The organism is Actinoplanes sp. G11-F43 (genome assembly GCF_050589265.1).
GTDB lineage: Bacteria > Actinomycetota > Actinomycetes > Mycobacteriales > Micromonosporaceae > Actinoplanes.
The window spans coordinates 199,105-255,780 of the sequence record NZ_JBNZCE010000015.1; the positions used below are offsets into that span (position 1 = coordinate 199,105).

The 56,676-nt window shown below is 70.6% G+C and carries 53 protein-coding genes, 1 tRNA gene and 1 pseudogene (2 of these 55 cut by a window edge); 19 read left to right on the forward strand and 36 right to left on the reverse strand.

Translation table 11 applies throughout. The features are described from left to right. The 3 genes from rph to ACQ0O7_RS17460 form a co-directional block, all read right to left on the reverse strand. On the reverse strand, positions 1-367 hold the 5' portion of the coding sequence (rph, locus tag ACQ0O7_RS17450; RefSeq protein WP_430783147.1) for a ribonuclease PH. It extends 362 nt beyond the left edge of the window; only the first 367 of its 729 coding nucleotides appear in the window; it begins with the start codon at positions 365-367; its stop codon lies off the left edge, out of view. Between the two features lie 10 nt (positions 368-377). Continuing rightward, the gene (locus ACQ0O7_RS17455) at positions 378-1,625 is read right to left on the reverse strand and encodes a glycosyltransferase (RefSeq protein ID WP_430783148.1); all 1,248 of its coding nucleotides are present in this window, start codon (positions 1,623-1,625) and stop codon (positions 378-380) included. 66 nt (positions 1,626-1,691) lie between these two features. Beyond that, positions 1,692-2,438, reverse strand: coding sequence for an MBL fold metallo-hydrolase (locus ACQ0O7_RS17460; RefSeq protein ID WP_430783149.1), 747 nt, complete (start codon positions 2,436-2,438; stop codon positions 1,692-1,694). 282 nt (positions 2,439-2,720) lie between these two features. On the opposite strand from ACQ0O7_RS17460, the gene ACQ0O7_RS17465 reads away from it, so the two are divergent. Beyond that, positions 2,721-3,101, forward strand: a complete 381-nt coding sequence (locus ACQ0O7_RS17465) for a hypothetical protein (protein ID WP_430783150.1) — start codon at positions 2,721-2,723, stop codon at positions 3,099-3,101. A 5-nt stretch (positions 3,102-3,106) separates the two neighbouring features. On the opposite strand, the gene ACQ0O7_RS17470 is transcribed toward ACQ0O7_RS17465, so the two are convergent. From ACQ0O7_RS17470 to clpS, 5 genes and pseudogenes are all read right to left on the reverse strand, one after another. Next, entirely contained in the window at positions 3,107-4,072 is a 966-nt protein-coding gene (locus tag ACQ0O7_RS17470) for a PLP-dependent cysteine synthase family protein (protein WP_430783151.1), read from the reverse strand. A gap of 13 nt (positions 4,073-4,085) precedes the next feature. Then, complete coding sequence (locus ACQ0O7_RS17475; RefSeq protein WP_430783152.1) at positions 4,086-4,442, reverse strand: MoaD/ThiS family protein; 357 nt, start codon at positions 4,440-4,442, stop codon at positions 4,086-4,088. 55 nt (positions 4,443-4,497) lie between these two features. After that, a pseudogene (locus ACQ0O7_RS17480) lies at positions 4,498-4,994 on the reverse strand (Mov34/MPN/PAD-1 family protein). A 53-nt stretch (positions 4,995-5,047) separates the two neighbouring features. After that, on the reverse strand, positions 5,048-5,548 hold the full coding sequence (locus tag ACQ0O7_RS17485) for a DUF2017 domain-containing protein (RefSeq protein ID WP_430783153.1): 501 nt from the start codon (positions 5,546-5,548) through the stop codon (positions 5,048-5,050). A 48-nt stretch (positions 5,549-5,596) separates the two neighbouring features. Then, positions 5,597-5,887 (reverse strand): ATP-dependent Clp protease adapter ClpS, encoded by a 291-nt coding sequence (gene clpS, locus ACQ0O7_RS17490; protein WP_203797262.1) that lies wholly within the window; start codon positions 5,885-5,887, stop codon positions 5,597-5,599. 85 nt (positions 5,888-5,972) lie between these two features. On the opposite strand from clpS, the gene ACQ0O7_RS17495 reads away from it, so the two are divergent. The 5 genes from ACQ0O7_RS17495 to ACQ0O7_RS17515 all read left to right on the forward strand — a co-directional run bounded on the left by ACQ0O7_RS17495 (position 5,973) and on the right by ACQ0O7_RS17515 (position 9,296). Then, complete coding sequence (locus ACQ0O7_RS17495) at positions 5,973-7,259, forward strand: nicotinate phosphoribosyltransferase (RefSeq protein WP_430783154.1); 1,287 nt, start codon at positions 5,973-5,975, stop codon at positions 7,257-7,259. Positions 7,260-7,270: 11 nt separating this feature from the next. Beyond that, a complete protein-coding gene (locus ACQ0O7_RS17500) occupies positions 7,271-7,849 on the forward strand; it encodes an isochorismatase family protein (RefSeq protein ID WP_430783155.1) in 579 nt (192 codons plus the stop codon). Beyond that, positions 7,839-8,345 (forward strand): GNAT family N-acetyltransferase, encoded by a 507-nt coding sequence (locus ACQ0O7_RS17505; protein WP_430783156.1) that lies wholly within the window; start codon positions 7,839-7,841, stop codon positions 8,343-8,345. The genes ACQ0O7_RS17500 and ACQ0O7_RS17505 overlap by 11 nt, the downstream gene beginning before the upstream one ends. A gap of 72 nt (positions 8,346-8,417) precedes the next feature. Next, on the forward strand, positions 8,418-9,041 hold the full coding sequence (locus tag ACQ0O7_RS17510; RefSeq protein ID WP_430783157.1) for an RBBP9/YdeN family alpha/beta hydrolase: 624 nt from the start codon (positions 8,418-8,420) through the stop codon (positions 9,039-9,041). Positions 9,042-9,056: 15 nt separating this feature from the next. Further along, positions 9,057-9,296, forward strand: a complete 240-nt coding sequence (locus ACQ0O7_RS17515; protein ID WP_430783158.1) for a hypothetical protein — start codon at positions 9,057-9,059, stop codon at positions 9,294-9,296. Positions 9,297-9,450: 154 nt separating this feature from the next. Here the strand turns inward: ACQ0O7_RS17515 and ACQ0O7_RS17520 are convergent, their stop codons facing one another. The 4 genes from ACQ0O7_RS17520 to ACQ0O7_RS17535 form a co-directional block, all read right to left on the reverse strand. Next, positions 9,451-10,755, reverse strand: coding sequence for an MFS transporter (locus ACQ0O7_RS17520; RefSeq protein WP_430783159.1), 1,305 nt, complete (start codon positions 10,753-10,755; stop codon positions 9,451-9,453). A 127-nt stretch (positions 10,756-10,882) separates the two neighbouring features. After that, positions 10,883-12,634 (reverse strand): aa3-type cytochrome oxidase subunit I, encoded by a 1,752-nt coding sequence (ctaD, locus tag ACQ0O7_RS17525; protein WP_430783160.1) that lies wholly within the window; start codon positions 12,632-12,634, stop codon positions 10,883-10,885. 173 nt (positions 12,635-12,807) lie between these two features. After that, positions 12,808-13,914, reverse strand: a complete 1,107-nt coding sequence (locus tag ACQ0O7_RS17530) for an FAD-dependent monooxygenase (protein WP_430783161.1) — start codon at positions 13,912-13,914, stop codon at positions 12,808-12,810. A gap of 88 nt (positions 13,915-14,002) precedes the next feature. Continuing rightward, the gene (locus tag ACQ0O7_RS17535) at positions 14,003-14,143 is read right to left on the reverse strand and encodes a hypothetical protein (RefSeq protein ID WP_430783162.1); all 141 of its coding nucleotides are present in this window, start codon (positions 14,141-14,143) and stop codon (positions 14,003-14,005) included. Positions 14,144-14,293: 150 nt separating this feature from the next. On the opposite strand from ACQ0O7_RS17535, the gene ACQ0O7_RS17540 reads away from it, so the two are divergent. Further along, entirely contained in the window at positions 14,294-15,643 is a 1,350-nt protein-coding gene (locus tag ACQ0O7_RS17540) for an MGH1-like glycoside hydrolase domain-containing protein (RefSeq protein ID WP_430783320.1), read from the forward strand. A gap of 50 nt (positions 15,644-15,693) precedes the next feature. On the opposite strand, the gene ACQ0O7_RS17545 is transcribed toward ACQ0O7_RS17540, so the two are convergent. The 5 genes from ACQ0O7_RS17545 to ACQ0O7_RS17565 form a co-directional block, all read right to left on the reverse strand. Continuing rightward, positions 15,694-16,779 (reverse strand): S-(hydroxymethyl)mycothiol dehydrogenase, encoded by a 1,086-nt coding sequence (locus ACQ0O7_RS17545; protein ID WP_430783163.1) that lies wholly within the window; start codon positions 16,777-16,779, stop codon positions 15,694-15,696. Between the two features lie 42 nt (positions 16,780-16,821). Then, a complete protein-coding gene (locus ACQ0O7_RS17550) occupies positions 16,822-17,271 on the reverse strand; it encodes a MarR family winged helix-turn-helix transcriptional regulator (protein WP_430783164.1) in 450 nt (149 codons plus the stop codon). A 196-nt stretch (positions 17,272-17,467) separates the two neighbouring features. Further along, a complete protein-coding gene (locus ACQ0O7_RS17555; protein ID WP_430783165.1) occupies positions 17,468-17,857 on the reverse strand; it encodes a cupin domain-containing protein in 390 nt (129 codons plus the stop codon). A gap of 27 nt (positions 17,858-17,884) precedes the next feature. After that, a complete protein-coding gene (locus ACQ0O7_RS17560; RefSeq protein WP_430783166.1) occupies positions 17,885-19,531 on the reverse strand; it encodes an EAL domain-containing protein in 1,647 nt (548 codons plus the stop codon). Between the two features lie 322 nt (positions 19,532-19,853). Then, a complete protein-coding gene (locus tag ACQ0O7_RS17565) occupies positions 19,854-24,044 on the reverse strand; it encodes an AAA domain-containing protein (RefSeq protein WP_430783167.1) in 4,191 nt (1,396 codons plus the stop codon). Positions 24,045-24,165: 121 nt separating this feature from the next. Here ACQ0O7_RS17565 and ACQ0O7_RS17570 point away from each other — a divergent pair, with 121 nt between their 5' ends. Next, complete coding sequence (locus ACQ0O7_RS17570) at positions 24,166-25,101, forward strand: hypothetical protein (protein WP_430783168.1); 936 nt, start codon at positions 24,166-24,168, stop codon at positions 25,099-25,101. Between the two features lie 190 nt (positions 25,102-25,291). Here the strand turns inward: ACQ0O7_RS17570 and ACQ0O7_RS17575 are convergent, their stop codons facing one another. The 5 genes from ACQ0O7_RS17575 to ACQ0O7_RS17595 all read right to left on the reverse strand — a co-directional run bounded on the left by ACQ0O7_RS17575 (position 25,292) and on the right by ACQ0O7_RS17595 (position 30,068). Next, entirely contained in the window at positions 25,292-25,960 is a 669-nt protein-coding gene (locus ACQ0O7_RS17575) for a hypothetical protein (protein WP_430783169.1), read from the reverse strand. Positions 25,961-27,489: 1,529 nt separating this feature from the next. Beyond that, the gene (locus ACQ0O7_RS17580; RefSeq protein ID WP_430783170.1) at positions 27,490-27,954 is read right to left on the reverse strand and encodes a hypothetical protein; all 465 of its coding nucleotides are present in this window, start codon (positions 27,952-27,954) and stop codon (positions 27,490-27,492) included. An 11-nt stretch (positions 27,955-27,965) separates the two neighbouring features. After that, entirely contained in the window at positions 27,966-29,354 is a 1,389-nt protein-coding gene (locus ACQ0O7_RS17585; RefSeq protein WP_430783171.1) for a hypothetical protein, read from the reverse strand. A gap of 17 nt (positions 29,355-29,371) precedes the next feature. Beyond that, complete coding sequence (locus tag ACQ0O7_RS17590) at positions 29,372-29,686, reverse strand: type VII secretion target (RefSeq protein ID WP_430783172.1); 315 nt, start codon at positions 29,684-29,686, stop codon at positions 29,372-29,374. Continuing rightward, the gene (locus tag ACQ0O7_RS17595; protein WP_430783173.1) at positions 29,679-30,068 is read right to left on the reverse strand and encodes a YbaB/EbfC family nucleoid-associated protein; all 390 of its coding nucleotides are present in this window, start codon (positions 30,066-30,068) and stop codon (positions 29,679-29,681) included. The genes ACQ0O7_RS17590 and ACQ0O7_RS17595 overlap by 8 nt, the downstream gene beginning before the upstream one ends. Positions 30,069-30,216: 148 nt before the next feature. On the opposite strand from ACQ0O7_RS17595, the gene ACQ0O7_RS17600 reads away from it, so the two are divergent. The 4 genes from ACQ0O7_RS17600 (at position 30,217) to ACQ0O7_RS17615 (ending at position 35,631) form a co-directional block, all read left to right on the forward strand. Further along, on the forward strand, positions 30,217-31,521 hold the full coding sequence (locus ACQ0O7_RS17600) for an AAA family ATPase (protein ID WP_430783174.1): 1,305 nt from the start codon (positions 30,217-30,219) through the stop codon (positions 31,519-31,521). Positions 31,522-31,536: 15 nt separating this feature from the next. Beyond that, positions 31,537-32,538 carry a beta family protein gene (locus tag ACQ0O7_RS17605; protein ID WP_430783175.1) on the forward strand — a complete coding sequence of 334 codons (1,002 nt, stop codon included), beginning with the start codon at positions 31,537-31,539 and terminating at the stop codon, positions 32,536-32,538. 22 nt (positions 32,539-32,560) lie between these two features. Next, the gene (locus ACQ0O7_RS17610) at positions 32,561-33,409 is read left to right on the forward strand and encodes a bifunctional DNA primase/polymerase (RefSeq protein ID WP_430783176.1); all 849 of its coding nucleotides are present in this window, start codon (positions 32,561-32,563) and stop codon (positions 33,407-33,409) included. A gap of 425 nt (positions 33,410-33,834) precedes the next feature. Next, on the forward strand, positions 33,835-35,631 hold the full coding sequence (locus ACQ0O7_RS17615; protein WP_430783177.1) for a GAF domain-containing SpoIIE family protein phosphatase: 1,797 nt from the start codon (positions 33,835-33,837) through the stop codon (positions 35,629-35,631). Between the two features lie 44 nt (positions 35,632-35,675). Here ACQ0O7_RS17615 and ACQ0O7_RS17620 read toward each other — a convergent pair whose 3' ends face one another. After that, complete coding sequence (locus ACQ0O7_RS17620; RefSeq protein WP_430783178.1) at positions 35,676-37,337, reverse strand: hypothetical protein; 1,662 nt, start codon at positions 37,335-37,337, stop codon at positions 35,676-35,678. A 229-nt stretch (positions 37,338-37,566) separates the two neighbouring features. Continuing rightward, entirely contained in the window at positions 37,567-38,775 is a 1,209-nt protein-coding gene (locus tag ACQ0O7_RS17625) for a hypothetical protein (protein ID WP_430783179.1), read from the reverse strand. A gap of 271 nt (positions 38,776-39,046) precedes the next feature. Here ACQ0O7_RS17625 and ACQ0O7_RS17630 point away from each other — a divergent pair, with 271 nt between their 5' ends. Continuing rightward, complete coding sequence (locus ACQ0O7_RS17630) at positions 39,047-39,331, forward strand: DUF427 domain-containing protein (RefSeq protein ID WP_430783180.1); 285 nt, start codon at positions 39,047-39,049, stop codon at positions 39,329-39,331. A gap of 100 nt (positions 39,332-39,431) precedes the next feature. On the opposite strand, the gene ACQ0O7_RS17635 is transcribed toward ACQ0O7_RS17630, so the two are convergent. After that, positions 39,432-39,803: a hypothetical protein gene (locus ACQ0O7_RS17635; RefSeq protein WP_430783181.1), complete on the reverse strand. Its 372-nt coding sequence runs from the start codon at positions 39,801-39,803 to the stop codon at positions 39,432-39,434. 339 nt (positions 39,804-40,142) lie between these two features. Here ACQ0O7_RS17635 and fxsA point away from each other — a divergent pair, with 339 nt between their 5' ends. The 3 genes from fxsA to ACQ0O7_RS17650 all read left to right on the forward strand — a co-directional run bounded on the left by fxsA (position 40,143) and on the right by ACQ0O7_RS17650 (position 43,385). Continuing rightward, positions 40,143-40,325, forward strand: coding sequence for an FxSxx-COOH cyclophane-containing RiPP peptide (fxsA, locus tag ACQ0O7_RS17640; RefSeq protein ID WP_430783182.1), 183 nt, complete (start codon positions 40,143-40,145; stop codon positions 40,323-40,325). A gap of 8 nt (positions 40,326-40,333) precedes the next feature. Continuing rightward, positions 40,334-41,641 (forward strand): aKG-HExxH-type peptide beta-hydroxylase, encoded by a 1,308-nt coding sequence (locus ACQ0O7_RS17645; protein WP_430783183.1) that lies wholly within the window; start codon positions 40,334-40,336, stop codon positions 41,639-41,641. A 64-nt stretch (positions 41,642-41,705) separates the two neighbouring features. Continuing rightward, entirely contained in the window at positions 41,706-43,385 is a 1,680-nt protein-coding gene (locus ACQ0O7_RS17650; protein WP_430783184.1) for a putative bifunctional diguanylate cyclase/phosphodiesterase, read from the forward strand. An 8-nt stretch (positions 43,386-43,393) separates the two neighbouring features. Here ACQ0O7_RS17650 and fxsT read toward each other — a convergent pair whose 3' ends face one another. Continuing rightward, entirely contained in the window at positions 43,394-45,817 is a 2,424-nt protein-coding gene (gene fxsT / locus ACQ0O7_RS17655) for an FxSxx-COOH system tetratricopeptide repeat protein (protein WP_430783185.1), read from the reverse strand. A gap of 45 nt (positions 45,818-45,862) precedes the next feature. Between fxsT and ACQ0O7_RS17660 the strand changes: the two genes are divergently transcribed. After that, complete coding sequence (locus tag ACQ0O7_RS17660) at positions 45,863-46,156, forward strand: STAS domain-containing protein (protein ID WP_430783186.1); 294 nt, start codon at positions 45,863-45,865, stop codon at positions 46,154-46,156. A 306-nt stretch (positions 46,157-46,462) separates the two neighbouring features. Here the strand turns inward: ACQ0O7_RS17660 and ACQ0O7_RS17665 are convergent. Together ACQ0O7_RS17665 and ACQ0O7_RS17670 are read right to left on the reverse strand one after the other, a co-directional pair. After that, a tRNA-Ala gene (locus ACQ0O7_RS17665) sits at positions 46,463-46,535 on the reverse strand. 84 nt (positions 46,536-46,619) lie between these two features. After that, complete coding sequence (locus ACQ0O7_RS17670; RefSeq protein WP_430783321.1) at positions 46,620-47,168, reverse strand: YqgE/AlgH family protein; 549 nt, start codon at positions 47,166-47,168, stop codon at positions 46,620-46,622. Positions 47,169-47,291: 123 nt separating this feature from the next. Between ACQ0O7_RS17670 and ACQ0O7_RS17675 the strand changes: the two genes are divergently transcribed. Beyond that, positions 47,292-48,098, forward strand: coding sequence for an S-methyl-5'-thioadenosine phosphorylase (locus ACQ0O7_RS17675; RefSeq protein ID WP_430783187.1), 807 nt, complete (start codon positions 47,292-47,294; stop codon positions 48,096-48,098). A 129-nt stretch (positions 48,099-48,227) separates the two neighbouring features. Continuing rightward, a complete protein-coding gene (locus ACQ0O7_RS17680; protein WP_430783188.1) occupies positions 48,228-48,905 on the forward strand; it encodes a transglycosylase SLT domain-containing protein in 678 nt (225 codons plus the stop codon). A 298-nt stretch (positions 48,906-49,203) separates the two neighbouring features. Here the strand turns inward: ACQ0O7_RS17680 and pilO are convergent, their stop codons facing one another. The 8 genes from pilO to ACQ0O7_RS17720 form a co-directional block, all read right to left on the reverse strand. Continuing rightward, complete coding sequence (gene pilO, locus ACQ0O7_RS17685; protein WP_430783189.1) at positions 49,204-49,785, reverse strand: type 4a pilus biogenesis protein PilO; 582 nt, start codon at positions 49,783-49,785, stop codon at positions 49,204-49,206. After that, positions 49,785-50,483 carry a PilN domain-containing protein gene (locus tag ACQ0O7_RS17690; protein WP_430783190.1) on the reverse strand — a complete coding sequence of 233 codons (699 nt, stop codon included), beginning with the start codon at positions 50,481-50,483 and terminating at the stop codon, positions 49,785-49,787. Before ACQ0O7_RS17690 ends, pilO begins: the two co-directional genes overlap by 1 nt. Next, positions 50,483-51,505: a type IV pilus assembly protein PilM gene (pilM, locus tag ACQ0O7_RS17695; RefSeq protein WP_430783191.1), complete on the reverse strand. Its 1,023-nt coding sequence runs from the start codon at positions 51,503-51,505 to the stop codon at positions 50,483-50,485. Before pilM ends, ACQ0O7_RS17690 begins: the two co-directional genes overlap by 1 nt. A 43-nt stretch (positions 51,506-51,548) precedes the next feature. Beyond that, positions 51,549-52,328 carry a prepilin peptidase gene (locus tag ACQ0O7_RS17700; protein WP_430783192.1) on the reverse strand — a complete coding sequence of 260 codons (780 nt, stop codon included), beginning with the start codon at positions 52,326-52,328 and terminating at the stop codon, positions 51,549-51,551. 83 nt (positions 52,329-52,411) lie between these two features. Further along, positions 52,412-52,903, reverse strand: coding sequence for a type II secretion system protein (locus ACQ0O7_RS17705; protein WP_430783193.1), 492 nt, complete (start codon positions 52,901-52,903; stop codon positions 52,412-52,414). A gap of 101 nt (positions 52,904-53,004) precedes the next feature. Next, a complete protein-coding gene (locus tag ACQ0O7_RS17710; RefSeq protein WP_430783194.1) occupies positions 53,005-54,240 on the reverse strand; it encodes a type II secretion system F family protein in 1,236 nt (411 codons plus the stop codon). A gap of 2 nt (positions 54,241-54,242) precedes the next feature. Next, positions 54,243-55,364 carry a type IV pilus twitching motility protein PilT gene (locus ACQ0O7_RS17715; RefSeq protein ID WP_430783195.1) on the reverse strand — a complete coding sequence of 374 codons (1,122 nt, stop codon included), beginning with the start codon at positions 55,362-55,364 and terminating at the stop codon, positions 54,243-54,245. An 80-nt stretch (positions 55,365-55,444) separates the two neighbouring features. Further along, positions 55,445-56,676, reverse strand: the 3' portion of a protein-coding gene (locus ACQ0O7_RS17720) for a GspE/PulE family protein (protein WP_430783196.1). The gene runs 433 nt beyond the window's last position; 1,232 of the gene's 1,665 nt are visible here — the last part of the coding sequence; the start codon falls outside the window, past its right edge; its stop codon occupies positions 55,445-55,447.

Consider the following 56,676-nt stretch of genomic DNA (forward strand, 5'->3'; position numbering starts at 1 on the left):
CGGCCTGGAGGACGTCGCAGTCGAGGACGATCGAGTTCTCGCCGAGCGCCTTGAGGTCGATGCAGGCCCGCAGACTCCGGCCGATCAGGCGGGAGATCTCCTGCGTACGCCCACCGACCTTGCCCTTGACACTCTCCCGGTCGCCACGGGTGTTGGTGGCCCGGGGCAGCATCGCGTACTCCGCGGTCACCCAGCCGAGCCCGGACCCCTTGCGCCACCGGGGCACGCCCTCGGTGACGCTCGCGGTGCAGAGCACCCGGGTGTTGCCGAACTCCACCAGAACCGAACCCTCGGGGTGGATGCTCCAGTGCCGGGTCAGGGTCACCGGTCGCAGCTGGTCGGCCGTACGGCCGTCGGGACGCGCCATGCCCCCAACCCTATGCGTAACGCGCCGCGCCGGCTTCGTCCACCCCGGGTTCACGGCCCGGATTGTTGGTCCGGCGGGGTGCCGGGACCCCGTTGAGGTACGCCGGGGACGGCACCGCCGGCCGGATCAGGGCGGTGGCCGGATCGGTGGCGGGGGCCGGGATCGCCTCGTGGGCGCGCAGGAACCCCTCGACCGACTTGGGCCACCCGTACTTCTCGGCCTGGGCCCGGGCCGCGGCGCGGCGCTCCACCCGGGGCCGTTCCAACAGCCCGCTGACCGCGTCGGCGAACGCCTCGGGGGTGCCGGGCACCGCCACCCCGCCGTCGCCGACCACCTCGGGCAGGGCGCTCTGCTCGTTGACCACCACCGGGGTGCCGCAGGCCATCGCCTCCAGCGTGGTCAGACCGAACGTCTCCACCGGGCCCGGCGACAGCACCACGTCGGCGCTGGCCAGCAGCGCGGCCACGGCCGAGCGCTCGGAGATGTGCCCGGCGAACCGGACCGGCAGACGGGCCCCCCGGTACGCGAGAGCGGTCCGCCGGGTCCCGTCGCCGGCCATCACCAGCACCGCCGGGACCTTGCCGTTGCGCAGCGCGGCGACGGTGTCCACGGCCAGCTCGGGCCGTTTCGCCGCGGACAGCCGGGAGCAGTAGACAAGCAGCAGCTCGTCGGGCCGCGCATACCGCGCCCGGACGGCGATGTCCATCTTGCCGGGATGGAAGAGTTTGAGGTCGACGCCGAGCGGCACCTCGACCAGGTTGGGGGTGCCGATCCGGCGGAACTCCTCGGCCGCGAACGAGGTGGTGCAGACGATGGTGTCGAACGCCTCGGCGGTCCGCCGGTTGAAGGTGTCGGCGAGGGTGTCCCGTTTCGGCATGCCCCAGACGCCGAGCAGCCCGGCCAGGCTCTCGTGCGAGACCATCATCGAGCGCACCCCGCGCCGCCGGGCCCAGTCACCGGTCCAGCGCAGGGTGGTGCGGTCGGAGACCTCGATCCGGTCCGGTTCCAGCCCGTCCAGGAGTTTGATCAGCTCGCGGCGGCCGGCCAGCACGCGATAGCCGCCGGTGCGCGGCAGTGGGGCGCTGGGCAGTGTGATGACCCGGCCCTGCTTGGTCATCTTGTCCGAGTAGCGCCGCCCAGGGATGACCAGGACGGCCTCGTGACCGGCGGCCAGGTAACCTCGGCCGAGCTGTCGCAGCGCGGTTCGCAGGCCACCGGTGTGAACCGTGACGAAGTTGGCCAGGCGAACGATGCGCATGCAACAACTCCAAGGTCACGACACGTGGTACGGCGGTGCGAGCCGATTCTGCTCCCCCGTACCGGCTCAGAGATCGTATCTGGCGCCGGGACGGACGACTTCGACCGGTCCCGCATAGGCCGCGCTGGCGGCTTCCACAATAGAGGCCTCGCTGGCCCACGCCGGGACGAGATGGGTCAGCAGGAGCTTGCCGACGTCCGCCTTGGTCGCCGCCTCACCGGCCTCACCACCGGTCAGATGCAGGCCAGGCGGGTTGGACACACCGTCCTGGTAACTGGCCTCACACAGGAACAGATCGGCGCCGGCGGCCAGCCGCAGCAGCGCCTCACAGGGCGCGGTGTCCGAGGAATAGGCCAGAACCCGGCCGTTGTGCTCGATCCGCACACCGTACGTCTCCACCGGGTGGTTGACCCGGTCCACGGTGACGGTCAGCGGGCCGATCGGGAAGGTGCCCGGCTGGAGCCCGTAGAAGGTGTAGACGTCGTCGACCGGCTCGCCCTCGGTGCTGTAGGCGGCGGCGATCCGCTCGGCCGCGCCCAGCGGGGCGTAGACCGGCACGGCCGGCAGCGGCCCGGCCGGGTCGTAGCGGCGCACCACGACGTAGGTGCACGCGTCCAGCATGTGATCACAGTGCAGGTGGGACAGCAGGATCGCGTCGACACCGCGCATGTCCGAGTAGCGCTGGAGCGCGGAGAGCGACCCGGAACCGAAGTCGATCAGGAGCCGGTAGCCGTCGGCCTCGACGAGGTAGGCCGAACACGCCGACTCGGGGCCGGGGAAACTGCCGGCACAACCGAGAACGGTTAGTCGCATCCGGATCCCTCTGGCTCACATTGGATCACGCTATGGGTTGCCGTCTGGGTCGCCCGCGCCCCACCCGACCGGTCCGTGCCGGACTTGTCAGACCAGTCATTCACGGAGCGAAGCGTACGCCGCGACCAGCGCCGGAGGTAAACAACTGATCGATTTGTCGTCAAATCGACAACGTACGTCACAGCCCTCATGACCTGCCTCATCACCTTTGCACCGTCACGTCCGGTGATCCACCCGCGTTGCTCAGGGTGAATAGTCCGAAGATCATCGGTTGGAGGCGACGTGACCGCCGTCGAGCACGCCCGCACCACAGCCGTGGTGCCCGCACCGGCCCCGTTCGAACCCTCGGACGCCGAATCGGCGATGTTCCGGTTCCCGGCGCCGGACGACCCGCCGCCCGGGAACGCCCGGCTGCTGATCGTCGCCCTCTACGGCGCGGCCCTCGGGATCTGCGGGGTGGCGGTCGGCCTTTACGCGGTGGTGGCCGTCTTCGGCGGGGCGCCGGGCTGGTATCTGCCGGCGCTGGCCGGGCTGACCCTGGTGAGCGTGGGCCCGGTGGTGGCCGCTCTGCTCGCGATCCACCGCCGGGCGCTGCCCTGGCTGTTGCTGGCCGCCGCGGCCCCGCCGATGGCCGCGAACGTCTACCTGGCGCTGTCCTACTAGGCCTCTTACGCCCAGAGCTGGCCTTCGAGGGCCTCTTCCGCCTCGTTGAGCGTGCCGCCGTACGCGCCGGTGGAAAGGTATTTCCAACCGGCGTCCGGCACCACGAAGGCAACGTCAGCCGACTTGCCGGCCTTGACCGCCTCGTGCGCCACCGCGAGGGCCGCGTGCAGCACCGCCCCGGTGGAGAAGCCCGCGAAGATACCTTCAACCTCGATCAATTGCCGGGTACGCAACACCGCGTCCCGTGTCCCGACCGAGAACCGCCGGGTCAGCACCGAGGCGTCGTACAGCTCCGGGACGTACCCCTCGTCGATGTTGCGCAGGCCGTAGACCAGCTCGCCGTACCGTGGTTCGGCGGCGATGATCTGGATGCCGTCGACCTTCTCGCGCAGGAACCGGCCGGTGCCCATCAGCGTCCCGGTGGTGCCCAGACCGGCCACGAAGTGGGTGATCGTGGGCAGGTCACGCAGCAGCTCCGGACCGGTGGTCTCGTAGTGCGCGCGGGCGTTGGCCGGGTTGCCGTACTGGAAGAGCATCTTCCAGTCCGGGTGCTCGGCGGCGATCTGCTTGGCGGTCGCCACCGCCTGGTTGGAGCCACCGGCGGCCGGCGAGAAGATGATCTCCGCGCCGTACATCCGGAGCAGCTGGGTGCGCTCGGCCGACACGTTCTCCGGCATCACGCAGACCAGGCGGTACCCCCGGAGCTTGGCCACCATGGCCAGGGCGATGCCGGTGTTGCCGCTGGTCGGTTCGAGGATGGTGTCACCGGGCCGCAGGTGCCCGGACTCCTCGGCCTCGCGCACCATGAACAGCGCGGCACGGTCCTTGATGCTGCCGGTCGGGTTGCGGTCCTCCAGCTTGGCCCAGAGCCGCACCGGCGGCGCCCCCTCGGGCACCGCCGGGGACAGCCGGGGCAGGCCGACGAGCGGCGTGCCCCCGCAGGCGTCCAGCAGGCTCTCGTAGCGAGCCATCGACAGACCGCCTTCAGTCCGCTTCAGGGGCGGAGGCCGGGGAGGCCGGACGGGACCAGCCGCCGACGAGAGCCGCGGCCGCGGCGAAACCGAGAGCGCCACCGGCGACGGCGGGCAGGATGGTGACCGAGTCGCCGTCCTTGACCTTGGCGTCCAGGGCGCCGAGGAAGCGGACGTCCTCGTCGTTGACGTAGATGTTCACGAACCGGTGCAGGCCGCCCTCGGGGGTGATCAACCGGCCCTTCAGCCCGTTGTGCTTGGCGTCCAGATCGTCGATCAGCGCGGTGAGGGTGTCACCGGAACCCTCGACGATCTTGGCGCCGCCGGTGTAGTTGCGCAGGATGGTGGGGACGCGAACTTCGATGGCCATGGCTGTTCCACTCCAAAAGAGGTCGTACGGGAAAGATCGGTCTGTCGGGGTCGCTTTACCGGCAGCGACACTCATAGAAGACCGACGCCGGGCTCTGCCCGAACATGTACGACTGCACAGCTGTGGAAATCACGCCTTCACCGTCGCATCCACGATGTTGACCTCTTCCTCGGTCACCACACCGTCCACGATACGGAACGAGCGGATCTCCTCGGAATCCGGCTCACGGGTCGAGACGAGGAGATAGTGCGCACCGGGCTCACCGGCGAACGACACGTCGGTCCGCGACGGATACGCCTCGGTCGCGGTGTGCGAGTGGTAGATGACCACCGGCTCCTCGTCGCGATCGTCCATCTCCCGCCAGACCCGCAGATGCTCCATCGAGTCGAACTCGTAGAAGGTCATCGAGCGCGCGGCGTTGTCCATCGGGATGTGCCGGGCGGGCACGTCCTGGCCGATCGGCCCGGCGACGACACCACAGGCCTCGTCGGGGTGGTCCCGGCGGGCGTGGGCGACGATCGCGTCGATGATCGCTCGGTCGATGGTCAGCACGCCGTTCACATTACCGTGAGAATTCACCGTCCCCGAAGTGGCGGTTCACACAGCTACTTGATCTCGGGAAGCGCGTTGAGCAGCGACTCCTGCAGATAGCCGAGGTAGGCGTACACCGAAAGCTGGAAGACCCGGCTGGAACCGGGATCTTCCAGCACCGCGTTGTCCAGCTCGTCACCCAGATCGGTGTCGGCGGCGATCTCCAGGCGGGTGCCCATGGCGAGCCGGGCGTCGTTGATCGCCCGCAGCCAGGCCTCGGCGGCCTCGCCGTCCAGCCGCACCTCGCCCTCGCCCTCGTCGGGCAGGGCGGCCAGGATCGCACCGGCCTGATCGATCTTGCCGGTCTTGATGTCGCCCTCGGTGTAGAGGCGGAACTCCTGGGAGTCCTCCGGCCGGTCGGGATAGATGTCCGGGAAGAGGCGGGCCACCACCGGATCGGTGTGGTCCATCCCGTCGGTCAGCAGACCCACCACCTCGGCGGCCACTTTCCGCAGAACCCGCACCTCGTCATGCGCGAACGTGGCGACACACTGGCCACCGCTGCGTCGGAACATCTTCTTCCCCACCCGATTGTCGGGACCGGCCGCCGGACCGGTCGACGGTCAACCCCGGTCGACCGTGGCCCAGAGACCGTATCCGTGCAGTTGGTTGGCGTCCATCTCCATGCGCTCACGAGCACCGATGGAGACCACCGCCTTTCCTTTCGTGTGCACGTCCATCATCAGCCTCTCGGCCTTTTCCTTGCTGTAGCCGAAGAGCTTCTGGAACACCCAGGTCACGTATGACATGAGGTTCACCGGGTCGTCCCAGACGATGGTCACCCACGGCCGGTCCTCTTCCGGTACTTCCTGGATCTCCGGCGTCTCGACGGGAGCAACCTGAGGCAACGCCATGCCCCCCATGTTGCCACCGGATTCCCGGAACCGGTGAACCGGTGCTGCGAACCGCAGGTCAGTCGTCGCGTCGTAGGGTGTTCTGGTGGACACCATCACGCCCGCTCTGATGACCGACCAGTACGAGCTGACCATGATCAGCGCCGCGCTGCGGGACGGCACCGCGGACCGGGACTGCGTCTTCGAGGTGTTCGCCCGCCGATTGCCCACCGGCCGGCGCTACGGCGTGGTCGCCGGCACCGGCCGGCTGATCGAGATGATCCGTGACTTCCGCTTCGACCAGGGCGAGATCGACTTCCTGAGGTCGGCCGGGATCGTCGACGAGACGACCGCGAAATGGCTGGCGGAGTACCGTTTCACCGGTGACGTCGAGGGCTATGCCGAGGGCGAGTTGTTCTTCCCCGGCTCGCCGATCCTGACCGTCTCCGGCGGGTTCGCCGAGTGTGTGGTGCTGGAGACGCTGATCCTGTCGGTGCTCAACCACGACTGCGCGATCGCCGCCGCGGCCGCCCGGATGGTCACCGCCGCCCGCGGCCGGCCGATCATCGAGATGGGCTCCCGGCGCACCCACGAGCACGCCGCGGTCGCCGCCGCCCGGGCCGCCTACCTGGCCGGATTCGCGTCCACCTCCAACCTGGCGGCCGGCCGGGCGTACGGCATCCCCACCACCGGCACGTCGGCGCACGCGTTCACGCTGCTGCACGACGACGAGCCGGCCGCGTTCTCCTCGCAGGTCGCCACGCTGGGCAAGAGCACCACGCTGCTGGTGGACACGTACGACATCAGTCAGGGCATCCGCAACGCGATCGCGGTCGCCGGGCCGGACCTGCGTGCGGTCCGGATCGACTCCGGCGATCTGTCCGTGCTGGCCGGGCACTCCCGGGAGCTGCTGGACTCGCTCGGCGCCACCGAGACCAAGATCATCGTTTCGGGTGACATGGACGAGTACTCGATCGCCACCCTGGCCGCCGAGCCGGTCGACATGTACGGCGCCGGCACCGCCGTCGTCACCGGATCCGGCGCGCCCACCGCCAACCTGGTCTACAAGCTGGTCGAGGTGGGTGGCCGCCCGGTCGTCAAACGCTCCGAGAACAAGGCGACCGTCGGCGGCCGCAAGACCGCGATCCGCCGGCACAAGCCCACCGGCACCGCCACCGAGGAGATCATCTACTCGCAGGGCGTGCCCGACCACCAGCCCAACGACCGGATGCTCCAGCACACCTGGATCGCCTCCGGCGAAGTGCAGGACGCGCCCACCCTGCAGGAGTCCCGCGACCACCTGCGCCAGAACCTGATCTCCATCCCGTGGGAGGGTCTCAAACTCTCCGCCGGCGATCCCGCCATCCCCGTCGTCATCGTTCCCACCACATAGGGGGCTCTCCCATGTCACGCGCGCTGATCATCGTGGACGTGCAGAACGACTTCTGCGAAGGCGGCTCCCTGGCCGTCGCCGGCGGCGCGGCCGTCGCCAAGGGCATCTCCCTGGTGCTCGACAAGGCCGGCGACCGGTGGGACCACGTGGTCGCCACCAAGGACTGGCACATCGACCCCGGCACCCACTTCAGCGACACCCCCGACTTCGTCGACTCGTGGCCGGTGCACTGCGTGGCCGAGTCGACCGGCTCGGACTTCCACCCCGAGCTGGTCACCGACCGGATCGAGGCGGTCTTCCACAAGGGCGAGTACGCCGCGGCGTACTCCGGGTTCGAAGGTCACGGCCAGGACGGTGAAACCCTCGCCGGATGGCTGCGGGCCAAGGGGGTCACCGAGGTCGAGGTGGTCGGCATCGCCACCGATCATTGTGTACGAGCCACCGCGCTCGACGCCGCGACCGAGGGATTCCGCACCACCGTGCTCCTGGAGCTGACCGCCGGGGTGGCCCGCGCGACCACCGACGCGGCCCTCGAACAACTCCGTGCCGCCTCCGTCGAGACCACCGGGGAGCCGGTCGTTGACGCTTGAGATCCGCCCGTTCACCGAGGCCGACTGGCCGGCCGTGTGGGAGATCGTCAGCGCGGTGGTGACCGGCCGGGAGACGTTCCCGTACGACCCGGCGATGACCGCGGCGTCGGCCCGCGACATGTGGATCGAGAAACCGCCCGGCCGGACCGTCGTGGCGCTCCTGGACGGGGTGCTCGCCGGGACCGCCAAGATGGGCGCCAACCGGCCCGGGCCCGGCTCGCACGTCTCCACCGCGAGCTTCATGGTGGCGCCCGGGTCGCGGGGCCGTGGGGTGGGCACCGCCCTGTGCCGGGACGCCCTCGGCTGGGCCCGGCGGGAGGGGTTCGCCGGCATGCAGTTCAACGCGGTGGTCGCGACGAACACGACGGCGGTCGCCCTGTACGAGCGTGAGGGCTTCCACATCGTCGGAACCGTCCCGCGAGCCTTCGAACACCCGGCACACGGGCGGGTCGGCCTGCACGTGATGTACCAGGAGTTCGCCGGCGGCCACCGGTAACCCGGCGTCCCGGCGCTTTCCACCGCCGCGCCCGATGGCGCCCGGCCGCCCGGCATGATCGACTTCCCGGCCATGAGCTTCCTTCTGCTGCACGGCTGGCAGAACCGGCGCCCGGCCGGCCACTGGCAGCACTGGCTGGCCACCGAGTTGCGGTCGGCCGGCCACGAGGTGATCTACCCGCAGCTGCCCGACCCGGACGAACCCGTCCTCGACGACTGGCTGGCCGCCCTGCGCACCCATGTGACGGCCGTTCCCGGCGGTCCGCGAACGGTGATCGCCCACAGCCTCAGCTGCCTGCTCTGGTTGCACGCCGCCGCCCGCGGCACCGTCCCGGCCCCGGTCGACCGGGTGCTGCTGGTGGCGCCGCCCTCCCCCGAGGTGGCCGCCGGCATCCCGGAGATCGCCGGCTTCGTCTCCGGCCCGGTCGCACCCCTGCTCACCACGGGCACCGCCGGACCGGCCGGAAGCCCGGTCACCAGGGAGCGGTTCGCCGCCGCGGCCCGGGACACCCACCTGGTCGCGGCCGACGACGACCGGTACTGCCCGGGCGGAGCGGCCGCGATCCTCGGCATGCCCCTGGGCATTCCCACCACGGTCCTGACCGGCCAGGGCCACCTGGACATGGACGCCGGATACGGTCCATGGCCGGCGATCCTCGGCTGGGCCCTGACCGGATCCCCGCTCGCACCCCGATAGCGGCCGGGCGGCGCGGTGGTGCTCGGTCCGGGCCGCACCGGCGACTACGACCCGGCGGCCCCGGAGAACGCCGACGACGGCTGGTCGGGCGCGCTCCTACCCGAACCCGGCATCGACCTGATCACGGCGGCCCACGACGCTCTCCGGGCGGTGGCCACCCCCGGCAGTGTCCGGTTCACCGACTGGATCCACGGCGACGAGGCCGAAGCCGCCCACCTGGCCCGGATCGCCGACGTCCTGGCATCCGCCCGCTGACGTCCTGGCATCCGCCCGCCGACGGCGCGGAGGGCACCACGTTCGGCGGGTCAGCGGGCCGGCGGGTCAGCCGGTCGGCGGGTCAGCCGGTCAGTCGGCCGGCGGGTCAGCGGGTCAGCGGGTCAGCGGGTCAGCGGGTCAGCGGGTCAGCGGGTCAGCGGGCCTGAGGATCCCCCGGCGGGACGGCGGCGCTCACCGGGGAGGTGGGGGCGCCGGCGGCAAAGGCGACCGGGTCGCTGACGGCCACCGGCGGGGTCACGGTGTCCTCGTGGACCTCCCCGGGTGCGCCGGAACGGCGGTGGCGGATCTCCATCGGCAGGATCACCAGGGCCATCAGGACGCCCACCGCGCCGACGGCCACGAACCCCCACTCCGGCCCCCAGTGATCGATCGCCAGGCCGGCCAGCGGGGCGCCACAGGCCACGCCGACGGTCAGGGCCGAGTTGTGCATGCCCATCGCCTCGCCGCGGGCGCCGGCCGGGATCATCCGGCTGATCGCGTCGGAGCTGGCGGTGATGGTCGGGGCGCAGAGAGCGCCGGCCGGGGCCAGCAGCAGGGCGAGCAGCCACCAGTGGCCGCCGCCGAGGCCGACCGGGATGGTCAGCAGCGCCATCGGCAGGAAGATCGCCAGGATCGGCAGGCCGCGCCGGACGGTGCCGTAGAGGAAGCCGCCGATCAGGGAGAAGAACGCCCACAGCGCCAGCACCAGGCCGGCCCACTCGACCTCGCCGGAGGCCCGCAGGGTGGCCACCACGGCCACGTCGGTGCCGGACAGGACCAGGGTGGCGCCCATCGTGACGGCCAGGACGGCGAAGAACCGGGGCTTGAGCCAGGTGCTGCGGGGCACCCGCTCGCCGCTGGCGACCGGCGCCTCGTGGGCGGCCCGGACCGGCGGGTCGAGCAGCCACAGGCCGATCCCGGCGAGGAGGATGCCACCGGCCAGGGCGAGCATCGCGGCGCGGGAACCGCCGGTGGTGACGATCAGGACGCCGAGGGCGGGCCCGGCCATGAACGACAGCTCGGTGGTCATCGAGTCGAGCGCGAACGCGGGCAGGCGATGCGACTCGGGGGTGAGCGCGGCGATCGCCTGCCGGGCCACCGAGAAGGCCGGCAGGGCCAGGAATCCGCCGACCGCGGCGGTGGGGAGGAGCACCCAGTAGGGCAGGGCCTGGGCGACCAGCCAGTAGACGACCTCGGCGACGGTGGTGAGGACCAGCACCGGCCGCAGGCCCCACCGGTCGACGAGACGGCCCATCACCGGTGCGCCGAGCGAGCCGCCGAGGGTGGCGGCCGCGCCGACCAGGCCGGCCGCGCCGTAGGAGAGGCCCAGACCGGAGACGACGTGCAGGGTGAGCACCACGGTGGCCGCCGCGATCGGCACCCGCGCGAGCGTCGCCACCACCAGCAGCGACGGGATCTTCGGTAACGCGAGTGTTTCGCGGTAAGGCGTGAGCAGCATGTCGGATCCTGACCTCCCCGCTCATACTGCCGCGCGGGTACGACGAAAATCCAACGAGTAAAAGCCGCTGTGAGCAGGAACGCAAACGGCCCGCGCTCATCACGAGCGCGGGCCGTTCAACAGCTGGTCAGTGCTTGTTGTCGCTGACGTCTTCCTGGTAGGTCGCGCCGCCGTCGGACTCGGCGGTGAGCGGCCGGGCGCCACCCTCCGGCGGGCCGGCGACCGAGTGACCGGCGGCCAGCTCCGGGAACTTCAGGTCGAAGGCGGGCCGCTCGGAGCGGATCCGCGGCATCCGGTCGAAGTTGCGCAGCGGCGGCGGGCTGGTGGTGGCCCACTCCAGGGAGTTGCCGTGACCCCACGGGTCGTCCTGGTTCGCCACCTTGCCGACCTTGTACGACTTCCACACGTTGTAGATGAACGGCAGGGTCGACAGGCCGAGGATGAACGAGCCGATGGTGGAGAAGGTGTTCAGGAAGGTGAACCCGTCCTCCGGCAGATAGTCGGCGTACCGCCGGGGCATGCCCTTGGTGCCCAGCCAGTGCTGGACCAGGAACGTGCCGTGGAAGCCGATCATCGTCAGCCAGAAGTGCACCTTCGCCAGCTTCTCGTCGAGCATCCGGCCGAACATCTTCGGGAACCAGAAGTAGATGCCGGAGAACACCGCGAACACGATGGTGCCGAAGAGCACGTAGTGGAAGTGCGCGATCACGAAGTACGAGTCGGAGACGTGGAAGTCGATCGGCGGGGAGGCCAGCAGCACGCCGGACAGACCACCGAAGAGGAACGTCACCATGAAGCCGACCGCGAAGAGCATCGGCGCCTCGAAACTGATCTGGCCGCGCCACATGGTGCCGATCCAGACGAAGAACTTCATGCCGGTCGGGACCGCGATCAGGAAGCTCAGGAAGCTGAAGAACGGCAGCAGCACCTGGCCGGTGGCGAACATGTGGTGCGCCCACACCGACATCGACAGCGCGCCGATCAGCAGGGTCGCGGCGACCAGGCCCTTGTAACCGAAGACCGGCTTGCGGCTGAAGACCGGGATGACCTCGGTGATGATGCCGAAGAACGGCAGCGCGATGATGTAGACCTCGGGGTGGCCGAAGAACCAGAAGAGGTGCTGCCACAGCATCGGCCCGCCGGTCTCCACGTCGAAGACGTGCGCGCCGAGGACGCGGTCGGCGGCCAGGGCGAAGAGCGCGGCCGCCAGGAACGGGAACACCATCACCGCGAGCAGTGAGGTGACCAGCATGTTCCACACCATGATCGGCATCCGGAACATGGTCATGCCCGGGGCCCGCAGGGTCAGGATCGTGGTGATCAGGTTGACCGAGCCGAGGATCGTGCCCAGGCCGGAGAGGGCCAGGCCGACCACCCACATGTTCCCGCCGACGCCCGGCGAGTGCAGGCTGTTGCTGAGCGGGGTGTACGCGAACCAGCCGAAGTCGGCGGCGCCACCGGGGGTCAGGAACCCGCCGATGGTGATCAGGCCACCGAACAGGTAGAGCCAGTAGGCGAACGCGTTCAGCCGGGGGAACGACACGTCCGGCGCGCCGATCTGGATCGGCACGATGTAGTTGCCGAACGCGAACACGATCGGTGTCGCGAAGAACAGCAGCATGATCGTGCCGTGCATGGTGAACAGCTGGTTGAACTGCTCCGGCGAGAGGAGCTGCATGCCGGGACGGGCCAGTTCGGCGCGCATCAGCAGCGCCATCAGACCACCCAGCATGAAGAACACGAAGGCCGTGATCAAATACATGATCCCGATCTGCTTCGCGTCCGTCGTGCGCAGAATCCGAGCAAACGCCGAACCCTTGACCTGCCGCCTTACTGGGTATGGTCGGGTTGCGATCGGCGACGGCGCAACGGTCGTCACGAATTGCCTCCGTTGTCTCGTTCGTCCCTCTCGGGGTCACTGTCGAAGTTCAGCCCCCGGACGCACCCGAGGACCGCTCTCCGGCATTACCCGAAGATCGGGCGTACCTGGGTGGCAGAATAGTCCCCCGCGGACTTTCGGCCGTCGCGGGGTGACCTAACAGCACTGGCCAGTCACACCGTGGACACCAGAGCGCGGTAGTGATCGGTGAAGATGTGGGCGCCCCGGCGGCGCAGCATCGGGTCACGGAGGGCGGGCGGCACGTCCCGCGCCCGGTCCCGCTCCCGGGTCCGCTCGCGCACCTCGGAACACCGTGGACGGCGCCGCTCCTCGTAGGCCCGCAGGGCGGCCGGGATGTCATCGGCGGCGGTCTTCAGCTCCTGCCCGAGGACGTATCCGTCCTCGAAGGACATCGCGGCGCCCTGGGCCAGAGTCGGCGCGGTGGCGTGCGCGGCGTCGCCGACCAGCACGACCGGGCCGTTCGACCAGGCCGGCAGCACGACCTCGTCGGTCCGCGCCACCTGCACCTTCTCGATCTTGTCGAGGATCGCCGGGACCGGGCCGCCGAACGAGCCGAACAGCTCGCGCATCCGCTCCTTCGGGTCCTCCGGGTCGGGGCTGTCCGGCGCGGTCTCGTCGGCGTAGCAGTAGATCCGGCGGCCACCCATCGGCATGGCCGTGAACGACGACCGGCGGCCGAGCAGGGCGGTCCAGTCGGTGAGCGGCGGGCCGCCGCTGACCACCGAGCGGTAGACGATCTGGCCGGTCGGGACGGCCGGGCCACCGAGGCCGACCTTGTCGCGGATCGTCGACCGGCGGCCGTCGGCGGCGACGACCAGGTCGTACTCCGAGATGCCGCCGGTGGAGAACTCGACCTTGGCGGCGCCGTCGACGATCTGCACGTCACGCACCTCGGTCTCGAAACGCACCTCGCCGCCGACCCCGGTGAGCAGCACCTGGTGCAGGTCGGCGCGGGACAGCACGCGCGACTCGCCGACCCCGGCCCAGAGTGCCGCCACGTCCATCTCGAACAGTTGCCGGCCGCGGGTGTCCAGGAAGACCTGGCGGAAGATCAGGTCGCCGAGCGGGCGGAGCGGGACGTCCAGCCCGAGCAGGCGCAGCGCCCGCGACGCGTTGCCGGGCAGATAGATGCCGGCCCCGGGCACGACGGTGGCGGGCAGGGCCTCGACCACCTCCGGCCGGAAACCGGCGATGCGCAGCCCTCGGGCCGCGGCCAGGCCGGCGGTGCCGGCGCCCACCACGAGGATGCGCAAGGTCATGTCACCAGCGCTTTCTGGTCAATGGATACGCGTCGGAGCCAGAAGACTACCCCCAGCCACCGTCGTTGTGGAACACCCGCGATCGGAGTCAGGTCGCCCGGACGGCGGCCTGAGTCTCTTGTGGAGCGACGGCCAGGGCGCCGGCGAACGCCCGCCCGGCACGGGCCAGGGCCACCGCGCGACGGCGGCGCAACGAGATCAGATGCAGGGACTTCGGCGAGGTGCGCATGTGGACATGCAACCAGCGGGGTATGACAGTTTCGGGCCGTCCGGCGACGGTCCCCCCGCCGCCCGGGCCCGGAGGATCACCGCGAGAATTTCCCTGCGGCCCGGCGATCGCCTGCCGATGGGTGGGGCAGTGGAAAGGCTCTCGAACGACATGCACCCTGACGCCGAGTTGTGGCGGTCCGCCGCCGCCGTGCTCGACCAGAACTGGACCGGTCGCTACATCGTGCCGTCCCGGACGCTCTACCCGCACCAGTGGAGCTGGGACACCGCGTTCGCGGCGATCGGCCTGGCCTACGTGAACCCCGCACGGGCCTGGCGGAACCTGCGGAGCCTGTTCGAGGCGCAGTGGCCGGACGGGCGGGTACCGCACATCGTCTTCGACCCGGACGTCCCGGAGGACGCCTACTTCCCGGGGCCGCGGTTCTGGCGGGTGCCGGCCTACGCCGGACGGCCGGCCCGGGGCAGCACCGGTCTGGTCCAGCCGCCGATGCACGCGCTGGCCGCCTGGGAGGTCTACCGGCACGCGGCCGCGCACGGCGCCGGCGCCGCCCAGCAGGCGCGCACCGAGCTGGACTGGCTCTACCCGCGGCTGGTGGCACAGCAGGAGTTCCTCGGTGACCGGCGGGACGCGGGCGGCAGCGGCCTGGCGTCGATCGTGCACCCATGGGAGTCCGGTCTGGACAACAGTCCGGCATGGGACGAGGCCCTGGCCACGGTGCCCGCCGATCTGAGCCTGCTGGACACGTACCAGCGCAGGGATCTTGATGTGTCCGACGCCACGCACCGGCCGACCGACACCGACTACGCCCGCTATCTGGGTCTGGTCGAGAACTACCGGGACGGCGGCTACTCCGACAACGACCTGTCGCTGCGGCACCCCTTCGTGGTGGAGTGCCCCGCGTTCAACACCGTGCTGGCCACCGCCGAGCTGGCGCTCGCCCAGATCGCCGGGGTGCTGGGCCATCCTTCCGCGGCGCACCGGCACCGGGAGCGGGCGCAGGGGATCACCGCCGCGATCACGCATCGGCTGTGGGATCCGGAGAGCGAGTTCTTTCACGCCCGCGATGTACGGTCGGGCCGGCTCAGCCCCGAGCGCGGTGTCGGTGGCCTGCTGCCGCTGGCCCTGCCCGATCTGGCCGGCGCGCAGGTGGACGCGCTGGTGGCGGCGGTCACCTCGTACCGTTTCGGTCTCCCGGTGCCCAGCCACGACCGGACCGGGCCGGCCTTCGACGATCGCCGCTACTGGCGCGGCCCGGTCTGGATCAACGTGAACTGGCTGGTGCGCCGGGGCCTGCTGGTGCACGGGCGCCGGCACGAGGCGGACGAACTACGGCGGGCCCTGCTGCGGCTGGTGCACCGCAACGGCCACTACGAGTACTTCCATCCGGAGACCGGCAGCGGTCTCGGCTCACCGGCGTTCAGCTGGACCGCCGCCCTGAGCCTGGACCTGCTGGCCGACTCGTCCGCCCCGGCCTACGCCCGCGTCTTCCAGGCGACCTAGATTCGCCTGTGGCGGCTCGCCTCGCTCCCACGCGATCCGCCACACCGAACCTAGAAGATCACCACGGAGCGGAGCACGTCGCCGGTGTGCATCTTGTTGAAGGCCGCCTCGACCCCGTCCAGCGCGATCTCCTCGGTGACGAACGCGTCCAGGTCGAGCCGGCCCTGCTTGTACAGCTCGGTGAGCATCGGGAAGTCCCGGCTGGGCAGGCAGTCGCCGTACCAGCTGGACTTCAGGGCCCCGCCGCGGCCGAAGACGTCGAGCAGCGGCAGCTCGATCGTCATGTCCGGGGTGGGCACGCCGACCAGCACCACCGTCCCGGCCAGGTCACGGGCGTAGAACGCCTGCTTGTACGTCTCCGGCCGGCCGACCGCCTCGACCACCACATCGGCGCCGAAGCCCCCGGTCAGCTCACGGACCCGCTCGACCACGTCGTGCTCGCGCGCGTTGACGGTGTGGGTGGCGCCGAAGCCGCGGGCCCACTGGAGTTTCCGCTCGTCGGTGTCGATCGCGATGATGGTGGTGGCCCCGGCCAGTGCGGCGCCGGCCACCGCGCCGTCGCCGACCCCGCCGCAGCCGATGACCGCGACCGAGTCGCCCCGGCCGACCCCACCGGTGTTGATCGCCGCGCCGATGCCGGCCATCACTCCGCAGCCGAGCAGGCCGACCGCGGCCGCCCGGGCCGACGGGTCGACCTTGGTGCACTGGCCGGCGTGCACCAGGGTCTTCTCCACGAAGGCGCCGATGCCCAGGGCCGGGGACAGCTCGGTGCCGTCCTCCAGGGTCATCTTCTGGGCGGCGTTGTGGGTGGCGAAGCAGTACCACGGCTTGCCCCGGTTGCAGGCCCGGCAGTCGCCGCAGACGGCACGCCAGTTGAGCACCACGAAGTCGCCGACCGCCACGTCGGTGACGCCCGCGCCGACCGCCTCGACGACACCGGCGGCCTCGTGCCCGAGCAGGAACGGGAACTCGTCGTTGATGCCGCCCTCGCGGTAGTGCAGGTCGGTGTGGCAGACCCCGCACGCCTGGACCTTGACCACCGCCTCACCCGGGCCCGGGTCGGGCACCACGATGGTGGCCACCTCGACCGGCTTGCCCTTGCCCCGGGCGATCACTCCTCGTACCAGCTGGCTCATCTCTTCCACACACCTTTCACGTCCGACCGGGCGAGAGTCACCCTACGGGTTGTCCAGGAGTGCTTCGGCCACCTTCGCCAGCTGTCTGGCCTGGGTCGCGGTCAGCCGATCGAAGATCAACTGCTGGATCGCCTCGGCGTGGCCGGGAGCGGTCGCCACCACCTTCGCCCAACCCTCGTCGGTGAGCACGGCGATCTGGACGCGGCCGTCGGTGACGTCGCGTTCGCGGCGCACCCAGCCCTTCGTCTCCAGCCGGGCCACCACGTGCGAGAGGCGGGAGAGCGACGCGCTGGCCCGCTTGGCGAGCCGGCTCATCGGCAGGCGGCGCTCCGGATCCTCGGAGAGGGCCATCAGCACCAGGTAGCCCATGTGGGTCAGACCGGAGTCCCGCTGGAGCTGCGCCTCGATCGCGGCCGGGACCCGGACCAGCACCTCGACGATCTGCCGCCAGGCGTTCTGCTGTTCCTCGGTCAACCAGCGCGGCTCGTCCATGCTGGAAGATTAGTGGCGGCGGGGCGGGCCCCACACCGGTGGACAGACCCGGGTAGTCGAATCGATCGACTTACGTGAACCTTGGCGGGTACGCTGTCCGGGAACTTTAACCCCTGAACACGGCGCCGGAACCGGCTGGCTGGGGGGCCTCGGCCGGTTCCGGCGCCGTGTGCCTAAGCGGGTGCTTAAGTGAATCTCAGTTCGCGGGCGGCTCGTCCTCGCCCGCCTCCTCGGCGGCGTCGCCCTCCTCCTTCGTCTTGTGCACCGCGCCGTCGGCGTGCTCCGGCGGGCCGTAGACGGTGTAGAGGACCAGCGGGTTCGGCCCCTCGTTGAGGAAGTTGTGCTTGCGGCCGGCGGGCACGACCACCAGGTCGCCCTGCTCGACCTTGCGGGTCTCGCCGGAGATGACGGCCTTGCCGACCCCACTGACGAAGGTGAGGATCTGGTCCACCTCGTGGACCTCCTCGCCGATCTCGCCGCCGGGCGGAACCGTCATGATCACGAGCTGGGTGTGTTTGCCGGTCCAGAGCACACGGCGGAAATCGGTGCTCGTCTCAGCGACAGTGGCAATCGTGAAGTGCTCCATGCCTGCACGTTACCCGTCTGAGGACCGCTACAACCGGCCCGGAACGATCGCCTCGGGCCGCCCGATGAGATAGCCCTGGACGTAGTCGACGCCCAGTTCCCGCAGCATCCGCAGAGTCGCCTCGTCCTGCACGAACTCGGCCACCGTGTGGATGCCGTACGCCTGGCAGACCTGCACCAGCGCGCGCACCAGCACCTGGTCCTGCGGGTTGTCGACGAGGTCCACCACGTACTCCCCGTCGATCTTGACGAGGTCGATCGGGAAGAGCCGCAGATAGCGGAACGAGGCGTACCCGGAGCCGAAGTCGTCGAGGGCCAGGCCACAGCCCAGGTCACGGACCCGGTCGGCGAACCGGCGGGCCTCGCTCAGGTTGCCGATCAGCGCGGTCTCGGTGATCTCGAAGGTGAGCTGGGCCGGATCCAGCGCGTAGCGCTCCAGCAGTTTCTCCACCTCGGCGGTGAGGCGCGGATCACCCACCGACCGGCCGGAGAGGTTCACCTGCAGGCACAGGCCGGGCTGCTCGGCGGCCAGGCGCATCGCCCGGTCCACCACCCACAGGTCGATGTCGAAGACCGCGTCCAGGCGCTCGGCGGTGTCCAGCACCTGGATCGGCGACTGCGGCCCGTCGGTCTCGTCGAGCACCCGCAGCAGCAGCTCGTGCCGGGTGACCCGGTTGGTCTGCAACTCCAGGATCGGCTGCGAGTAGAGCGTGAACCGGTCGGTGCCGAGCGCGTCGGCGACCCGGGTGCGGTAGGAGCCCTGCCGGTCCCGGACCGGCACCGGATGCGCGACCAGGGTGATCGGCCGGCCGGCCTCCCGCGACTGCCGCCACGCCTGCTCGGCGTCGATCAGCAGGCCGTGGCTGCCGGCCTCGGCGTCCCGCTCGAACCGGACCAGCCCGGACCAGGTGCCGGCGACCGCGGACAGGGCCGCGATCAGGGCCCGGGTCTGCTCCCGGGCGGCACGCCAGGTGACGTTCGCGAACAGCACGGCGATCTCGTTCGGGCCGACCCGCCCGATCAGGTGCTCGGGGCGGACGGTCTCCTCGACCAGCCGGGCCGCGCGGTGCAGCAGGTCGGCGTTGCGGTCCGGGCGTACCGCAATCGGGTCCTGGCCGGCCTGGACCCGGACCACCAGGAGCGCACCGCCCGCGCCGCGCAACGCCCGGTCGATCTCGTCGGCGAACCGGGCCCGGGTCAGCAGACCGGTCGCCGGGTCCGGCTCGATCAGGGACGCCTGCACGGTCTCGCCGCGCCGGGTGAGCCGGGCCGACTCGCGGCGGGCGCGCTCGCGGGCCGAGACGTCCCGGACCGTGCCGCGGATGCCGCGCACCGCGCCGTCCGGCCCGGCCATCGGCTCCAGCGCACAGTCGGCGTCGAACCAGCCGCCGTCCGCGCGCATCAGCCGGACCGTGGTGTGCACGGTGTTCTGGCTGGTCCAGGCCTCGGTGATGGCGCCCAGGGCCTTGGCGTGGTCGTCGCGGTGCACGTGCCGGGAGAGGATCTGGCGGGTCTTGCCCCGCTCCTCCGGATCGCGGCCGATCATCGTGGAGAGGACCGCGGACCAGACGATCTGGTCACCGGCCGCGGTGTAGGTGAACCAGGCGGCCTGATCCTCGGCGGGCTGGCGTGGTTCGGGAAGGGTGTAGCGCTCCCGTTCATCGGGCACCGTCATCCCCCGCCACCTCCCCCCTTGCCGCCACCAAGACCCCTCACCTATTACGACCTGTCACCGGGCCGCAGTAACAGTGGACTTAGGCGTCAAAGTTTTGACTAATCCGCTGACAAGGCCGGGAGCAGGGAATTATCGCCCATCCAGAGTAACGAAACAACCGAATGGATGACCTCGCTCCTCTACAATTCCGCCGAAATGCCTTCACCTAGTCCATGACAGACAGTCACTACCCGTATCGACAATGGAACCTACCGCGATTCCCTACCCATCCCCCGCCATCCACATGCACGCAGGGTCCCCGCACGGGAACCCCGCGTAATGACTAGGCGGTGGTGATTTCCAACTCCTCGACCCGCTGCCAGACCGGTCGCATCGCCACTTCCGGCTCCCGGGCGAACAGGCTGCCCCGGATTCGCACGAACACACAGTTGCCGGCCCGTTCCAGCACCGACTGGCGCCGCATGTCCGACTCCCAGCGGTCCGGGCCCTGGTAGGAATCGCCGTCACACTCGATCGCCAGCCGGCGGCCGTCCGGGGCGTTCAGCACGAAATCGATGCGATACCCGCCGATCCGGAACTGCGGGATCGGCCGATAACCCCGGCTCACCAGCAGCTTCATCACGGCCCGTTCGAAATCGGTCTCACAGGGCGCGTCCGGGTCGGCCGTGGTGGGCAGGTCGATGGCGTACGACAGCAGCCGGCCCCGGGCGTCGTCGGCGGGCAGGGCGCCCGGCCGTACCGAATGGAAGATCCACAGCTGGTCACGGGCGCGGGACGCGGCCACGTTGATCCGCCGGTGGTAGTCACGCTTGGTGAACGCCGCGATCCGCGGATCGTTCTCGGACACCACCATCGACACCAGCACCACGTCCCGCTCGTCACCCTGGAACGTGTAGGCGTCACCGACCCGCAGCCGGCGCGCCTGGATCTCGTCCTCACCGATCGCCTCACGCAGCTGCTCCAGCAGCCAGGCCGCCTGGCCACTGCTGCTCAGCAGGCTGATCACGCCCAGCGTGCGGCCGTCGTACCGGGGATCCGCCACGATCTTGGTGACCCGCTCGACGAGCGCCGTGCCCTCCTCCACGTTGACGTCGCCGTATCCGGACAGCGGCTGCCGCTCCCCGGCCGCGCAGAACACCGTCTGAATCGGCGGCAGGGCCGGCCGGTCCGCCCGCAACGGCATGATCCGGCCGTCGTAGTAGTGCCGCGACGAGAACTCGATGATCTGCGGCACGCTGCGGAAATGCTCGGTCAGCAGGATCCGTTCCGGCGAACGGCGCACCGCGTGGTCGTACAGCGACGACTCCGGATCGAAGTGCTCGGCCGACGGCACCCCGGTCAGATGCCGCCGGATCAGGCCGTCCACCGGCCCGGCGAAACCCAGCTGCGGGCCGATCTGCTGATCGTCGCCGACCACCACGGCCCGCTCCGCCAGCGACAGCACCGGCAGCGCGAACAGGTCCGCCTGCGACGCCTCGTCCACGATCACCACATCGAAGCGGGCGCCCCCGGCGAACTGCTCGATGGCCCGGTCCACCGACATCACCCAGACCGGCACCGCGGAGACCGCCTGCTCCATCGCCGTCCGGGCGTGCGCCTGCCAGGTCGCGGCGCTCCGGCCGGTGCCCTTGCCGATCTTGCGCAGCGCGGTGGTCCAGTCGGCCAGCGCGGCCCGGCGCCGGTCGTCCAGCGCCCGGGACACCTCCAGCCAGGCCGACGCCACCACCAGCTCGCCGGTCAGCCGCCTGATCCGGTCCCGGGCCCGCTCCACCCGCCGGGCCAGCACCGCCGGATCCACCTCACCGACCACACCGTCGAACCAGGTCTGCGCCCGGCGCCACTCCCACGCCTCCAGGCACGCCTGACCGGAGACCACCGGCAGCTCCCCGCCGCCCAGCCGCTCGGCCCACTCCGGCGCGGCCACCGCCAGCCTGCGGTAGGCGGCGTCGAACCGCATCACATCCGGCTGCAACAGCACCAGCCGGCGCACCTCGCCGATCGCGTCGTCCCAGCCGTCCAGCCCGGCCCACGCCTCGGCCAGATGCGGCCACGGCGCCACCCGGTCGGCCACCGCCCGCTCCACCGCCCGGTTCTTCTCCAGGGCGAACACCTCGGCCGCGGCCTCCAGCGACTCGGCCACCCCGGCCAGCGCCGTCGCGTCGATCGTCAGCTCACGCTGCGGCACCAGCACCGCGATCCGCGCGGCCAGCGGCGGCCAGCGGTTCAGGTCGAAGTCCAGCGACTGGTTCGCCTCGGTCAGCAGGGTGCCCGCCCAGATCTCCGGATCACCCCACCCGCCGTCCGGCTCCGGCACCGCCAGCCGCTGCACCCACTCCGTCCAGGCGTCGCCCAGCCGGCGGCGAGCCTGCGCGCGGCGCACCGCCTTCACCGCCAGGTCGACGTCCTCGGTCGTCCGCACCGGCTCGCCGTCCACCCGGACGTCGTCGGCCAGCCGGTACAACCCCGGCTGCAGCAGACGGTTCAGATGCCGGCCCGACGCGAACCGGGACCGGATCTCGTCCAGCCGGCTGAGCAGCAGCTTCGGCTCGTTCAGCAGGTGACCCGGCATCTCCACCCGATGCCCGGTCACCTCCCGGGCCAGCGCCGCCAGCTCGGCGAACAGGCTCTCGGTCACGACCACCTGATCGTTCCAGAGGGTGCGCCAGTGCGGGTCGTCGAGCAGCCGGCCCAGCCGTCCGGTCCAGGTGCCCTCCCGACGGCGCAGCCACGCCACCGCCTCCCGGAGTTCGGTCAGCAGCTCGGTCATCCCGGAGCGGCCCTCACCCCGTACCGCGGCCATGTCGACGCCCTCATCCGCCGACCGCGCGATCCGCGCCTCCATCCGGGCGCTGCTCTCCCGGGCCGTCGCGGCAGCGGCGCCGTCCGGCAGGTCGGAGATCTCCGGAAGCGGCCGCATCGACGCCGCCCGGTCCTCCGGCGGCAGCCGGGTCGCCAGCTTCATCAGCATGGCGAACTCCTCGATGGTCAGCGGCGGCGGCCCGGACACCGGATCCGGGATGCTCCCGTGCGCCGCCGCCCGCTCCCGCAACCAGGCGCCCACCTCGGCGGGCAGAAGAGCCACCCCACCGATCTGGTACGTCTGGGCCTCACTCTCCGCGATCATCCGCAGACCGGCCATCGCGGCCGCCAGCTCCCGCTCGGCCTCCTCCAGGTTCCGGGTCAGCCGGTTCACCCGGCGCGCCTCGGCATCGGAGTCCAGGGTGGCCGCCCGGTCCGACAGTTCCCGCGCCGCGATCTGCAACTGCACCAGCTGATCGGCGGTCCGGCCGAGCACCGCCAGGCACAGCGCCCGCACCTCCTCCGGCAGCCCGTCGCGCAGCACCCGCAGCGGCTCCTCCTTCTGCGCCACCACCAGCACCCGCTTGCCGTTCGCCATCAGATGGCAGATCAGGTTGCGGATGGTGTGCGTCTTGCCGGTGCCCGGCGGGCCCTGCACCGCCACGTTCCGATGGTGGGCCAGCCGGCGGGCGATCGACTCCTGCGCCTCGTTCGTCGGCAGCGGCATGAGCAGCCGGCCGCCCACCCGCTCCCAGGTCTCCGGGCGGTCGTCCGGCATCAGCAGACGGCTCGGTTCGTGCGCGACCACGGCGGCCAGCGCGCCGACACCGGAGGGATCGCCGCCGGTCAGCCGGTCCCGCAGATTCTCCAGAAAGCCACGGAGCTGCCGCTGGCGGGGACGGGCGAAAAGGACCGAGACATCGATGGTGTACGTGTCACCGCCGGCCCTCCGCCCACCCTCGGTGACCACTCTCCGGTCGAAGCCCAGTCGCGTCATCGCGCGTTCCAGGAAGTCACGTCGCTCGGCGTCGTTCCAGAGGTCCACCTCGACCGTGCCACCCGGGCCGGCCAGCGCGGTGAACTGGGCCAGGCGCCTGTCGTCCAGTCCGGACAGCGCCTCGGTCTGCAGCCGGGACGGGCCCGCCGGCGAGACCGTGACCAGGGTGCGGTCCGCGTCGTACTCGATCATCACCGGGGTGGCGACCAGCGGATACCGGACCTTGACCCCGTCGGCCACCGTCTCGATCACACCGTGGCCCCAGACCAGCTCGGTGGTGGCGGCGGCCAGATCCTGCTGATGCATCCGGTCGAACAGTCGGCGGTGCAGCTCGCGGGTCTGCTCGGTCCGGGCGGACGACACGGACCAGGGGCGCCAGGTCTGCTCCCGCCACTCCTCGAAGTCCGTGTTCTCCCCGGCGTCCTCCGTCGTGGGTTCCTCGGCCGCCGTCAGGTCGCCGCGCAGCCGCCGGCGCAGCGCTGCCGGGACCGCGACCGGCCCCGGCGTCTCCGGGCGGCCGACCCGCAGCCAGGAGGAGTCGTCGCCGGCCGGGCCGAGCTGACAGTCCGGGTGTTCGGGCAGTTCACGAAGCCACTGGGCATCCGACGGCAGGGTCCGCGCCGGACGGTCCATCTGAGCCCGCACGGCGAGCAGATAGTCGGCGACCGCCACCGCCCGATCCCGGATCGTGGTGGGCGATTCACGCTGCTCGGCCATCCTCGGGAGTGTAGGGCTTGGCACCGATTCCGTGAGTGTGCGTACCGGCCTGTTTCGGGCCTGCGCGCGGGCTTAAGGAACCGCTAAGGTTACGCCCGCTGATCTTGCATATCGACGGTAATTGGGGACGCACGTGAGCCAGGGCTGGGCGCAGCTGGACGGAAACGGGCAATACTGGCCCGCACAGCCGCCGGGGATCCCGCAGTCGTACTACCCGACCCCGGCCGACCCGCTGGTCAGCCCCGACTACGAGGGCTGGTGGCGGCGCGGTCTCCGGCTGGCCGGCCAGGTCTGGAAACCAGCCCTGACCCTCCACGCGATCGTCACCGTGCCGACGCTCGCACTGCTCATCCCGGCGAACGTGCTCCTCACCGAGGAGAACCGCCTCCTCCAGACCGCCATGCTCGACGAGGACACGGCCATGCCCGCCCTCAGCGGCTACCTGACCGCCACCCTCGTCTTCCTCGCCGCCACCCTGGCCGTCGGCCTGATCTCCGCGGCGGCCGCCGCCGTCAACGTCCGCCTGGTGGTCCAGGCCGCCACCGGCCAGCCGATCCGTCTCGGCACCGCCACCGCCGAGGGCCTGCGCCGGGTGCCCGCCCTGATCGGCTGGACCCTGCTCGGCAACCTGCTCGCCGTGGTCGCCGTACTGATGTGTGTGCTGCCGGTGTTCTATGTGGGCGCGGTCCTGATGGTGCTGCCGGTCCTGGTGACGCTGGAGCGCGGCACCGGAATCGGCCGGGCCTTCACCCTCTTCCACGCCGATCTGGGTACGTCGGTCGCCCGGGTGGCCACCATCGCCGGCTTGACCGCGGTGACCGCGATGGCGCTGACCGCGGTGGAGGTCGGCCTGGAGGTGGTGGTCGGCGGCACCACCGGCACCGTCGTCGGCGGTCTGTGGAACGGCGTGTACTACCTGGTGGCCGGTCTGGCCCTACCCCCGTTGCTGGTCACCGCGTACGCCGACATGCGCTCCCGCCTGGAACCTTTCTCCACTGCCTACCTGATGCCCCGGCAGCCCGCCCAGCCTTCCGCGCCCACGCCCCCCTCGGTCTAGCCCTTTTCCCTCTTGGCCTGACCCACGTCACCACCCGGTCGGCCCTCATGCCGCCCTGACCTGAGGGCGGCCTGATCTGGCCTGGTCTCGATCGCGCGGCACCCGCCAAGCCTCGGTCACGCGAGCCGCACGTGCCGGGCGGTGCCGCGCGCCGGGGCATCTTTCCCGAGCGCACCGCGTGGTGTCTTCGTCAGGGGAACTGCATGCGGCGCGGGCGCGGGATCGCCGGCGGCGGGAGCGGCAGGTCGTCCAGGTGGCTCCAGCTCAGCATGCCGTTGTCGGTGGACTTGATCTCGCCCAGGCACGCGCGGAGCAGACCCAGGTTGGGGGCGCCCGCGTAACCGGCGATGACCACCTCGGGCTTCGGAACGATCTGGGCGATGGCCGCGCAGATCTTCGCGACCTCGCGTTCGTCGACCGAGTCCAGCGGCAGCGGAGCCTCGACCGGTGAGCGTCGCCACGGCGGGCCGAACCGGCGCAGCAATTCGCGGGCGAGCCGCCCGAACGAACGCCCGACCTCGGCGTCGCGCATCGACACCCGGGCCGACTGCCCGTAGCACCACGGCACGATCACATGCCCGTTGATCAGGACCAACTGGTAGACCGAGCGCGGCACACTGATGATCTCAGCGCCGGGCAGGGCACCTAGAAACAGGACCAACTCCTCGTACGGCAACGCCCATCGGGGGTTGGCCAGCACACGTTCCATGGCCTGGGTCATGGCTGGATGAGCGTGGACCTCGCGATCGATCGCCGTGCTCAAGGCCTCCGGCACCCGGGTCCACAATTCGTCGGCGACCTTGTCACCGAACTGCTCGATCAGCCACTCGCTCGGACCGACGAGAACGTCTGGACGCATTCCCCACCACCACCGTCCGTGTTGCCGACGTCACTGCTGGCTAGAAGAGTTGCACTTCCAATGATCGACTGGAAGAGGTGCGAACGAGATCACAAATACAAACATGAATGAAATCGAACATGTCGATCAGCGCTGGGCCACAACACTGGAGCAGCGGGGTGGTGGATCGCAAAACGTGCAACTTGCGCGGCGACGCTCTCACGCAACTTGCACGATCGTCTCACTATTCACCGGTACCCGATATTCAACCCGAGAGATATTTCCAAGCGGTGACACGCGGGAGAACAACCTTTCACATCCCGTGATCAAACACAGCTCCACCTGCGACACTCCACACCGAATGATCAACTAGCCGCACACTCGCCGGACTGCGCGGATGGTGAAATCAATTGCAGTACACGCGTCCCATTTCACCAAGATCCGCGTTTCCGGCGACCCCGAGGGGACAGGCCCCTCGGGGACAGCGCTCAAGTGTCGGATTCCCGTCAGTTCACTCATGGACTCACGACGATCCGCAGCGCGGCGGCCCCGACTTCCGAGGGGAAGCGCTCTCTCGCCCACGCAGGTCAGCACCGCGAGCGAACCTCATCGATCCAGGACCGAGATCAACGACCGCCCGGAGCAATGTCCCCAGTCCGACAGCCGACGTGAGAACCAGGCGAACCCGGATCATTAACGGACGCCCCATTCGCCCGCTTCGCGGCAATCAACCGCCGCCCCCGCCGCTGTAGCCATTCAAACCTACCCCTCGGTAGATTCCCAACAATCGCCGATTCCCACCCACGCAGATTCCCACCGCATGCGGGAAAGCTATTTTGGCGCACCGCCAATTAGCCCCCATCCGGAAGTGGTCACCGCCCATCACCGACTCCAATAGCCGCTTCCCACTTTCTCAGCGACCACCACGGAAGGTGAGGACCGAACCATCTCCCACCCACTCCGATCTCACCCGCCCCCGCACGCCACCCCTCCTGGTTTCCGCAACGCTCGTACGCTGCCCAACTCCCCAGACATCCTTTCCCGCCCCCGATCACCATCGATCCCATGCCACCCGATCCGCACTAAGGCCCTGACGCCGCCAAGCCACCAGATCCCGGCACCACCGGAACTGGCGTCGCGGGCCGTCGCAGGCCGTCGCGCGCCGTCGCGGGCGGTCGCGGGCGGTCGCGCGCTGTCGCGGGCCGTCACAGGCCGTCACAGGCCGTCACAGGCCATTGCAGGCCAGAGCCGACGGCACAGCCTCACAGCCCAGAGCACACGTAGCGACACCACAGGTCGAAGCCACAAGCCGGAGCCGACGTTGCGGGCCGGAGGCGGTGTCGCAGTGCGGAGACGGCGTGACCAGCCCGGAGGAGCCTATGTAGCGGCGTCACAGGTTTGGAGTCAATGTCGGGGGCGGAACTGGGCGTCGCAGGCCGGTGCCAGCGTTGTAGGCCGGAGCCGGGCGGCGCGGCGCCTCCTCCTCCTTCCTAGGGGGACCGCACGTCGAATGCCATCGCCGTCCGCAAACGAAGATGTGGAACCGGTGCTCAGGGCGAACCAACCGGCGGGATGGGCTGGAAGGGCAACCACGTGTCGCGGTGTTCGGCATATGGTGTGACGCCCTCGGGGAACCAGATCAACCCGGTGGTCCGGCCCGCCACTCCGATCAGGAAGTCGTAGCCACGCACCAGAGCCACCGGCACCGGTGAGACGCCGGCCAGTTCGGTGAAGAGTGCCCGGGCCACGGCCAGTTGCCGGCCCCGGCCCGGGATCGTGATCCCCACGTCGAGGACCAGCGGGAAGACGTCGAGGAACGACGGCTCGCCCGGTTCCACCAGATCGTTGGCGTGCAGTTCCCCACCGACCTGACCGCCGTCCGGGAGTGGCCGGCTCAGGTAGGTCTCGCCGCCATCGCCACGGATGACCGTCATGCCGACCACCGGGGCTATCTCGGCGGCGAACCGTGGCGGACCGTGATCCGCCTGGAAGTAGACGTGCTCTTGTGTGGACACCGGCGCCATCCTTAAGGCAACTCGATCATTGTTCCATCGGCCAGGATCACCCGGACCCGATCCGGCAGCGCCGAACCGTGCGCCCTCGCCTGGCCGGCCGCCCGGGCCCAGCCGTGCCGCGCCACCTCCTCGGTCAGGCCGGCCACCCGCCCGTCGATGACCACTTCACCGCCGCCGTGCGGACCCAGCTGTTTACCGGCGGCCAGGATGTTGGACCGCACACTGGAGCTGGACGCGCTCTCCGGCGTCTTGAACTCGGTGACCACCCCGGGATCGTCCGGTCCACTCCGAACCATCGCGTCGGGACTGGTCAGACCGGTCACATCCTCGACCCGCCGCCGCGGATGCACCATCCGGCCCTCCTCCGCGAGCAGATCGGCGATCGACCGCTCCTTCCCCGCGAACAGGCCCTCCGGATCGTCCACCCCGGCCCGGAAACCCACACCCAGCGAGCTCCGGTCCCGTCCGGCATCGAATCCGGACCCGTCAGCCGACCCACCCGGCCCACCGCCATCTCCCCCGCCGTCGCCGGGTCCACTCCCGCCGGGGCCTGGCTCACCCGCGCCGACACCGCCGCTTTCAGCATTGCCCGCGGCTCCCACGCCGCCCGCGCCGGTACCGGCCGTCTCGGCACCCACCGCACCGGGGCTCCCGCCCTTCTCCGCGCCGCTGCCGGCGGACCTGAGCGAACGGATCAGGTCCTGGATCCGGTCGCCGTGGGAGACGAGATTGCGGAGGCTGTCGATCAGGCCCTTCAGCCACCGGCTGATCCGGGCCGCCCAGGACGCGCACAACGCGGTCACCTGCCCCACCACCAGCGGAAGTGCCAGCCCTCGGGTGGCGGCCAACTCAGCCGCGTACAGCGCGAGGCGGCCCACCACGACAGCGATCGCGTCGCGGATCATCAGCCGGACCGAGCCGACCAACCCGCCGGCGCCCTCGGCCATCGCGGACACGGTGCCGGCAGCGGTGCCGAGCGTCCGCAGCTCGGCCTCCCGCCGGCCGGCCCACGCCCGGTACGTCTCGGCGGCCGTCCCGCTCCAGCCGGGCACCTCCGATCTCGCGGCCCCGGCCAGTGCCTCCGCCTCAGCGGTCAGCGCGCCGGACACGTTGCTCCAGGTCCGTGCGTGGGCCGAGATCTCCGCCACGTCGCCGGCCAGCCAGTCGAGCGCCTCCGCCAGTGGCTTGACCTGCTCGATCAGCCAGGCCACCCCATATTGTGCGAGGCTACCGAGCGGGTCCACGGCCACCGCCAGACCGTCGAGCGCACCCGCCGTGCCGGCCAGCGCGCCATCCACCCAGCTGCCGCCGCGCACCGCCGCGTCGATGTCACGCACGTCCTCGGCCAGGGCCACCCCGGCCCAGGGGTCCGGCTCGGCAGCGGTCGCGGCGGAGACCAACGGATCACCCGGCGCGGTCATCTCCGGCCCGGAACGGCTCGGAAGGCGTCGGCCCGGCGCTGGTCAGCGGCGGTATAGCCGTCGGCGTTGGCACGGAGACCGGCACCACCGTCGCGCAGCGCCGCCGCGGTGGCGTCGATCGCCGCGGTCAGCACGTCCTGCAGAGCGCCGAGCGCGGTGGGGACCAGCGTGCACAAGCGACCGTACGCCCCGGGACCGGCCCGGACCGCACGACCGGCCGCGCCGGCGACAGCCACCTGACCGGCGACGGCCTCGACGGTGCGCGCATGCGCCGTCAGCTCGGGCTGACGGACCTGGAGCGGCTCAGTCACGGCAGCCGTCCTCCGGGCGGAACCGGGCCGCGAACGTCTCGATGACCGCGCGCCCGGTGGCCGAGTCGGCGCCGATCGTCTCGGTGGTCGTCACCGTCACGGCCGCGACCATCGCGGACCGGGCCGCCCGCAGCGTCGTCATGATCTCCCGCGCGGTGACCGTCGCGGGCCGTTGCCGGATGCCCTCGCCCAGATCCAGCCCGGTCAGGTCGCCGCCCGCACCGACGGTCACGGTGACCAGGCCGTCGGGACTTCGCGCGGTCTCGGTGAGCAGTGCCAGGCGGGACGACAGCTCACGGGCACGTGACGCCCGCACCTCGATCGCACCCCGCCACTCGTCGATCAGTCTCTCGGCCTCGCCGAGGCCACGCGCATCGAACATGGAGCCGCCTCCATCCATCGTGATGACTTCGCGACCGACGGTAGCGAGGTCGGCGGAGGTGCGGAGAAGGCCTGTGGATAACTCCGCGTTGTCCACAGGCGGACGGTGTCGCGGCCGTTCGGCCCGCCGCGGGCGCTACCGTGCCGGGGTGGGTTCCAACGCGCTCGTCAGCCCGGCCGAGGAGGCCGCGACAGTCATCGCCGCCGTCCTCGGCGACCTCACCAGCGGTGACCACCGCGGGGTGGTCGTCGACTCCCCGCCGGGTGCCGGCAAGTCGACGCTGGTCGTGCGCGCGGCCGGTGAGCTGGCCGCGACCGGCGATCCGCTGATGATCGTGGCCCAGACCAACGAGCAGGTGGACGACCTGATCGAGCGGCTGGGCGTGCGCTCTCCGGAGCTGGCGGTGGGCCGCCTGTCCGCCGTCGACTACGAGCCGTCGACCCGGGTGAAGGAGCATCCGGCCTGCCGGGTGGCGGCCAAGGTCGGCGACCTGGGTTCACCGCCGGTCACCATCGGCACGGCCGCCAAGTGGGCGACGGTGACCGAGGGCACCTGGCCGTGGGCGATCGTCGACGAGGCGTACCAGATGAGGTCGGACGCTCTGTTACGCGTCGCGTCACGGTTCGAAAGGGCGCTGTTCGTGGGCGATCCCGGCCAGCTCGACCCGTTCTCGACGGTCGAGGTGGACCGCTGGGTCGGCCTGTCCTGGGATCCGATGCAGAGCGCGGTCGCGGTGCTGCTCCGGCACAATCCGGACCTTCCGCTGCACCGGCTGCCGGTCTCCTGGCGGCTGCCGGCCTCGGCGGCTCCGGTGGTGGCCCGGGCGTTCTACCCGTTCACCGAGTTCCGCTCGGGGACCGGGCCGGGTGATCGCACGCTCGCCTTCGGACGGTCCGCGCGTGATCCGTTCGACGAGGTGCTGGACTCCGCGGCGGCGACCGGCTGGGGGCTGCACGAGCTGGCCGAGCGGTTCACCGTGCGGACCGACGCGGAGGCCGCCGCCGCCTGCGCGACACTCGCCGCACGGGCGCTGACCAGGGAGGGCGTTGCCTCGTCGGAGTCCGGCACCGGGCCGTTGACGCCTGATCGGATCGCCGTCGGGGCCGCGCACCGCGACCAGGTCGCGGTGATCCGGTCGATGCTGCCACCAGAGGCCGCCGAGGTCACCGTCGACACCGCCAACCGGTTGCAGGGCCGGGAGTACGACCTGACCGTGGTCCTGCATCCGCTCTCCGGCCGACGGGACGCCACCGCCTTCCACCTGGAGTCGGGGCGGCTCTGTGTGCTGGCGTCCCGGCATCGGCACGCGTGCGTGATGGTGGCCCGGGCCGGCATCGCCGAGCTGCTGGACGCGCACCCGTCGACCGAGCCGGTGCATTTGAACGTTCCGGTTAGATTCCCGGACGGATGGGAGGCCAACCAATCGATGCTCGCCCATTTATATCGATCGTGAAGCTACTGTGGGTGAATGAAGCGCGACCGGGTGTATCGCCCGATCCTGCGGTCTCGCCGGGGTGAGCTCACCGCCCTGGCACACCTCTCGGACGACGAGGCCGGACGCGTCTCCCCCATCGTGGAGGCCGATCCCGACGACGGGCTCGGTCCACTGATCCGTGAGCTGCGGCCACGGAGCGAGACGATCGCCGTCGACTTCGGGCACGTTCCCGAGCCGGGCGGGGATCCCGAGCCGCTGGCACGACTACTGGCCGGGCTGGGGATCGCGATGATTCCGGTGCTCCGGCCGTACGAAAGCGGTCTTCGTCTCTCCGCCCACGGCCGCGCCGCGCGGATGCACCTGCGCCGCGCCGTGCTGCGTCTGCGTCCGCATGCGGACGCCGGCAATCCGGCCGAGGCCGACGCCGTCGCCGAACGGGTGCTGCGCGCCACCGCGCTCGACCCCGACCGGGTCGACCTGTTGATCGACCTGGCCGAGACGGCCTGCGTGCCACACCCGACCGAGGTGGAGGAACGCGCGCGGCGGGTGCTGCGCTGGGCCCGGGCGTCGCCGTGGCGCTCGGTGAGCGTGGCGGCCGGCGCCATGCCGCCCGACCTCGACGGCCTGCCGACCGATCGCCCGGTCACTGTGGGCCGGCACGACGCCCGCGCCTGGGCACGCCTGGGCGAGCCGGGACTGGGGTACGCGGACTACGGCGTCACATCCCCGGTCCGGCGCCTCGGTGTACAGCATCACCGGCAACTGCCCACCCTGCGCTACACCACCGACCGGGACTGGTGGATCTACCGCTGGGCCCGGCGCGGCGGCCGCAGCGACGACCGGTGCCACGACCTCTGCCGGACCCTGGTGACCTCGCCACAGTGGCCATCGGCGGGTGCCCGCTACTCCTGGGGTGACGCCGAGATCGCCCGCCGGGCCCGGACCGCGCGTGGCGCCGGGAGTTCGGCGAGCTGGATCGCCTGGAGCACCTCGCACCACATCGCGCACGTGCTGCGGACCCTGCCGAGGGGCTGAAAATTGTCGTACGTTTGTTCTAATGTCGCTCCTGACCGCCCTGGCGTACGCCCGGCACGGGATCCCCGTCCTGCCGGTGCACACGCCTGACCGGGGCGGTGCGTGTTCGTGTGACAGAGGAGCGAGATGCGACAGTTCCGGCAAGCACCCACGGCTCCGGCACGGCCTCACCGAGGCCTCGACCGACCCACAGCAGATACAGCTCTGGTGGACCTTCTGGCCGCGCGCCAACGTGGGTCTGCGCACCGGCGTGGTGATGGACGTGGCCGACGTCGACTCGGCCGAGGGCTGGCACGGGCTGCGGCACCTCCTCGGCGGCGACGTGCCGCCCGGCCCACAGGTGCGCAGCGGCGGGGGCGGGCGGCACCTCTGGTTCCGCCCGACCGGGTGGGGCAATCGTGTCCGCCTGGTCCCCGGGCTGGACTGGCGTGGTGCGGGTGGTTACGTCCTGGCCCCGCCGTCACGGCATGCCCGCGGTGCCGACTACCGCTGGATCCGGCGGCCCGCGGTGACCCTGCCGGTCGTGCCGGCCGCTCTGCTGGCCCTGATCTCCGGCCCGCCGCCACCAGCCGTGCGATCCGAGCCGATCACACATCCGGACCGCTATGCCGAGGCCGCTCTCGACGCCGAGACCGCCCGGGTCGCGAGCGCCGTGGAGGGCACCCGCAACGACACGCTGAACCGGGCGGCCTTCGGGCTGGGCCGGTTCGTCGGGGCCGGCCTGCTGGCCGAGTCGGAGGTCCGGCGGGAGTTGACTGCCGCGGCGCGGCGAGCGGGGCTGGGCTGGGCGGAGATCCGCGGCACGATCCGCTCCGGGCTGACCGCCGGCCGCCGGCATCCGATCGAAACGAACCCGCCACACGCGGCATAGATCCGCGGGCGCCCGCGGCTACCGGCACGACATCGCGGGCACCCGCGGCTACCGGCGCGCCATCGCGGCCACCCACGGCCACGGGCGCGACATCGCAGGCACTCGCGGCTATCGGAGCGACTCCGTTGGCGCTTGCGGCCACCAGCGCGGCGCTGCGGACCCGGTGGCGCCGGCACCAGACACCGCGACACGCACAGGGCCGGGGTCTCACCTCGTGGGACGGGCCGTTCGCCGGATGTGACGGGACGGGCACGGCCCGGTTCGCCCGGCGCGGGGGAACAGGGACGGGTCAGCCGTTCGTCGGGCGTGCCGTGGGGGCTGATGGGCCGTTCGGCCCCGGTGAAACGGATGATCGGGTCACCCTGGGAAAGGCTCGTCCCGCCCACACGCCGGTAACCTGGCGTGCGGAACGGCCGGGGGGCGATGTGCTTCAGTGGGACGTGATCGGCGACGCCGACCGGAGGGTGCTCAGCGATCCGCGACGTCTGCAGTCGGTGCGCCGGATCTCCGGTGGCCCGTTGCCCGACGACGCCTTCGACCGGGTGGCCATGCTGGTTCGCAAGCTGGTCGACGCGCCGATCGGCGCGGTCTGCCTGGTCGACGCGGAACGGCAGGTGCTGTCCGGGCAGACCGGCGTGCCCGATCCACTGGCCTCGGCCCGGGAGATGCCGCTGACCCACTCGTTCAGCCGGCACGTGGTCGCGGCCGGAGCGATGCTGGCCGTCCCCGACGTGCGCGACGACCCACGGATGCGGGACAACCCGGTGATCGAGGAGATCGGGGCCATCGCGTACGCGGGAGCGCCGATCACCGACTCCGACGGCCTGATCGTCGGAGCCCTGTGCGCCGTCGACCAGGAGCCCCGGGTCTGGACCCCGAGTGAGGTCGCCCTGCTCAGCGAGCTCGCCGAGGTCTGTTCCTCGGAGGTGTGCCTGCGGATCGCCCGGGCCGCCGCGGACGAGGCCCGCCGCACCGCCGAGTCGGCCCACCGGCAGCTCGAACTACTCGCCGACCTGACCGAGTCGCTGGCCGCCACCATGGACATGGACGAGGCGATGCGGCGACTCGGTGGGATCGTCACCGCCACCCTCGCGGACTGGTGCGTGGTCGCGGTGGCCGAGAACCCGGGCGGTCCGGCTCTGGTCACGGCCACCCACCGGGACCCGGCACGGGCCGCCGACATGTCCCGCCTGACCGAACTGGCCACCGACGCCCGTGCCGACCTGCGGGCCATGCTGCTCGCCGCGCAGCGGGCCGGGCGGCCGGTGCGGCCATCAGGCATTCCGAGCCGGATCTCGGACGCCGAGGTGGCCGCGATCACCGACCGGGCCGGGTTCGGGACGTCGATGATCGTGCCGATCCTGTCGCCGGTGCGACGGCGCCCGATCGGGGCGGTGCTGCTGGTCAACCGGCCCGACCGGGAGACGTTCACCGCCGCCGAGGAGCGGACGGCCGCCGAGGTCGGGCGACGGGCCGGCCTGGCCGTGGAGAACAGCAGGCTCTACCGGGAGCAGCGGCACATGGCCGAGGTGCTGCAACGCAGCCTGCTCACCGAACTGCCGTCGATCCCCGGGATCGAGCTGCACGCCCGGTATCTTCCGGCCCAGGACGGCGCGGCGGTCGGTGGTGACTGGTACGACGCCTTCGCCCAGCCCGACGGCAGCGTCATGGTCGCGGTCGGCGACGTCTCCGGGCACGACATCGAGGCCGCCGCCACCATGGGGCAGTTGCGTAATCTGGTCCGGGGCGACGCCTACGGCCGTGACGAAGAGCCCGGATCGCTGCTCACCGATCTGGACCGGACGCTGACCGGGCTGCGTGTCCCGGCGTCGGCCACCGCGGTGCTCGCCCGGGTCCGGCGATCCGTTTCCGGATACAAGGTCAGTTTCGCCAACGCCGGGCATCCGCCGCCCCTGCTGCTCCAGCCGGACGGCAGCGTCCAGGTCTGGTGGGTGCCGCCGGAGCCGCTGCTCGGCCTGCCACCCCGGGACGAGTCGCGGACCACCGCCCGGCGCTGGGTCCCACCGGGTTCGACGCTGATCCTCTACACCGACGGCCTGGTCGAGGATCGCGAACAACTCCTGGACGACGGCATCGCCCGCCTGACAGCGGTGTTGACGGCCAACGCGGGACGGCCACCCGACGAACTCTGCACCCGGCTGCTGGCCATGGCGCCACGCCGCAGCGACGACATCGCGCTGCTCCTGGTCCACCTGACCTGACCCGGGCGCGCCACGGTGGGTGGGTGCCGGCCGGGACGCGGGTGTCAGACGGTCGCGGTCGGATCCGGGGTGATGCCGGGCCGGTAGGTGAGTTCGGGCTCGGATTCGAAGGCGGGATCAGGTGTGCGAGCCGGGTCGGGATCTGCGGCTGACGGCGGGTCGGCGGACTCACCGGTCACGGGAGAACTGGGCAACGGCGGATCAAGAAGCGGTGGATCCGGCACCCCGGGATCGGCGGAAGCCGCAGGGCCGCCGGCGGCCGCCGGAACGGACTCCGGGGCTGCGGATGTCGGTGGCGCGGTGGGCTGGTCGTAGACCGGTGGGCCGCCGTGGGTCCACGGGGTCTCGGACGGGTCGGGGAGGCTGCCGCCCGGGCGGTACGCCTCGCTCAACGTGGTCAGGGTGATCGGCTCGCCCACCGCGGGGACGCTGCCCGGCTCGGCCACCAGGCGGCGGCCCATGCCTCCGGACAGTTCCAGCAGGACGTCGTGGCCGCCCGCGGCCGGGGTGATCGAGATGACCTTCGCCTTCTGGGCGGGACGGGCGGGTGAGGTCAGGGAGGTGCCGGGTTCCATCCGGACCGCTTCGGTGGTGTGCACCATGATCCGGGGGCGGAGTACCGGACGGCGGCCGGTGTCGTCGATCCGGTCCGGGTTGGCCAGGGTGACGATGCCGGCGAACGCTGAGCCGGTCAGCCGGTACTCGGCCAGCACCAGCGGGTCGTCGAAGGCGCGCTGGACGGCGTAGCGGGCGGCGGCGCTCTCCAGACGCTGGAGACGGGCGGCGGCGGCCACCGCACCGTCCCGGCGTGGTTGAGGTGGGCCACCCTCGGCCAGGTTCTGGGCGAAGGCGGTGAAGGCGTCCCGGTCGGCATCCCAGCGGGACCGCACCCGCTCACCGGCGGGCAGCGTACGAAGCAGGTTGATGGCACGCCACATCCGGTGCCAGGTGGGAAGGAGCAGGTCGTGAAGGACCTGGGGCAGCTCCGGGGCGGACCGCTCGATCAGTGGGGCCAGCACCCGGTTGTCGAAGTCGGGGTCGGTGGCCGGGCCGGCGACCGGGCCGTTCTCGGCTTCGCGGGCGGCGGCGGCACCCGCCTCGATCCAGGCGAGCTGGACGCCGAACTGGGCGTCCTCGGCGCCGCTCTGCCCGGTCACCCAGTGCAGGCCGAGCGCCTGCACCGCGTTGACCAGCAGCGCCGATCCGGGGACTTCCGCGCTGTTGCCGAAGAAGGTCAGCCAGCGGCCGAGCAACGGCACCGCGGGCGGGACGGGGTGGTCGCCGTCGATCTTGAGGAAGCGGGTGGACCGGCCGAAGAGCCGCAGGAAGTCGATGCCAGCCGGGTTCGGGACCCAGAGCTGGGGTGCGTCGACGTACCGCTGGCGCACGTCCTTGCCCCGGTCGACCGGGACGTCCTCGGTGTCCGTGGCGAACGAGTCGATGTGCGGGACGAGCAGGGCCGCCAGGTCCGCGGCGAAGGCGAAACGCTCGTCCCGGTTGCGGGGCTGGGTCACGGTGAAGAGCCGGGGACGGGCCGGGTCGGTGCCGGCCATCGCCGCCAGCGGAGCGTGCGCCTCACCGGCCATCGCCAGCGGGATCAGGACCAGCGGATGGTCGTGCACGTGCAGGTGACGGACGGTGGCAACGGGCTGGGCCCGACCGGCGACGACGGCCTGGGCGCGGGCCAGCGCGGTCAGTGTGCTCACCGAGTCACCGCCATGGGACGACCAGAAGACATGATCTGAGAGGAGGAGGCTGTGGATCGCGCCGTCCGGGACCGGACGCGGGAGGAGCGGGCTGTGGATCGCGCCGTTCGGAACGGGACGCGGGAGGAGTGGGCTGTGAATCGCGCCGTTCGGGACGGGACGCGGGAGGAGCGGGCTGCGGATGGCGTCGTTCGGAACGGGACGCGGGAGGCGGGGGCCGTGGGCGTACTCAAGAAAGGGCCTCGGACCGCAACCGTAGGGCGGCCTGGAGCAAGGTCGCCGCCTCGCTCTGCTCCTCCGTCGGGGTCTGGCGGCCCTCGGCCAGGGCCAGCACCTCGGTCACCGTCTCGATGCCGCCCAGCGACTCCCGGACGCTGCGGCCCAGTGCCGCCGTGCTGTCACCGGCCTCGTTGCGGCAGTAGACGGAGAGTTCACAGGCGGAGAGGCACTCCGGTGCGTAGCGCGGTTCGATGTGGCCCAGTGCCGAGATCAGGTCGGCGGGTTCCAGGGCCAGGTCGAAGGTGATGTCGCCGGGCAGCGCGTCGACCAGGCTCTCGACGGAGGCCAGGCGGGAGAGCTGGCGACGCAGGGTGGAGAGCTGTTTGCGGACGTCGAGGGTCACGGCTACCGGCTGGAGGGTGAAGTCGCGCGGGCAGACCAGCACGACCTCGTGACTGACCAGGGACGGGTCCTGGCCGAGGCGGGTCAGCAGGTCGCGGAGTGCCAGGACGTAGACGGCGGCCTGGACGGCGGCGGCCGACACCTTGGCGCTCTCGGCCTGATCGTCGATGATCGCGAAGGACTTGATCTCGACGACCTGAAGTTGGTACCGCGGGCGGCCCTGCGAGCGATCCGAGCGGTCCGCGCGATCCGACTGACTCCGATCATCCGTATAGTCCGAATTATCCGATTTATACGGATTGGCGAAATGGTCAGACTGGTCCGGATGATCCTGCCGGCCGACTGCGGAGTCCTCCTGATCGCGGACGGGACGAGCCCAGGCGATCAGGTCAGGCTCCAGGTAGACAGTCTGGCCGGCCACCTGGAGGGTGAGCAGCGGGTGATCGACCAGGGCGGCCCGGGCCGTGGCGAGCAGCTCGGCGGTGCGGGAGTGCCGGGCGCCGAGGGTGTCGTCGCTGTCCACACCCAGGTCCTGGTATCCGAAACCGGCGTCGGCGTCGAGGACGGTGCGGAGCAGGGCGCAGTCGTCAGCCTTGAGCATGGCCTCGAAGGCGTTGCCGCGGGAGAGCGCGAACCGCGACTGCCCGAAACTGCCGGGGAATCCGACCCGCTCGGCGAGTTTCGTCTTGTCGATGCCGGCCGCGTCGAGGACGGCCCGCCGGTTGCAGCCGGGGTTGCCGGTGAGGGCGGCGATGGTACGCGCGTTGTGGCGTTTGGCCTGCCCGTTTCCGCGCAACTCGTCGAGCCTGCTCCGCACCACTGTCACCTGCCAAAGAAGAGCCAACGGAAGAACCAAGGAAAAGCCGGGGGAAGAACCGAAGGAGGGACCGAGGGAGGAACCGCCGGAAGTGCCGGAGGGTGTCGAGGAAGGAACTGACCGGGAGTGCCGGCGGAAAAGCCGGCGGGACGCCAACGGAAGATCGGAAACTAGACTCTAGAACGGCGAAATCGCTGCGGCAATTCACCCACGGGAGGTGAATAAATCGCACATATCAGACACAAACCCGCACAGGCGTTACCTTCAGGACATGCCGAAGGCCATCTGGAACGACGAAGTGATCGCGGAGAGTGAAGACACCGTGGTGCTCGAGGGCAACCACTACTTCCCCCTCGCCAGCGTCCGTGAGGACGTGCTCGTCCCCTCGGAGACGCACACCGTCTGCCCCTGGAAGGGCAAGGCGTCCTACTACTCACTCCACGCGGACGGGAACACCTCCCCGGACGCCGCCTGGTTCTACCCGGATCCGAAACCGGACGCCTCCGCGGTCCGCGACCGCGTCGCCTTCCGGCGAGACGTCCTGATCGAAGCCTGACCAAGAGACAGCCCGACCAAACAGCCGGACCAGAAACAACTGGACCACGAGACGGCCGGACAGCGTGACGGCCCGATAAAAGACAACCCCGGAGGCCCGCTCACGTGATCCGCGGGTGGGCCTCCTCGATAGCCGTGACCTCCAGATAGTCCAGCATGTCCCGCTGCTCCTCCACTCCGAGGGCGCCGAAGGCCGCGTACGCCTCCTCCCGCGCGTGCGGCGTCTCCGCCGCGAGCAGCGCGATGATCGCCGACCAGGCCAGTGACACCCGGTCGAAGAGCCGTGCCTGCCGCAGCGAGGTGAGCCGGGACAGCATCGCCACCTTGGTGGCCGCGTCGTTGTCGGCGCCGACCCGGTCGCAGAGCTCGAAGAGCGCCCTCCCCCGGTACGGGTGCTCGGACTCGATCATCCGGGCCAGTTCGGCGTTGTCCATCCGGTCGACCGGGGGTGCCGGCCCGCGCCGGGGCAACATGGGTTCACCGTGCACGACTGTCGCGTCCGCTCTCGAATCCGTTGCCGGGCGGCTGGTGCGGCAACGTCGGTGTGTGATGAAACGTCGGGAACGTCGGCGCCGGCATCACCGGTTCATCGACGTTCTCTGTGGGGCGCGGGGCGTCCTTTTCGCCGTCCCGTTCTCCATCCTGCACGTTTTGCCCTCCGTTACCGACTTGCGGTGATGAAGTCCCATGAGATCACGGTCGTGCAAACCCCGCGAGCACCCGCCGTGGTGACTCCCGCTGGTCACCCGACCCGACGACCGCCGTAACCTTCAGGCAACGCATCGACCGGCACGAACGACCGAGGGGGCGAGATGGACACGGACCAGGACGGTACGGAACCGGCGGAGTGGCGCTCCGTGTTGATCGACCTCTCCGGGGTGCCGCTCGCCGAGTTGCTCGACCGGGACGATTCGGCCCTGGCCCGGGCGGTGCGCCGGGTCACCGCCGACGCGGCCCGGGGCGAGCCGATAGCCGGTTTCAACTCCGCGCTGTAACACCGCCGATGACCGTACAGCCCTTTCGGCTCAGTGACACCGCCTTCGCCGCGCTCGGTGCGGGCCGCCCGTCCGCCGACACGCTCGGTGTGCTGCGCCGGGCCGAGCGGACCAGGCATCTGCTTCTCTTACGACAGGCGTTGCGCAGGGTTTCCGACACCCCTGAGTGGTACGCCGATCCCCCCGACGATCCGATGACCGGCCTGTGGGCGGGGGCGGCCGTCACCCGGAGTCCGCACGTGCTGACCACGGCCGGTGACGGTCTGACCCTGTCGGTGCGCCTGGAGGACACCGATCCGGTCCGCGCCCGGCTCGGTCTGACCCCCACTCCCCCGCTGTCCGGGGCCGAGGTGGAGCACTGGCGGGACTGTCTGGAGCGGGCGTGGGCCGTGCTGGTCCGGCGGCACCGCCCGGCCGCCGAGACGATGGCCGCGGTGCTGCGGGTGATCGTCCCGGTGGTGCCGGACCCGTCGGCCGAGGGCATCAGCGCCACCTCGGCGGAGGCGTTCGGGGCGGTCGCCATGTCGTCGCCGGCCGGGCCGGACGCGCTGGCCGCCGGGCTGCTGCACGAGACCCAGCACAGCGTCCTGAACGCCACCAGTCTGCTGTTCGACCTGGTGGAGCCGGGTGGGCCGCGGGGGTATTCGCCGTGGCGGGACGATCCCCGGCCGGCGTTCGGGGTGCTGCACGGGGCCTACGCCTACCTGGCGGTGGTCCGGTTCCGGCGGGCCGAGCCGGGCCGCGCGGCCGCGTTCGAGTTCGCCCGATGGCGTTCGGCGGTGGCCCGGGCCGCCGCCGGGCTGCTGGCCGGCGGTGAGTTGACCCCCGCTGGGGTACGGTTCACCACCGCGCTGCTGGCCGAGGTCGAGCCGTGGCTGGCCGAGCCGGTCGAGCCGGAGGTCCAGCGGCTGGCCGATCTGGCGAACGCCGATCACCGGGTCCGCTGGCGGCTGCGCAACCTGACCGTCACGCCGGAGGACACCGCCCGGCTGGTCACCGCGTGGCGTGCGGGAGCCGGGCCACCGCGGGTGACCCCGGTGCTGACCGGCACACCCGGGCGGGAGCTGGCCGGCGGCCCACGGCTGCCACTGATCCGGGCCCTTCTGGACGGCCGGGATCCGGGCGAGGGGCCGGACGCCGACTGGGTGCGCGGGACCGTGCTCCCGGCGTACCCGATCGGGGTCTGGGATGGTCTTGCCCTGGTCTCCAGGCGGCCGGCATGGCGCGAGCGGCCGGAGGTGGTGCGTGCCGTGGCCCGCGCGATCCCGGAGGCCGGCACCGAGGCAGTCGCGATTTGGCTCTCGAACCGCAACTGAAAGCCCTTACCCGACAACTCAACCGCGACCGACCGGAACCGATCTGACTCGCCGGAGGTGGATCGTGGGTCGCAACGCTCTCTGGGACCGGGTGCGTGTCGTCATCGACGACACGGTGGTGCTCGCGTCGCTGGTACTGCTGGCCTGGCCGGTGACCGATCCGGGACATCCGGGTGGGCTGGCCGGGCGGATCATGCCGCTGCTCGCGGCGCTGTGCCTGGGCCTGGCGGTCCTGCTGCTGGACACCCGGCGCGGGCAGCTGCGGCTGCTCACCATGGCGGCGGCGCTGACCGTGGTGGTGATCCGCGAGGTGACCGGCGGGCTGCCGGCCGGCGGGATCTGGCTGGTGCTGCTGGTGGCGGCGGGTGGCGTGCTGCGCCAGTTCCTCGGCCCGCGGATCGACCCGGACCGGAACCGTCAGCAGACCCTGCTCGCCCAGCAGGCGTTCCGGGACCCGCTGACCGGGCTCGGCAACCGGCGGATGTTCGTCGAGTACGCCGAGGAGGTCATCGCCGAGCCGTCCCGCACCAGGACCGCGGTGATCGTGGTCGACCTGGACGGGCTCAAGGACGTCAACGAGGTGCTCGGGCACGCGGCCGGCGACGACCTGCTGCGGGCCGCCGCCGACCGGCTGGCGGTGAACGTGCGCGCCAACGACACGGTCGCCCGGCTGGACGGCGACGAGTTCGTGGTGCTGCTGCCCGGTCTGGAGGACGAGCACGCCGCGGTCGCGGTGGCCGAGCGCGTGCTCACCGAGTTGCACCGCCCGCTGCAGGTGGGCGGGGTCGCGCTGAGCATCCGGGCCAGTGCCGGGGTGGCGATCGCCGAACACGGCGGGGGCGGCCTGGACGGGGTGCTGCGCCGCGCCGACCAGGCCCTGATCCGGGCCAAGCGGGACGGCGGCGGGGTGGCCCGGCGGTTCGACCCGGTCCTGTTCGCGCAGGCCGAGCAGCGCCGGATCGCCGAGCAGGATCTGCTGCGCGGGCTGGAGGCCGGCGAGTTCGAGGTGCACTACCAGCCGATCGTCGACCTGGACAACGGTGGCATCACGGTCGGGGTGGAGGCCCTGGTCCGCTGGCGGCACCCGGAGAAGGGCCTGATGCCGCCCGCGGTGTTCCTGGAACTGGCCGAGCAGCTGGGTCAGGTGCCGAAGCTCGGCGGCTGGGTCCTGGAGGAGGCCTGCCGGCAGGCGATGGACTGGCAGCACCGGTTCCCCGGCTTCGAGATGAACGTCAACCTGTCCGCCTCCCAGCTGAGCAACCCGCGCCTGGTGGACGACGTCCGGGAGGTGCTGCGCCGGACCGGGCTGCCCCCGCACGACCTGGTGCTGGAGCTGACCGAGTCGGTGGCGCTCACCGACCTGGTCGAGTCGGCCCGGGTGCTGACCGCGCTGAAGGAGCTGGGTGTCCGGATCGCCCTGGACGACTTCGGTACCGGCTTCTCCTCGCTCAGCCACCTCAGCACCCTGCCGGTGGACGTGGTCAAGATCGACCGCTCGTTCGTGCAGGCGATGCCGGAGACCGGTGGCGCGTCGGTGGCCGAGGCGGTGCTGCACATCGCCCGCACCTTCAACCTGTCCCCGGTGGCCGAGGGTGTCGAGGACGCCGGGCAGGCGGAACGGCTCAAGGACCTGGGCGCCGGGCGGGCGCAGGGATACCACTTCGCCCGGCCGATGCCCGCGGTCGGGGTGACCGAGCTGCTGGACAAGCAGACCGCCGAGGTCGTGGTGCACATCGAGTCATAGCGGCGTTCTCATAGCGGCGGCAGATCCGTCTCCGTCTCCAGATGCAGGTCGGCGGCGGTCGCCCGGAACACCGGGTGGCCGTCGCCGAACGCTTTCACCAGCCCGTCCAGGGCCTGCTGCCGGGCCGCGTCGTCGGCCCCGATCCGGGCCAGGTTCCAGGCGCAGGCCGCGGTGTCCGGATGATCGGCGCCGCGGACCGCCTGCGAACGGCGCAGGGTGTCCGCCGCCAACTCCCGCGACCGCTGCGCCTCACCGGCCGCGGCCAGATCGGCGACCAGCCCGTTGGCGCAGCTCAGCGTGAACGGGTGATCGGGGCCGACACTGCGGCGCAGCCCGCCGAGCACCTCCAGATCGATGGTCCGGGCGTCGTGGTGCCGGCCCGCCGCCCGCACCACCCCGGCCAGCCCGGCCGAGGCCGCGAGAGTGAACGGATGATCGTCGCCGAGCACCGCGTGATACCTGATCACGGCGCGTTCCAGCAGCTCATGGGCGTCGTCCAGGTCGCCGTCGGCGTGGGCGCAGTGCGCCGCCGAGACCGCCGCGGCCAGCGTGTCGACACTCAACTCGCCGAACCGCTTCCGGCTCAGCGCCAGATTCTCCACGGCCAGCGCCCGGGCCTCCGGATCGCCGCGCCGCCGGGCCGCCATCGCCGCGCACCGGCCCGCCCACAGCGCGAACGGGTGATCGGCCGGCACCGCGTCCCCCGGCCGGGCGGCCAGCACGTCCGCCGCCCCCGCGTAGTCGCCCAGCCCGAACAGGTCGAAGGCGAGCGCCGCCCGCGACGACACCGTCTCCGGATGCCCGTCCATGAAGATCGCCTGCCGGTGCCGCAGCACCTGCTCGTCCAGCCCCCGGGCACCCCGGTGGTCACCCAGCAGCCGCAGATCGGCGGCGAGATTGTTGGCACAGCGCAGCGCGGTCGGATAGCTCTCCCCGAACAGCCTCCGGTACCGCACCAGATTGTCCGCGTCCAACTGCCGGGCCTGCCCGAAATGGCCCTGCATGCGCAGATCCGCGCCGACACTGTTGGCGGTGGCCAGAGTCGCCTCGTCGTCGGCGCCGACCACCTCCCGCTGGGTACGCAGCGTCTGCAGGTTGAGCGTCCGGGCATCAGCCGCGCGCCCCACCGCCCGCAGCGCGTTCGCCAGATGGAACTGGGCCAGCAGCGTCTGCTCGGCCGACTCGCCCAGCCCGTCTCGCCAGCGGGCCACCGCGGCACTCGCCAGATCACGGCTGGAATCGAAGTCACCACGGGCGTAATGGAAGCGGACACAGTTGACCACCAGCTGCCGGATCTCCTCGGCATCCCCACCGAGCAGATCCGAGTGGATCAGGTGCGGGGCCAGTTCGGCGTACCGGTACCAGCCGGCCGGATCGTCCGGATCACCCGGATCCCCGGCCGCCAGCATGCCCCGCACCGTGCGCAGCAGCGTCGCGTGCCGCTCCGAACTCAGCTCCTGCCCGAACATCCCACGGATCAGCGGATGCACGGTCAGCCGCTCACCCGCCGGATCCAGACCGGCCAGCCCGTACCGCGAAATCCGTCGCATCGCCGCCCGCAACCGGCGCTCCACCCGGACCGTCCGGGCCAGCTCCGGATCCAGCGGCAGCGTGCGCGCCGCCCAGAGCAGCCGCCACGAGATCGGCGCGCTCGCCAGGAACGTGCACAACTCCAACAGCACCCGGTCCGCCGGCGCGGCGGCACCCAGCGCCTCCGCGGCCAGCCCCCACGCCACCCGGATCGGCGTGGGAAAAGCCAGCTCAGCGGCCCGCCTGTCGAAATCCTCCAGATAGCCCGCCACCGGGCGGCCGGTCGCCTCACGGACCGCCGCGGCAAGATCGAGCGCCATCGGTACGTCTCCGAGCCGCTCAGCCAGCCGCCCCGCGTCGACCGCCGACAACTCCGGCGCACGGGACCGCAGCAGATCCACACTGTCCGCCCGGTCGAACACCGGCACCGGCAGCCCCTGCGCCACCTCCGCCGTCCACCGTGGATTACGGCTGGTAACCAGCACATGACCGGCGCCGCTCGGCAGATACGGAGTGATGTCCTCCGGACGGTTCGCGTCCTCGAAGACGACAAGCCAGTTCCGGTACGGCTCACCACGGCTCAGCGCGTCCCGCACCGCCCCGAGCGTGCGGTTCAGATCACGCGACTCCGGCAGCCCCAGCCGCTGCGCCAGCCCGGCCAGCGCCGACCGGGTGCCCGCCGTCTGCTCCGCCGGAATCCACCAGATCAGGTCGTAGGCTTCGGCATGGCGATGCGCATACTCCACCGCGAGTTGGGTACGCCCCGTGCCACCGAGCTGATGCTCCGAACTCGGCAGCAACACCACCGGGCCGTTGCCGAGCATCTCCCGGACCCGGGTGAGAAGCTCGTCACGGCCAACGAAGCGGGGGTTGCGCGGCGGCAGACCACCACGAATCGGCATGACGATTACCGTACGTCCAACGATGGCCACAGAAAAGGAGCCCCGGTGACCGACGCGACCCGGACGACCACTCTGGACCTCGACGGGGATATCGACATCTCCACCGTCGAGCGGGTCCGGGTGGCACTGATCGAAGCCGTCGCCGCCCGTCCGCACCGGATCGTGGTGAACATGTCCGGCGTCTCGTTCATCGACTCGACCGGGCTGGGCGCGCTGATCTCCGGGTTCCAGCGCGCCCGCGACAGCCACATCGACTTCGTCCTGGCCGAGCCGTCCCCTCAGGTCCGCCAGATCCTGGTCCTGAGCGGCCTCCTCGAGGTGGTCCCGATCACCCCGTAAGCCCACCCGCGTGCCGACTTCCGGCCCGATCCACACCACAACGCGGCACACAGAACCGTGACAGCACCCGCGTGCCGACTTCCGGCCCGATCCACACCACAGCGCGGCCCGCAGAACCGTGACAGCACCCGCGTGCCGACTTCCGGCCCGATCCACACCACAGCGCGGCCCGCAGAACCGTGACGGCACTCGCGTGGTGACTTTGGGCTTGATTCGCGCCGGAGGGCGGCACACGGGCCGATGGTGGCGGATGGAGGGTAATAAAAAAAAGCCTGACCGGCGATCCGGTCAGGCTTTTTACAAGGGTGGAGCTGAGGGGACTCGAACCCCTGACCCCCACACTGCCAGTGTGGTGCGCTACCAGCTGCGCCACAGCCCCTTGCCTTACTGCTTGCCCCCGGTGTTTCCCCCGGGCACGCTGGAAATATTACACACCCCTCGGGGCCCCTTCGCAGGACCCCCCTCAGTTCAGCGAGACATCCGGCGGGAAGTGCGCGACAGCGGCCAGGATGTCGCCCTGCCGGCGCAGGACCATGGCCCACAGATCGTCGGGACGCTCGACGAACGGATCGCCGGGGAGCGCGTCGAAGACGAACCAGGAGCCGCCGGCGATCTCCTCCTCCAGCTGGCCGGCGGACCAGCCGGAGTAGCCGGCGAAGACCCGGATGCCGGCCACGCTCTCGCGCAGGCGCTCCGGGTCGGTGGAGAGGTCGAGGGTGCCGAGGGCGCCGCTGACCGGGTGGAAGCCGGAGAGCCGCTTCTTCACCTCGGGCCGGGTGCGGGCCAGGCAGATGGCCGACTCGGGCTGGACCGGGCCGCCCTCGAACAGGACCGCGGGGTCGCCGGCCAGCTCGCCCCAGGTGCCGAGGACCTCGGACACCGGCACCTCGGTGGCCCGGTTGAGCACCACGCCGAGCGCGCCGCCGGTCTCGTGGGCCACCAGCAGCACGACCGTCCGGTCGAAGTTGGGGTCCTTGAGCGTGGGCGTGGCGACGAGCAGCCGGCCGGTCATCAAATCCACCGACCGGCCTCCGATCCGCTGCTGCTCACCGAACACGCTGTTCACCGCCGTCCGCTCGAACTAGCCTTGCTCAGCACATTAGCTTGGGTTTCGGGCGACGGATAAGGTCTGTGCATGAACCCGCCACCTACGGCAGCAGAGATCGGTGTCATCGGCGGATCGGGGCTCTACGCGCTCCTCGACGACGCCACCGAGTTCGAGATCGACACGCCCTACGGGCCCCCGTCGGACCGGATCACGGTGGCCGAGGTGGGTGGCCGGCGGGTGGCGTTCCTGCCCCGGCACGGGCGTGATCACCGTTTCCCGCCGCATCTGATCCCGTATCGGGCGAACCTGTGGGCGCTGCGCTCGCTGGGTGTGCGGCAGATCGTCGCCCCGTGTGCGGTCGGCGGGCTGCGGCCGGAGTTGGGGCCGGGCACGTTCGTGGTCCCGGATCAGCTGATCGACCGGACCAGTGGCCGGGTGCAGACCTTCTACGACCGGGGCGCGGTGCACGTCTCGTTCGCCGATCCGTATTGTCCGGCGGGCCGCGCGGTGGTGCTGGCTGCCGCCGCCGGGGTGAACGCGGTGGACGGCGGCACCATGGTCGTGGTGGAGGGGCCGCGGTTCTCGACGCGGGCCGAGTCCCGCTGGTTCACGTCGATCGGCGGCACGATCGTCAACATGACCGGGCACCCGGAGGCGGTGCTGGCCCGCGAGCTCGCGCTCTGTTACACCGCGATCGCTCTGGTGACCGATCTGGACGCGGGTGTCGAGGGCGATCACGGCGTGACCATGGACGAGGTCTTCACGGTCTTCGCCGACAACACCGCCCGGCTGCGGGACGTCCTGCTCGACGCGGTGGCCGATTTGCCCTCCGATCGATCTTGCTCTTGCAAGGACGCCCTGGCGGGCATCAAACTGCCTTTCGAACTTCCCTGAGTCGTACGCGGGGGGCGCTCTGCCGTACCCTCACGTCCTTGTGATCGATCCCATAGGACTGCACGGCGGGCGCGCGGGGAGCGTCGTCCTCCGCGAGGACGATCCATGGCCGTCGAAAGGGACCCCCCGGTGAAACGACTCCGGACCAAAGGCGCTCGCATCGCGTCGGTCACTCTGCTGCTGGCCGGCCTGATCGGTGGCGTGGCGGTGGCCCGCCACCAGGATGCCAAGCAGACCGCCGCGGAGTCGGCGGCCGCCACCGAGCAGCTGCTGGCCGAGCGCGAGGTGCAGCACGCCGCCGCACGGGCGGTCCGCGAGAAGGCCGAGACGGTGGCCGCGGAGAAGGCGCAGGGTGTCGCCAAGGTGGCCGCGGCTGACGCGCGCTCGCTGGACAAGGCGCACAAGAAGGCGGTGCGGGAGAAGAAGGAGGCCGCCAGGCGGGCCGCCGAGGAGGCGAAGGGGCCGGTGCCGTTCGCCGGCAAGATCCCGGCGTCGTGTGACGAGTTCAGCGGCCACCGCCAGGTGGGTTGTGCCCTGATGCTCTCGTCCGGCTTCAAGATCGCCCAGTTCCCCTGCCTGAACAAGTTGTGGCAGAAGGAGAGCGGCTGGAACTACAAGGCCGAGAACCGCAGTTCCGGCGCGTACGGGATTCCGCAGGCCCTGCCCGGCACCAAGATGGCGTCGACCGGCGCGGACTGGAAGACGAACCCGGCGACGCAGATCAAGTGGGGTCTCGGCTACATCAAGGGCCGGTACAACACGCCGTGTGAGGCCTGGGCGCACTCGGAGGCGAAGGGCTTCTACTGAGGCTCGGCTTTTTCGGGATGCCGGCCGTCGCGCGACGGCCGGCATCCTTTTTTCTTGCCTGTCCAGGAGGGGCGGGCAGTGCCCGGTGTGGACATAAATGACCTTAAGGGCGCATTGTCCGGCGCTGACGGACCGCTTGTCCGGGAGCTAGCCCGGACGCGGAGAAGTTGAGAGGCCCGCGCCGCTACGGGGGGAACGGCGCGGACCGGACGTAACGATATCCGTCATTTCGGGGGAATGCGAGGGGTTCCGGCGTATACATAGGAACCGCACAGCAGACCACCATCTGGCACCCAGGTCAGGAGCTGACGGTCTTGGTCTGAGTCGAGGTGATGAAGGCGCTGAGCGACAGCGACAGCGACCACTCCTCGCCGCCCAGGCTGGCCCCGTATCGGGCGGACTGGATCAGAACCGCCCTGGGCTGCTCGTTCTGCAGGTGCTTGAGGAACCGGGTGATGGGTTCGATCTTGCCGTCGATGTTCAGCGTGATCGGCAGCGCGGACACCGACGGGGTGTCCTTCAGCGGCTGGGGCGCGGACGCCGCATAACCACTGACGTTGATCTTGTACTTGGCGCCGAGACTCTGGAGCTGCTTGAGGAACTCGGGGATCTGGTTGGTCGTCTTGCCGTACGGCAGTGCCTTCTGCGCCGTGGCGAGCGTCGTCTGGTACTCGTCTATGTTCTTGAGCTGTTCCTTAAGCTCATTCAGCTTCTTCTGCTCCTTGGCGAGCTGGAGGACGACGTCAGCGGTGTCGTTCTGGACAGTGTCCCGGGCCGCGTACTGCGGCTTGATCACCAGGAGGTAGCCACCGACGACGAGGAGCACTGTCAGCGCCAGGCCGCCGAAGAGCCAGAGCTGGTCGATGCGACGGGTGTTCATCACTTTCCTCCGCTCGGGCACTTCTCGGTGAAGCGGCCGCAGTGCGCCTCATCGGTGATGGTGACGGTGACGGTGAAACTGACCCGGCCGTCGGTGTCAGTCACGCTGGACACGAACGGATTCACCAGGTCCTTCAAATCACCGAGTTCGTTGACGAAGTCGGCTACCACGCGCTTGCTCGCAGCACTTCCGGAGATCATCACAGTGCCGATCTCGGTGGTCGTCTGTGCCTCGGCGTCAGCGCTGTCGTTGTTCAGGCCGGCGCCGATCTCGGTGATCCCCACCTTGGTGTCCTCGGCTCGGTCCCGGATCAGGGTGACCAGGTTGGTCCAGGACACATCGTTCGCAAGGATCGTGGTCAGTTCGCCGTTCAGGGCCGTCCCACCATCCTGATACTCGACGAGATCCCTCAGCTCGTCGGTCTTCTGCGAGGCCCGGGCCGTGGTCAGGGACTGGAAGGTGTCGTTGTACTCGTCCTCGGCGTTCTGCTTGGCCACCGTCGCCTGTGCGTACCAGGCGGCCAGGACAGCGAGAGTGGCGACCAGCAGGACGACCACCATCGAGCGGGTGATCCGGGAGCGCCGGCCCTCCCGGATCTCCGGGGGCATCAGGTCGGCGCGGATGGACAGGATCCGGGCCGCTTGGAGCGATGACACCGAGGGGTCCACCGGCATCAGGGCAGTGGTGCTCGTCGTCATCAGGCCGCTCCGAGGGTGAGACCGATCGACACCGCCGCCGACGGCACGAAACTGTCGAACCCGCGTTCGCGGGCCTTGCGGGTGTCACGGATCCGGGCCGCGCTGTCCGCGTACATCACCGAGACACCCAGCTGCTCCTGGATGTGCGCGGCGAGGCCGGGCATCAGGGCGCTGCCACCGCAGAGCGAGATCCGGCTGACCTGCTTCTGCCGTTCGCCGGAGGCCAGGTAGGTGAACGAGCTGCGCAGCTCGCTGGCGAGCGGGCGGACCGCGTCGACCATCGCCGCCACGGTGTCCGGGTTGCCGTCACCGTGCAGGCCGAACCGGCACTTCACCTGCTCCGCCTCGATGGTGGAGAGACCCAGCCGGGTGGCGATGCTCTCGGTGATCTCGGCGCCGCCGCGGGGCAGGGTCCGCACGAACAGCGGCTCGCCGTCCGCGTGCACCACCACGCTGGTGATGTTGGCGCCGATGTCGACGATCGCCTCGACCTGGGCATCCAGCCGGGAGGCCGAGCGCAGCATCGCGAACGAGGCCAGATCGACGCCGTTGACCTTCAGGCCGGCCTTCTGGACCGCCTGGACCAGGGTGAGGACCGCGTCCTTGGGCATGGCGATCAGCAGGCCGCGGACGGTCGGGTTCTCCCCCGGCTGCTCCAGCGGGTAGAAGTCCAGGATGGAACGCTCGACCGCGAGCGGGAGCTGCTCCTTGACCTGGAACGGCAGGGCCTGGCGCATCTGGGCGGGCGGCAGATTGGCGATCGAGGTCTCCCGGACCACCAGCTGCGGGTTGGTGACCGCCAGGTTGACCCGCTTGCTGCCGAACCGGCTGGCCGCCCAGAGCTGCTTGAGCGCGGCGGTCAGGCCCACCGGGTTCTGCACCACGCCGGCCACCACGATGCCGGGCTCCAGCGGGAACTGACCGAAGTTGATCAGCGAGTAGTCGTCCTTGGTGCGGCGGACCTCCACGGCCCGGATCGAGGACGAGCCGATGTCCAGCCCGATCGGTGTTGCGCCAGCCATCGGATTTCTTCCTTCCTTTCAGCGATTCACGGTGGTCAGCGGGTCAGGCGGGGACGAGCAGGTTGGTGTACCAGGTGGTGACCGGCGCCGCGGCGAAGACCGCCAGGAAGGCGCCGGCGAGCATGTACGGGCCGAACGGGATCCGGCTCTTGCGGCCGGCCAGCTTCAGGCTGAGCAGCACACCGCCGACCAGCCCGCCGAGCAGGAAGCCGGCGAACGCGCCGACCGCGACCGCGCCCCAGCCGAGCCAGCCGAGGTAGAAGCCGAGCAGCGGGGCCAGCTTCACGTCGCCGCCGCCCATGCCCCACATCGCCAGCAGCAGGTAGAGCACATACATCAGGCCGGCCGCGAGCAGCCCCCGGACCAGGTCGGCCGGGTCGCCGGTGGTCAGCGAGACCGGGACGAGCAGAGCGATGGCCACGCCGTACGACGGAAGCACGATCTTGTTGGGCAGCCGCATCACGTCGAGATCGATCAGAGCCAGAGCGATCGCGACGGCGGCAAGGTAGAGGTAGGCGGGCAGTTCCCAGGACCAGCCGAACCGGGCGGCGACCGCCACGAACAGGACCGCGGTGCCGGCCTCGACGAGCGGGTAACGGGCGCTGATCCGGGTGCCGCAGTCGGCGCACCGGCCGCGCAGCACCAGCCAGCCGAGCACCGGAATGTTGTGCCGGGGCCGGACCGGGTTGGCACACTCCGGGCAGTGCGAGCCGGGTGAGACCAGCGACTCACCGCGGGGCACCCGGTGGATCACCACGTTCAGAAAGGAACCGATGGCGAGCCCGAGGAGGGCGACCACGACGTACAGCGGGGCCTGGGTCATGGCACGTCCCTCCTCGGGTTCGGTCACGATGCGGAAGTCCGGGTGGCGCCGGTGCCGGCGCCACCCGGGTTCGAATCAGTACGTCACGGGGTGGGGGTGGTACCGGTAGCGCAGGTGGTCAGGTTGAGAGTGCCGGTGGCGGCGTTGACGGAACCGCCGGCCGAGCTCTCGTAGAGGTAGTACTTGGAGCCGCCCTGGTTCGTCGCGCAGATCTTGTAGTTCTTCTCGTCGACCTTGACGTAGCCGAGCTGGGTCTTGTCGGAGAGCGTGACGGTTCCGGCGGTGCCACCGGTCAGGGCGGTCAGCTCCATCGTCTTGGCGGTGCCGGTGATGTCGTACTTGCTGGCCGGGAACTTGTTGCCGTTGTTGGTGTAGAACTGCTCCACCGCGCTGATCGCGCCCCGCACGTCGGACTGGGCCGACTTGTCGGCGGCGCCCTGGCGGTAGTTCAGGTACACCGGCACGGCGATGGCGACCAGGACGCCGATGATGACCACGACGACCAGCAGCTCGATGAGCGTGAAGCCCTCGTCCTTGCTCTTGCCGGCGCGGAGACGGGCGATGAGGTCCTGCATTTCGGGGTGCCTCCATGGGCGTTGGGTGGAACAGGGGAAGGGAGTTCGGGCTCGGGTGCCCGGGTGGTGCGACGGCCGCCGGGAGAGCGGCCGGAATCCGTTCAGTTCTGGATGTTCTGGTAGATCGTGAACATCGGCAGGTACAGGCAGATCACCATGCCGCCGACCACGGTGCCCATGACGAGCACCATGATGGGTTCGATCGACGCGGTCAGTGATTCGGCGGCCGCGTCCACCTCCCGGTCGTAGAAGTCGGCAATCTTGTCGAGCATCTGACTGATCTGGCCGCTCTCCTCGCCGACTTCGACCATCTGTGTGACCATCGCCGGGAAGATCGGGTGGTGCCGTAGTGCCGAGGACATGGTGTGGCCGTCCCGGACCGTCGCCTGGACGTCCTTCATGGCGGCGTTGATGACCTCGTTGCCGGTGGTCTCGCCGACCACCGCCAGGGCCTGCATCACCGGGACACCGACGTTGAGCAGCAGGCCGAGGTTGCGGGAGAACCGGCTCATGGCGAGTTTGCGCAGCAGGGGCCCGAAGACGGGCAGCCGGATCTTGATCTGGTCGACGCGGAGCCGGAAGCTCTCGCTGGTCCGCATCTGCCGTTTGTAGAGAACGGTGACGGTGATGCCGACGCCGATCACCAGCGGCCCGATCCAGCCCATGTTGTGGCTGGTGGTGACCAGGAACTGGGTGATCGCCGGCAGCTCGCCGCCGAGGTTCTTGAACATCGCCTCGAAGACCGGGACGATGAAGATCAGCACGCCGGCGATCATCACGAAGGTGAAGCCGAGGACGATGGCCGGATAGGTCAGCGCGCCCTTGATCTTCCCGCGGAGTGCGGTGTCCTTCTCCAGGCTCTCGGCGATCTGCTCCAGCGCCTGGTCGATCATGCCGCCGGTCTCGCCGGCCCGGATCATCGCGATCATCAGGCGCGGGAAGATCCGGTCGTGCTTGGCCATCGACTGGGACAGTCCGCCACCGGCGGCCACGTCGGTACGGACCTCGGCGATCGCCTTCTTCAGGGTGAGCGCCGACGTCTGTTCCTCGAGGATCGCCAGGGACCGCAGCAGCGACATGCCGGACGCGGTCATGGTGGCGAACTGACGGGCGAAGACCGCGAGATCCTTGAGCTTGGTACGGCCACCCAGCCCCGGAATCTTGATCTCCATCTGGAGGCCCTGACCCGTCTCGGTGACCTCCAGCGGCACCTCGCCCCGCGAGCGCAGCATGTGGGTGGCCGCGGCCTCGTTGGGCGCCTCGATGGTGCCCTTCGCCTTCTTGCCGGTGGCGTCGAGCGCGGAGTACGCGAAGGTCTTGGTGGTGGTGGAGGGCATCGCTACGACCGCCCCACGAGCCGCTTGAGCTCATCGCCGGAGTGACAGATCTCCAGGGCGGTCGCCATGTCGACGATGCCGGCCCGGATCTTCTCGGCCAGGTGCTGGTCGAAGGAGAGCATCCCCTCGGAGCCGCCGGCCTGCATGAACGACGGGATCTGGTGGGTCTTGCCCTCCCGGATCAGGCTGCGGATGGCCGGCGTGCAGGTGAGGATCTCGCAGATCACCGAGCGCCCCTTTCCGTCGGCCGTCGGCGCCAGCGCCTGCGTGATCACGCCCTGGAGGCTGGCTGCCAGCTGGGCGCGGATCTGCAACTGCTGGTGCGGCGGGAAGATGTCGATGACCCGGTCGATGGTCTGGGTGGCGCTCTGCGTGTGCAGGGTCGCCATCACCAGGTGACCGGTCTCGGCCGCGGTCAGGGCGGTGGCCGTGGTCTCCAGGTCACGCAGCTCGCCGACCAGGATGATGTCCGGGTCCTGCCGCAGCGCGTGTTTCAGCGCGCTGGCGAAGTCGCCGGTGTCGGAGCCGACCTGACGCTGGTTCACCACGCAGCGCTTGTGCGGGTGGAGGAACTCGATCGGGTCCTCGATGGTGATGATGTGGTCGGCCCGGCTGCGGTTGGCCAGGTCGAGCAGCGAGGCCAGGGTGGTGGTCTTGCCGGATCCGGTCGGGCCGGTCACCAGCACCAGGCCGCGGGGCAGGTGGGCGAAGCGGGCCACCGACTCCGGCATGCCCAGCTCGTCCAGCGGCTTGATCTTGTGCGGGATGGCCCGGAAGACCGCTCCGCACGAGGTCCGCTGCCGGTAGAGGTTGCCGCGGAACCGGGAGACCCCGACGATGCTGTGCGCGAAGTCGAGCTCGCTCTCCTCCAGGAAGGTTCGCCACTGGGCCGGGGTGACCGCCGCGCGGGCCAGCAGCTCGGTGTCGGCGGTGTTGAGCTTGCCGTACCCCTGGACCGCCCGCAGATCACCGTTCACCCGGATCATCGGTGGTGAGCCGACGGTCAGGTGCAGGTCCGACCCGCCCGCCTCGACCAGGGTGATGAGCAGCTGGTCGAGCACGTCCAGATCGTCCGCGGACCCGGCGCTGGCGGCCTCCGGTGCCTCGTGCTGGAGCGTGTCCATCTCGTCTCCCGACCTCGGTGTCCCTGTCGTCTGTTGAATCGGCACTGGGGGGACCGGGTTTAGTAGCGGATCAGGTGCGCTCAGACTGCTACTCGGGACACCTCGCGGATCGAGGTCATCCCGCCGGCCGCCTTCGCCAGCCCGTCCGCCCGCAGGTCGTACATCCCCTGGCTGAGAGCCACCTCGCGGATCTCGCCGGCCGAGGCGCGGCGGATGGTCAAAGACTCGATCTCCGGGCTGACCGGCATCACCTCGTGGATCGCGATCCGGCCCTTGTACCCGGTGTTGGCGCAGTTGCGGCAGCCCACCGGGCGGTAGAGCACCTCCGGGTAGGCGAGGTCCTGCAACGGCCAACTGGCGGCCATCACCTCCTCCTCGGTGGGGGTGTACGCCTCCTTGCACCAGTCGCAGATGCGCCGGGCCAGACGCTGGGCGAGCACGCAGTCGAGCGAGGAGCCGACCAGGAACGGCTCGATGCCCATCTCGGTGAGCCGGGTGACCGCGCCGGGGGCGTCGTTGGTGTGCAGCGTGGAGAGCAGGAGGTGACCGGTGAGGGCGGCCTCCACGGCGATCTGCGCGGTGGCGCCGTCCCGGATCTCACCGATCAGGACCACATCCGGGTCGGTACGCAGGATGGCCGGCAGCACCGCCGCGAAGGTGAGCCCGGCCTTGGCGTTGACCTGCACCTGGTTGATGCCGCGGAGCCGGTACTCGACCGGGTCCTCGACGGTGATCACGTTGACCTCGGGGCGACTGATCTTGCCGAGGGTGGCGTACAACGTGGTGGATTTTCCGGATCCGGTCGGCCCGGTCACCAGCACCATGCCGTGCGGTTTGCCGAACGACGCGGAGAAGCGGTCCAGGTTGTGCTGGGTGAAGCCGAGCTTGGTCAACTCCAGGTCGATGCCGCCGGTGTCCAGGACCCGGAGCACGATCTTCTCGCCCCAGACCGTCGGGAGCGTGGCGGTACGCAGGTCGACCGTGCGATCCCGGATCAGCGCGGTGATCCGGCCGTTCTGCGGGATGCGCTTCTCGGTGATGTCGACCCCGGACATGATCTTGATCCGGGAGGTGAGCGCCGCCATCACACCGCGGGGCACCAGGTCCACCTCGTGCAGCACGCCGTCGATCCGGTAGCGGACCCGCATGTCGTCCTCGGTCGGCTCCAGATGCAGGTCGGAGGCCCGGTTCATGACCGCCTGCTCGATCAGGCTGTTCACGTAGCGGACGATCGGGGCGTCCTCGGTGCTCGTCGACTGCGCGGCCATGCCGCCCTGGTCGCCCTGCTCCTCGGCCAGATCGGCCAGGTCGG

Coding starts and splice junctions, on each gene's coding strand:
- ACQ0O7_RS17455 (WP_430783148.1), bottom strand. CDS start 1,625: ATGCGCATCGTTCGCCTGGCCAACTTCGTCACGGTTCACACCGGTGGC.
- ACQ0O7_RS17460 (WP_430783149.1), bottom strand. CDS start 2,438: ATGCGACTAACCGTTCTCGGTTGTGCCGGCAGTTTCCCCGGCCCCGAG.
- ACQ0O7_RS17470 (WP_430783151.1), bottom strand. CDS start 4,072: ATGGCTCGCTACGAGAGCCTGCTGGACGCCTGCGGGGGCACGCCGCTC.
- ACQ0O7_RS17475 (WP_430783152.1), bottom strand. CDS start 4,442: ATGGCCATCGAAGTTCGCGTCCCCACCATCCTGCGCAACTACACCGGC.
- ACQ0O7_RS17485 (WP_430783153.1), bottom strand. CDS start 5,548: ATGTTCCGACGCAGCGGTGGCCAGTGTGTCGCCACGTTCGCGCATGAC.
- clpS (WP_203797262.1), bottom strand. CDS start 5,887: ATGGCGTTGCCTCAGGTTGCTCCCGTCGAGACGCCGGAGATCCAGGAA.
- ACQ0O7_RS17500 (WP_430783155.1), top strand. CDS start 7,271: ATGTCACGCGCGCTGATCATCGTGGACGTGCAGAACGACTTCTGCGAA.
- ACQ0O7_RS17510 (WP_430783157.1), top strand. CDS start 8,418: ATGAGCTTCCTTCTGCTGCACGGCTGGCAGAACCGGCGCCCGGCCGGC.
- ACQ0O7_RS17520 (WP_430783159.1), bottom strand. CDS start 10,755: ATGCTGCTCACGCCTTACCGCGAAACACTCGCGTTACCGAAGATCCCG.
- ACQ0O7_RS17530 (WP_430783161.1), bottom strand. CDS start 13,914: ATGACCTTGCGCATCCTCGTGGTGGGCGCCGGCACCGCCGGCCTGGCC.
- ACQ0O7_RS17535 (WP_430783162.1), bottom strand. CDS start 14,143: ATGCGCACCTCGCCGAAGTCCCTGCATCTGATCTCGTTGCGCCGCCGT.
- ACQ0O7_RS17540 (WP_430783320.1), top strand. CDS start 14,294: ATGCACCCTGACGCCGAGTTGTGGCGGTCCGCCGCCGCCGTGCTCGAC.
- ACQ0O7_RS17545 (WP_430783163.1), bottom strand. CDS start 16,779: ATGAGCCAGCTGGTACGAGGAGTGATCGCCCGGGGCAAGGGCAAGCCG.
- ACQ0O7_RS17550 (WP_430783164.1), bottom strand. CDS start 17,271: ATGGACGAGCCGCGCTGGTTGACCGAGGAACAGCAGAACGCCTGGCGG.
- ACQ0O7_RS17555 (WP_430783165.1), bottom strand. CDS start 17,857: ATGGAGCACTTCACGATTGCCACTGTCGCTGAGACGAGCACCGATTTC.
- ACQ0O7_RS17560 (WP_430783166.1), bottom strand. CDS start 19,531: ATGACGGTGCCCGATGAACGGGAGCGCTACACCCTTCCCGAACCACGC.
- ACQ0O7_RS17565 (WP_430783167.1), bottom strand. CDS start 24,044: ATGGCCGAGCAGCGTGAATCGCCCACCACGATCCGGGATCGGGCGGTG.
- ACQ0O7_RS17575 (WP_430783169.1), bottom strand. CDS start 25,960: ATGCGTCCAGACGTTCTCGTCGGTCCGAGCGAGTGGCTGATCGAGCAG.
- ACQ0O7_RS17595 (WP_430783173.1), bottom strand. CDS start 30,068: ATGTTCGATGCGCGTGGCCTCGGCGAGGCCGAGAGACTGATCGACGAG.
- ACQ0O7_RS17605 (WP_430783175.1), top strand. CDS start 31,537: ATGAAGCGCGACCGGGTGTATCGCCCGATCCTGCGGTCTCGCCGGGGT.
- ACQ0O7_RS17610 (WP_430783176.1), top strand. CDS start 32,561: ATGTCGCTCCTGACCGCCCTGGCGTACGCCCGGCACGGGATCCCCGTC.
- ACQ0O7_RS17630 (WP_430783180.1), top strand. CDS start 39,047: ATGCCGAAGGCCATCTGGAACGACGAAGTGATCGCGGAGAGTGAAGAC.
- ACQ0O7_RS17635 (WP_430783181.1), bottom strand. CDS start 39,803: ATGTTGCCCCGGCGCGGGCCGGCACCCCCGGTCGACCGGATGGACAAC.
- fxsA (WP_430783182.1), top strand. CDS start 40,143: ATGGACACGGACCAGGACGGTACGGAACCGGCGGAGTGGCGCTCCGTG.
- ACQ0O7_RS17645 (WP_430783183.1), top strand. CDS start 40,334: ATGACCGTACAGCCCTTTCGGCTCAGTGACACCGCCTTCGCCGCGCTC.
- fxsT (WP_430783185.1), bottom strand. CDS start 45,817: ATGCCGATTCGTGGTGGTCTGCCGCCGCGCAACCCCCGCTTCGTTGGC.
- ACQ0O7_RS17670 (WP_430783321.1), bottom strand. CDS start 47,168: ATGACCGGCCGGCTGCTCGTCGCCACGCCCACGCTCAAGGACCCCAAC.
- ACQ0O7_RS17675 (WP_430783187.1), top strand. CDS start 47,292: ATGAACCCGCCACCTACGGCAGCAGAGATCGGTGTCATCGGCGGATCG.
- pilO (WP_430783189.1), bottom strand. CDS start 49,785: ATGAACACCCGTCGCATCGACCAGCTCTGGCTCTTCGGCGGCCTGGCG.
- ACQ0O7_RS17690 (WP_430783190.1), bottom strand. CDS start 50,483: ATGACGACGAGCACCACTGCCCTGATGCCGGTGGACCCCTCGGTGTCA.
- pilM (WP_430783191.1), bottom strand. CDS start 51,505: ATGGCTGGCGCAACACCGATCGGGCTGGACATCGGCTCGTCCTCGATC.
- ACQ0O7_RS17700 (WP_430783192.1), bottom strand. CDS start 52,328: ATGACCCAGGCCCCGCTGTACGTCGTGGTCGCCCTCCTCGGGCTCGCC.
- ACQ0O7_RS17705 (WP_430783193.1), bottom strand. CDS start 52,903: ATGCAGGACCTCATCGCCCGTCTCCGCGCCGGCAAGAGCAAGGACGAG.
- ACQ0O7_RS17710 (WP_430783194.1), bottom strand. CDS start 54,240: ATGCCCTCCACCACCACCAAGACCTTCGCGTACTCCGCGCTCGACGCC.
- ACQ0O7_RS17715 (WP_430783195.1), bottom strand. CDS start 55,364: ATGGACACGCTCCAGCACGAGGCACCGGAGGCCGCCAGCGCCGGGTCC.